Source organism: Pseudonocardia sp. D17, assembly GCF_036984265.1.
In the GTDB taxonomy this organism is placed as follows: Bacteria; Actinomycetota; Actinomycetes; order Mycobacteriales; family Pseudonocardiaceae; genus Pseudonocardia; species Pseudonocardia benzenivorans.
In genome coordinates, this window is record NZ_BPRG01000257.1 from 54,274 (window position 1) to 108,958 (window position 54,685).

General features: G+C 73.5%; 50 protein-coding genes, 2 pseudogenes and 2 riboswitches (1 of these 54 cut by a window edge). Of the genes and pseudogenes, 26 read left to right on the forward strand and 26 right to left on the reverse strand.

Annotated elements, in window-relative coordinates; all coding sequences use genetic code 11:
* Positions 1–151 carry the start of an alpha/beta hydrolase gene (locus PSD17_RS34995; RefSeq protein WP_103379911.1) on the reverse strand. 803 nt of this gene lie to the left of the window's left edge, so only the first 151 of its 954 coding nucleotides appear in the window; its start codon is at positions 149–151; the stop codon falls past the left edge of the window.
* Between the two features lie 115 nt (positions 152–266).
* Between PSD17_RS34995 and PSD17_RS35000 the strand changes: the two genes are divergently transcribed.
* The 5 genes from PSD17_RS35000 (at position 267) to PSD17_RS35020 (ending at position 5,350) form a co-directional block, all read left to right on the forward strand.
* Positions 267–731 carry a MarR family winged helix-turn-helix transcriptional regulator gene (locus PSD17_RS35000; protein ID WP_013676985.1) on the forward strand — a complete coding sequence of 155 codons (465 nt, stop codon included), beginning with the start codon at positions 267–269 and terminating at the stop codon, positions 729–731.
* A 127-nt stretch (positions 732–858) separates the two neighbouring features.
* Positions 859–951, forward strand: a riboswitch (SAM riboswitch).
* A 244-nt stretch (positions 952–1,195) separates the two neighbouring features.
* Entirely contained in the window at positions 1,196–2,872 is a 1,677-nt protein-coding gene (locus PSD17_RS35005; protein WP_339126350.1) for an ABC transporter ATP-binding protein, read from the forward strand.
* Positions 2,869–4,086 (forward strand): LLM class flavin-dependent oxidoreductase, encoded by a 1,218-nt coding sequence (locus PSD17_RS35010; protein WP_339126351.1) that lies wholly within the window; start codon positions 2,869–2,871, stop codon positions 4,084–4,086. Before PSD17_RS35005 ends, PSD17_RS35010 begins: the two co-directional genes overlap by 4 nt.
* Before the next feature lie 47 nt (positions 4,087–4,133).
* Positions 4,134–4,541, forward strand: a complete 408-nt coding sequence (locus tag PSD17_RS35015) for a hypothetical protein (protein WP_339126352.1) — start codon at positions 4,134–4,136, stop codon at positions 4,539–4,541.
* Positions 4,538–5,350, forward strand: coding sequence for a DUF1684 domain-containing protein (locus tag PSD17_RS35020; RefSeq protein WP_339126353.1), 813 nt, complete (start codon positions 4,538–4,540; stop codon positions 5,348–5,350). The genes PSD17_RS35015 and PSD17_RS35020 overlap by 4 nt, the downstream gene beginning before the upstream one ends.
* A 48-nt stretch (positions 5,351–5,398) precedes the next feature.
* On the opposite strand, the gene PSD17_RS35025 is transcribed toward PSD17_RS35020, so the two are convergent.
* The 7 genes from PSD17_RS35025 to PSD17_RS35055 form a co-directional block, all read right to left on the reverse strand.
* Positions 5,399–6,127 (reverse strand): GNAT family N-acetyltransferase, encoded by a 729-nt coding sequence (locus PSD17_RS35025; RefSeq protein WP_339126354.1) that lies wholly within the window; start codon positions 6,125–6,127, stop codon positions 5,399–5,401.
* A gap of 51 nt (positions 6,128–6,178) precedes the next feature.
* Positions 6,179–7,240 carry an ABC transporter substrate-binding protein gene (locus PSD17_RS35030; protein WP_339126355.1) on the reverse strand — a complete coding sequence of 354 codons (1,062 nt, stop codon included), beginning with the start codon at positions 7,238–7,240 and terminating at the stop codon, positions 6,179–6,181.
* A gap of 66 nt (positions 7,241–7,306) precedes the next feature.
* Entirely contained in the window at positions 7,307–8,143 is an 837-nt protein-coding gene (locus PSD17_RS35035) for an amino acid ABC transporter ATP-binding protein (protein ID WP_013676978.1), read from the reverse strand.
* Positions 8,140–9,150 carry an amino acid ABC transporter permease gene (locus tag PSD17_RS35040; protein WP_013676977.1) on the reverse strand — a complete coding sequence of 337 codons (1,011 nt, stop codon included), beginning with the start codon at positions 9,148–9,150 and terminating at the stop codon, positions 8,140–8,142. Before PSD17_RS35040 ends, PSD17_RS35035 begins: the two co-directional genes overlap by 4 nt.
* Before the next feature lie 165 nt (positions 9,151–9,315).
* Positions 9,316–10,689: an NtaA/DmoA family FMN-dependent monooxygenase gene (locus PSD17_RS35045; RefSeq protein WP_013676976.1), complete on the reverse strand. Its 1,374-nt coding sequence runs from the start codon at positions 10,687–10,689 to the stop codon at positions 9,316–9,318.
* Positions 10,686–11,780: an LLM class flavin-dependent oxidoreductase gene (locus PSD17_RS35050; protein ID WP_339126356.1), complete on the reverse strand. Its 1,095-nt coding sequence runs from the start codon at positions 11,778–11,780 to the stop codon at positions 10,686–10,688. The genes PSD17_RS35045 and PSD17_RS35050 overlap by 4 nt, the downstream gene beginning before the upstream one ends.
* A 91-nt stretch (positions 11,781–11,871) precedes the next feature.
* On the reverse strand, positions 11,872–13,047 hold the full coding sequence (locus PSD17_RS35055) for an FAD-dependent oxidoreductase (RefSeq protein ID WP_339126357.1): 1,176 nt from the start codon (positions 13,045–13,047) through the stop codon (positions 11,872–11,874).
* Between the two features lie 222 nt (positions 13,048–13,269).
* Positions 13,270–13,361: riboswitch (SAM riboswitch) on the reverse strand.
* 273 nt (positions 13,362–13,634) lie between these two features.
* On the opposite strand from PSD17_RS35055, the gene PSD17_RS35060 reads away from it, so the two are divergent.
* On the forward strand, positions 13,635–14,846 hold the full coding sequence (locus PSD17_RS35060) for a thiolase family protein (RefSeq protein WP_013676972.1): 1,212 nt from the start codon (positions 13,635–13,637) through the stop codon (positions 14,844–14,846).
* A gap of 14 nt (positions 14,847–14,860) precedes the next feature.
* Here PSD17_RS35060 and folD read toward each other — a convergent pair whose 3' ends face one another.
* From folD to PSD17_RS35110, 10 genes are all read right to left on the reverse strand, one after another.
* The gene (gene folD / locus PSD17_RS35065; protein WP_103379902.1) at positions 14,861–15,718 is read right to left on the reverse strand and encodes a bifunctional methylenetetrahydrofolate dehydrogenase/methenyltetrahydrofolate cyclohydrolase FolD; all 858 of its coding nucleotides are present in this window, start codon (positions 15,716–15,718) and stop codon (positions 14,861–14,863) included.
* Positions 15,719–15,728: 10 nt separating this feature from the next.
* Entirely contained in the window at positions 15,729–16,658 is a 930-nt protein-coding gene (gene purU, locus PSD17_RS35070) for a formyltetrahydrofolate deformylase (RefSeq protein WP_013676970.1), read from the reverse strand.
* Positions 16,659–16,728: 70 nt separating this feature from the next.
* Positions 16,729–17,427, reverse strand: coding sequence for a sarcosine oxidase subunit gamma (locus PSD17_RS35075; RefSeq protein WP_339126358.1), 699 nt, complete (start codon positions 17,425–17,427; stop codon positions 16,729–16,731).
* Positions 17,420–20,290, reverse strand: coding sequence for a 2Fe-2S iron-sulfur cluster-binding protein (locus PSD17_RS35080; protein WP_339126359.1), 2,871 nt, complete (start codon positions 20,288–20,290; stop codon positions 17,420–17,422). Before PSD17_RS35080 ends, PSD17_RS35075 begins: the two co-directional genes overlap by 8 nt.
* Positions 20,287–20,538, reverse strand: coding sequence for a sarcosine oxidase subunit delta (locus PSD17_RS35085; protein WP_103379900.1), 252 nt, complete (start codon positions 20,536–20,538; stop codon positions 20,287–20,289). Before PSD17_RS35085 ends, PSD17_RS35080 begins: the two co-directional genes overlap by 4 nt.
* Before the next feature lie 46 nt (positions 20,539–20,584).
* On the reverse strand, positions 20,585–21,883 hold the full coding sequence (locus tag PSD17_RS35090) for an FAD-dependent oxidoreductase (protein ID WP_339126360.1): 1,299 nt from the start codon (positions 21,881–21,883) through the stop codon (positions 20,585–20,587).
* 41 nt (positions 21,884–21,924) lie between these two features.
* Positions 21,925–23,280 (reverse strand): type III glutamate--ammonia ligase, encoded by a 1,356-nt coding sequence (gene glnT / locus PSD17_RS35095; RefSeq protein WP_013676965.1) that lies wholly within the window; start codon positions 23,278–23,280, stop codon positions 21,925–21,927.
* Positions 23,281–23,388: 108 nt separating this feature from the next.
* Positions 23,389–24,711, reverse strand: coding sequence for an FMN-binding glutamate synthase family protein (locus PSD17_RS35100; protein WP_013676964.1), 1,323 nt, complete (start codon positions 24,709–24,711; stop codon positions 23,389–23,391).
* A gap of 15 nt (positions 24,712–24,726) precedes the next feature.
* Positions 24,727–25,431, reverse strand: a complete 705-nt coding sequence (locus PSD17_RS35105; protein WP_013676963.1) for a glutamate synthase — start codon at positions 25,429–25,431, stop codon at positions 24,727–24,729.
* Positions 25,419–26,099 (reverse strand): glutamine amidotransferase, encoded by a 681-nt coding sequence (locus PSD17_RS35110; protein WP_339126362.1) that lies wholly within the window; start codon positions 26,097–26,099, stop codon positions 25,419–25,421. Before PSD17_RS35110 ends, PSD17_RS35105 begins: the two co-directional genes overlap by 13 nt.
* 203 nt (positions 26,100–26,302) lie before the next feature.
* Between PSD17_RS35110 and PSD17_RS35115 the strand changes: the two genes are divergently transcribed.
* Complete coding sequence (locus PSD17_RS35115) at positions 26,303–27,061, forward strand: FadR/GntR family transcriptional regulator (protein ID WP_049803499.1); 759 nt, start codon at positions 26,303–26,305, stop codon at positions 27,059–27,061.
* A gap of 20 nt (positions 27,062–27,081) precedes the next feature.
* Here the strand turns inward: PSD17_RS35115 and PSD17_RS35120 are convergent, their stop codons facing one another.
* The gene (locus PSD17_RS35120) at positions 27,082–29,832 is read right to left on the reverse strand and encodes an AAA family ATPase (protein ID WP_339126363.1); all 2,751 of its coding nucleotides are present in this window, start codon (positions 29,830–29,832) and stop codon (positions 27,082–27,084) included.
* A gap of 101 nt (positions 29,833–29,933) precedes the next feature.
* Here PSD17_RS35120 and PSD17_RS35125 point away from each other — a divergent pair, with 101 nt between their 5' ends.
* Both PSD17_RS35125 and PSD17_RS35130 read left to right on the forward strand, forming a co-directional pair.
* Positions 29,934–31,013, forward strand: a complete 1,080-nt coding sequence (locus PSD17_RS35125) for a class I SAM-dependent methyltransferase (RefSeq protein WP_339126364.1) — start codon at positions 29,934–29,936, stop codon at positions 31,011–31,013.
* Positions 31,014–33,134, forward strand: coding sequence for an alpha/beta fold hydrolase (locus tag PSD17_RS35130; RefSeq protein ID WP_339126365.1), 2,121 nt, complete (start codon positions 31,014–31,016; stop codon positions 33,132–33,134). It abuts the gene before it with no gap.
* A gap of 66 nt (positions 33,135–33,200) precedes the next feature.
* On the opposite strand, the gene PSD17_RS35135 is transcribed toward PSD17_RS35130, so the two are convergent.
* On the reverse strand, positions 33,201–33,515 hold the full coding sequence (locus PSD17_RS35135) for a hypothetical protein (protein ID WP_013676957.1): 315 nt from the start codon (positions 33,513–33,515) through the stop codon (positions 33,201–33,203).
* A gap of 98 nt (positions 33,516–33,613) precedes the next feature.
* Between PSD17_RS35135 and PSD17_RS35140 the strand changes: the two genes are divergently transcribed.
* On the forward strand, positions 33,614–35,104 hold the full coding sequence (locus tag PSD17_RS35140; RefSeq protein ID WP_013676956.1) for a class I adenylate-forming enzyme family protein: 1,491 nt from the start codon (positions 33,614–33,616) through the stop codon (positions 35,102–35,104).
* Positions 35,105–35,118: 14 nt separating this feature from the next.
* Here the strand turns inward: PSD17_RS35140 and PSD17_RS35145 are convergent, their stop codons facing one another.
* Together PSD17_RS35145 and PSD17_RS35150 are read right to left on the reverse strand one after the other, a co-directional pair.
* Positions 35,119–36,450 carry an amidohydrolase family protein gene (locus PSD17_RS35145; protein WP_339126366.1) on the reverse strand — a complete coding sequence of 444 codons (1,332 nt, stop codon included), beginning with the start codon at positions 36,448–36,450 and terminating at the stop codon, positions 35,119–35,121.
* A complete protein-coding gene (locus PSD17_RS35150; RefSeq protein ID WP_339126367.1) occupies positions 36,438–37,601 on the reverse strand; it encodes a CoA transferase in 1,164 nt (387 codons plus the stop codon). The genes PSD17_RS35145 and PSD17_RS35150 overlap by 13 nt, the downstream gene beginning before the upstream one ends.
* Before the next feature lie 26 nt (positions 37,602–37,627).
* Here PSD17_RS35150 and PSD17_RS35155 point away from each other — a divergent pair, with 26 nt between their 5' ends.
* Positions 37,628–38,662: an enoyl-CoA hydratase/isomerase family protein gene (locus PSD17_RS35155; protein WP_339126368.1), complete on the forward strand. Its 1,035-nt coding sequence runs from the start codon at positions 37,628–37,630 to the stop codon at positions 38,660–38,662.
* Here PSD17_RS35155 and PSD17_RS35160 read toward each other — a convergent pair.
* The 3 genes from PSD17_RS35160 to PSD17_RS35170 all read right to left on the reverse strand — a co-directional run bounded on the left by PSD17_RS35160 (position 38,655) and on the right by PSD17_RS35170 (position 41,530).
* The gene (locus tag PSD17_RS35160; protein ID WP_339126369.1) at positions 38,655–39,464 is read right to left on the reverse strand and encodes an MBL fold metallo-hydrolase; all 810 of its coding nucleotides are present in this window, start codon (positions 39,462–39,464) and stop codon (positions 38,655–38,657) included. The genes PSD17_RS35155 and PSD17_RS35160 overlap by 8 nt on opposite strands.
* Positions 39,465–39,576: 112 nt before the next feature.
* A complete protein-coding gene (locus PSD17_RS35165) occupies positions 39,577–40,554 on the reverse strand; it encodes a helix-turn-helix domain-containing protein (RefSeq protein ID WP_339126370.1) in 978 nt (325 codons plus the stop codon).
* A 16-nt stretch (positions 40,555–40,570) separates the two neighbouring features.
* Positions 40,571–41,530, reverse strand: coding sequence for an alpha/beta hydrolase (locus tag PSD17_RS35170; protein WP_013676950.1), 960 nt, complete (start codon positions 41,528–41,530; stop codon positions 40,571–40,573).
* Positions 41,531–41,719: 189 nt separating this feature from the next.
* On the opposite strand from PSD17_RS35170, the pseudogene PSD17_RS35590 reads away from it, so the two are divergent.
* The 15 genes and pseudogenes from PSD17_RS35590 to PSD17_RS35240 all read left to right on the forward strand — a co-directional run.
* A pseudogene (locus PSD17_RS35590) lies at positions 41,720–42,028 on the forward strand (sulfurtransferase); the annotation flags it as partial.
* 68 nt (positions 42,029–42,096) lie between these two features.
* Positions 42,097–42,588 (forward strand): sulfurtransferase, encoded by a 492-nt coding sequence (locus tag PSD17_RS35175; RefSeq protein WP_339126371.1) that lies wholly within the window; start codon positions 42,097–42,099, stop codon positions 42,586–42,588.
* A gap of 117 nt (positions 42,589–42,705) precedes the next feature.
* Positions 42,706–43,911: an FAD-dependent monooxygenase gene (locus tag PSD17_RS35180; RefSeq protein ID WP_339126372.1), complete on the forward strand. Its 1,206-nt coding sequence runs from the start codon at positions 42,706–42,708 to the stop codon at positions 43,909–43,911.
* Positions 43,912–44,045: 134 nt separating this feature from the next.
* The gene (locus PSD17_RS35185) at positions 44,046–44,324 is read left to right on the forward strand and encodes a DUF6343 family protein (protein WP_013676947.1); all 279 of its coding nucleotides are present in this window, start codon (positions 44,046–44,048) and stop codon (positions 44,322–44,324) included.
* Between the two features lie 101 nt (positions 44,325–44,425).
* Positions 44,426–44,672, forward strand: a pseudogene (locus PSD17_RS35190) (hypothetical protein).
* Positions 44,673–45,021: 349 nt separating this feature from the next.
* Entirely contained in the window at positions 45,022–45,486 is a 465-nt protein-coding gene (locus tag PSD17_RS35195) for a phage tail protein (RefSeq protein ID WP_103383748.1), read from the forward strand.
* Positions 45,487–45,604: 118 nt separating this feature from the next.
* Positions 45,605–47,188, forward strand: a complete 1,584-nt coding sequence (locus tag PSD17_RS35200; protein ID WP_173400062.1) for a Na+/H+ antiporter — start codon at positions 45,605–45,607, stop codon at positions 47,186–47,188.
* Between the two features lie 690 nt (positions 47,189–47,878).
* The gene (locus PSD17_RS35205; protein WP_339126373.1) at positions 47,879–49,342 is read left to right on the forward strand and encodes a hypothetical protein; all 1,464 of its coding nucleotides are present in this window, start codon (positions 47,879–47,881) and stop codon (positions 49,340–49,342) included.
* Entirely contained in the window at positions 49,339–49,656 is a 318-nt protein-coding gene (locus tag PSD17_RS35210) for a hypothetical protein (RefSeq protein WP_233899144.1), read from the forward strand. The genes PSD17_RS35205 and PSD17_RS35210 overlap by 4 nt, the downstream gene beginning before the upstream one ends.
* Before the next feature lie 95 nt (positions 49,657–49,751).
* A complete protein-coding gene (locus PSD17_RS35215; RefSeq protein WP_013676941.1) occupies positions 49,752–51,407 on the forward strand; it encodes a tubulin-like doman-containing protein in 1,656 nt (551 codons plus the stop codon).
* A gap of 273 nt (positions 51,408–51,680) precedes the next feature.
* Positions 51,681–52,190 carry a hypothetical protein gene (locus tag PSD17_RS35220; protein ID WP_339126374.1) on the forward strand — a complete coding sequence of 170 codons (510 nt, stop codon included), beginning with the start codon at positions 51,681–51,683 and terminating at the stop codon, positions 52,188–52,190.
* Between the two features lie 5 nt (positions 52,191–52,195).
* Positions 52,196–52,495 carry a hypothetical protein gene (locus PSD17_RS35225; protein WP_339126375.1) on the forward strand — a complete coding sequence of 100 codons (300 nt, stop codon included), beginning with the start codon at positions 52,196–52,198 and terminating at the stop codon, positions 52,493–52,495.
* A gap of 6 nt (positions 52,496–52,501) precedes the next feature.
* Positions 52,502–52,633: a hypothetical protein gene (locus PSD17_RS35230; RefSeq protein ID WP_013676938.1), complete on the forward strand. Its 132-nt coding sequence runs from the start codon at positions 52,502–52,504 to the stop codon at positions 52,631–52,633.
* A gap of 62 nt (positions 52,634–52,695) precedes the next feature.
* Positions 52,696–53,472, forward strand: a complete 777-nt coding sequence (locus PSD17_RS35235) for an IucA/IucC family C-terminal-domain containing protein (protein WP_339126376.1) — start codon at positions 52,696–52,698, stop codon at positions 53,470–53,472.
* Between the two features lie 74 nt (positions 53,473–53,546).
* Positions 53,547–53,885 carry a hypothetical protein gene (locus PSD17_RS35240; protein WP_013676936.1) on the forward strand — a complete coding sequence of 113 codons (339 nt, stop codon included), beginning with the start codon at positions 53,547–53,549 and terminating at the stop codon, positions 53,883–53,885.
* A gap of 58 nt (positions 53,886–53,943) precedes the next feature.
* Here PSD17_RS35240 and PSD17_RS35245 read toward each other — a convergent pair whose 3' ends face one another.
* Positions 53,944–54,474 (reverse strand): helix-turn-helix transcriptional regulator, encoded by a 531-nt coding sequence (locus PSD17_RS35245; protein WP_339126377.1) that lies wholly within the window; start codon positions 54,472–54,474, stop codon positions 53,944–53,946.
* Positions 54,475–54,685 lie beyond the last annotated feature (211 nt).

Genomic DNA, 54,685 nt, shown 5'->3' on the forward strand with positions numbered 1-54,685 from the left:
CGTCGACCGGGGGCTTGGGGGTGTCGCCGGACTGGACGTCGTCGACCGCCTTGCGGCCGTCGGCCGGGTCGAGCTGGTAGAGGAACGGCGGCGTCGCCGTGGCGTCCACGAACGCCTGTGCGGCGGGCTCCAGTACCGGGTTCTCGCTCATCGTCTGCTCCGATCGCTCGATGTGTCCGCGACGTCGGCCGCGGCCTCACAGCGAGAAAGCTATTGCCCAACTAACTTGTGCACAAGTTAATGTGGCGCGTGCTACTGTGGGACACGTGAGTGACGAGTCCCTGCTCCTCGACGACCAGTTGTGCTTCGCGATCTACGCGGCCTCGCGTGCGGTGACGGCCACCTACCGGCCGCTGCTCGAGGAGCTGGGGCTGACCTATCCGCAGTACCTCGTGATGCTGCTGTTGTGGGACAGGGGCCGCTGCTCGGTCAAGGAGGTCGGCGCTGCTCTCGAGCTCGACTACGGCACCGTCACGCCGCTGCTCAAGCGGCTCGCGGCGCTGGGGCTGGTCGAGCGCCACCGCCGCACCGACGACGAGCGCGGTGTCGACGTCGTACTCACCGCCGAGGGGGAGGCGCTGCGGTCCCGGGCCGCCGCGGTCCCGACGCAGATGGGTACGGCCTTCGGCCTGTCCGCGGCCGAGCGCGAGGACCTGCGGAAGCGGCTGCGGACGTTGACCCGGTCGGTGCACGCGTTCACCGCCGAGCGTGTGAGCCCCGCCACCGGATGACCCGGGCCGGGTGCATCCGCGCTGGCTCGGGGCGTACCGGTGTCGTCCCGCATGGTGGGAGCAGATGTCCGGATTGACACCGGTGGGGATCGGGTTCGTACTGTCGGACGACGACGGGCGACCGTCGGAACCATCCAGAGCGGCCGAGAGACCTGGCTCGACGACGCCGCAGCAACCCCCCGTGACCGGGCGAGGGTGCTCATGCCGGGAACGATGGAGGCGGTCGTGAGCACCTACCGGGGGGCCTACCGGCTCCACGTCGACCTGCTGCGGGTGACGAGCGCGAGCTGTCGGGGCTGACCGGCTCGTCCGCCCTGCCCACGTCCCGGGCTCGTCCGCTCCCCGCCGGTCCCGCCGCGCCGGGCACGCTCCACCCGGGCTCGCCCGAAGGACCCGACATCGATGCACCCGACCGCCCTGATCCGGCCACCGCGCGCCCCTCGGACCGCGACGGAGGTGCGCGCGTGAACGGGTCCACCGACCCGCTGCTGCGGGTCCGGGATCTCGAGGTCTCCTACCGGGCGGCCGGCGCCTCGCTGCCCGCACTCCGCGGGGTGTCGCTCGACGTGGCGCCGGGCGAGGTGCTCGCGCTGGTCGGGGAGTCGGGGTCGGGCAAGTCGACGCTGGCCCACGCCGTCGTCGGCCTGCTGCACGCCAACGCCACGGTCGGTGCCGGCAGCGTGCGGCTCGCGGGCGAGGAGGTGCTGGGCCGCTCGGAGAAGGCGATGCGCACGGTCCGGGGCCGGGTCGCCGGGCTCGTCCCGCAGGACCCGACGGTGTCGCTCAACCCGGTGCGCCGCATCGGGCCGCAGGTCGCCGAGGCGCTGCGGGTGCACGGCCTGGCCACGCGGCGCAGCGCCCCGGTGGCGGCCGAGGAGCTGCTCGCCAGGGCCGGCCTGCCGGACCCCGGCGTGCGGGCCCGGCAGTACCCGCACGAGCTGTCGGGCGGCATGCGCCAGCGGGTGCTGATCGCCATCGCGATCGCCGCGGGCCCCGCGCTGCTCATCGCCGACGAGCCCACGAGCGCGCTCGACGCCACCGTCCAGCGGCGCATCCTCGACCACCTCGAGGAGCTGACGCGCGAGTCCGGCACCGCGGTCCTGCTCGTCACCCACGACCTGGGTGTCGCGGCCGACCGGGCCGACCGGATCGCGGTCATGTCCGGTGGGCGGCTCGTCGAGCAGGGGCCGACCGAGCAGATCCTCGCCGGGCCGACCGACCCCTACACGCGCAGGCTGCTCGCCGCGGCACCCGGCCTCGCGAGCGCGACCGCCGCGGCCCGCGCGCCGGCCCGGCCCGTGGTCGCGACCCCTGCGGTGTCGGGGGCGCCCGACGAGACACCGCTGCTCGTGGTCCGCGACCTGGTCAAGGACTTCCCGCTGCCGCGCTCGGCCGGCCGCCGGGCGGTGCACCGCGCTGTCGACGGGGTGAGCTTCGAGATCCGTCGCGGCGAGACCCTCGGGCTGGTCGGGGAGTCCGGATCGGGGAAGTCGACCACCGCGCGGCTCGTGCTCCGGCTGGCCGATCCGACCTCGGGCACCGTCGAGTTCGACGGCACCGATGTCACCACGGTCCGCGGTGCCGCGTGGCGGGAGCTGCGGCGCCGGGCGCAGCTGGTGTACCAGAACCCGTACGCGTCGCTGGACCCGCGCTTCACGATCGCCGACGTGGTCGAGGAGCCGCTGCGCGCCTTCAGGGTCGGCACGCCGGCCGAGCGCCGCGAGCGCGTCGCGGAGCTGGTGGACCGGGTCGCGCTCCCGGCGTCGGTGCTGGCGCGCCGGCCCGTCGAGCTCTCCGGCGGGCAGCGGCAGCGGGTCGCGATCGCGCGGGCGCTCGCGCTGCGTCCCGACCTCGTCGTCTGCGACGAGCCGGTCTCCGCGCTCGACGTCTCCGTCCAGGCGCAGGTGCTCGACCTGCTGGCCGAGCTGCAGGCCGGGCAGGGCCTCGCGTACCTGTTCATCTCCCACGACCTCGCCGTCGTGCGCCGGATCGCCCACCGCGTCGGCGTGATGCGCGACGGGGCGCTGCTCGAGCTCGCCTCCACCGAGGAGCTCTTCGCCTCGCCGCGCGAGGACTACACCCGTGAGCTGCTGGCGGCCGTCGCCGGCAGCCGTTCGCGAAAGGTTCACGCAGCCTCATGAGCGCGCCGTCGTCCTCCGGGCCGTCGTCCTCCGGGCCGTCCTCCTGCGGGCCGGTCCCACTGTCGGTGCTCGACCTCTCCCCGGTCCCGGCCGGAGGCACCGCCACCGACGCGCTGCGGCACACCGTCGAGCTGGCGCAGGCCGCCGAGCGCGCCGGGTACCTGCGCTACTGGGTCGCCGAGCACCACCTCGCCACGGGCGTCGCGTCGTCGTCGACCCCCGTACTGGTCGCCCTGCTCGCCGCCGCGACGCGCACGATCCGCGTCGGTTCGGGGGCGGTGCAGCTGCCGCACACGGCCCCGTTGCAGGTCGCGGAACAGTTCGGGACCGTCGCGGCCCTGCACCCGGGGCGCGTCGACATCGGGCTCGGCCGGTTCGACCTGCAGAAGATCCTCGCGATGCACGCCGCCGGTCGCACCGGGGCCGCGCCGACGCGGGAGCCGGCACCCGAGCGCGTCGTCGACGGCCTGCTCGTCCCGCAGCCGGGCAGGTACCTCGCCGACCTGACGGCGTTCGTGACGCTCGCCGAGCTGCTCGGCATCAGCACGGACTCGCCGCCGCAGGACTACCGGCGCGAGGTGGCCGCGATCCTGTCCTACCTGGACGGCACCGCGCGCGACGCGACCGGGACGCCGCTGCACGTGCTGCCGGCGGAGGGGGTCGACGTCGACGTCTGGGTCCTCGGGTCGAGCCCGGGCGCCAGCGCGGAGGCGGCCGGAGCCCTCGGCCTGCCGTTCGCGGCGAGCTACCACATCGTGCCGCACACCGCGATCGAGACGGTCGAGGCCTACCGCGCCGCGTTCCGGCCGTCGGACCGGCTCGACCGCCCGCACGTCATGGTGTCGGCCGACGTCGTCGTCGCCGAGACCGACGACCGGGCCCGCGAGCTCGCCGCCCCCTACGGCGAGTGGGTGCTCGGCATCCGCACCGGGCGCGGCGCCCGGCCCTACCGGACGCCCGCCGAGGCGTTGGCCCGGGAGTGGACGGCCGAGGAGCGCGCGGCCGTCGCCGACCGTGTGCGCACCCAGTTCGTGGGCTCGGCCGCGCGGGTCGCCGACGGCCTGCAGACCCTGGTCCGCGCCACCGGGGCCGACGAGCTGCTCGTCACGACGATCACCACCGACCACGCCGACCGGGTCGCGAGCCACGAGCTGCTCGCGGCCGAGTGGGCGCGTCGCTCCGCCGCCTCGGCAGCGGCCGGGGCGCTGCGGTGACCCGCCGGCCGGGAAGCTTCGCGGCCCGCCGCGAGTTCTCTGAGAACGTGAAGGGACGCGTCGCGCGCCACCGCCGCCGGCCCGACGACCTGGTCGTGCTGCCGGTCGCGGCGACCGTACTCGGCGACGCCCACGCCGAGGCGGCGGACGAGGCCGTCGGGGTACGCCGGCCGAGGTACGGCCGGCGCGCCGTCGCGCAGGACCGGCGCGACCCCGCCGCGACCGAGATCGACCGCGCCGTCCAGGAGGGTGCCTGCGACGGGTCCGTCCTCGTCCCGGACCAGATCCCGGGCGGCCGCGACGCGTTCGTCGACACCGCGGTCGCGGAACTCCCGGACCGCGGCAGCCGGCGCACCGAGTACTCGGGCACGACCCTGCGCGAGCACCTCGGCCTGCGCCCCCTCACCCGACCCGCCGCGCCCGCGGCCGAGCACCACCGGAGGACACCCGCATGACCACCACGGAGAACAGGCTCGCGGCCGACTGGCAGGCCTGGCACGACGCCCGCGAGGAGCTGCTGGCGACGCCGCACGGCTGGCTCAGCCTCACCGGCCTGTACTGGCTCGACGCGACGCCCGCGGCGTTCCCCGACCTGCCCGGGACGTGGCGGGCGACCGGCGACGGCGGCGTCGAGATCACCGTGCCCGAGGGCGCCGACGTGACGGTCGACGACGCGCACGTGACGGGCACCGTGCGCGTCGAACCGGTCGACGGGCTGCCCGGCGTCCTGGTCGGGCTGGGCGAGCGCAAGGTGGAGGTCATCCGCCGCACCGACTCCTACGCGCTGCGGGTACGCGACCCGCAGGCCGTGACGCGCACGGCGTTCACGGGCGTGCCGACGTTCCCGGTCGAGGAACGGTGGGTGCGGCCGGGACGCTTCGAGCCCTACGACGCGCCGCGGCCGATCACGGTCGGCGCCGTCGTCGAGGGGCTCACGCACCGCTTCGAGACCGTGGGCGAGGTCGTGTTCGACGTCGACGGCGTGCCGCAGCGGCTCGCCGCTCTCCGAGGCTTCGACGGCGGCCTGAACCTGCACTTCCGCGACGCCACGTCCGGGACGAGCACCTACGGCGGCGGCCGCCACGTGCTCGTGGCGGACCCGGCTCGCGACGGCACGGTGACGATCGACCTCAACCGGGTGACCAACCTGCCGTGCGCCTTCACCGCGCACGCGACCTGCCCGCTGCCGCCCGCAGGCAACGTGATCACGGTGCCCGTCGAGGCGGGGGAGAAGAACCCGCCCCGCCCCGACCTCGCGGCCTGACCGTGAGTGCCGATGGTCGCCCTGGCGACCGTCGGCACTCACGAGAGGTCATGCGGGGGTGCGGACGGCCATGAACGTCGTCTCCCGGCGCAGCCGGAACCCGATCGAGAGGTACAGCCGGATCGCGTTGGTGTTCGAGGCCGCCGCGTGCATCATCGGTGTCTCGCCGCGCTCCCGGATGCCGTGGCCGACGGCCCGGACGAGCCGGGTGGCGAGGCCCTGCCCGCGGAAGTCGGGATGGGTGCACACGGCGCTGATCTCGGTCCAGCCCGGCGGGTGCAGCCGCTCGCCCGCCATCGCGACGAGCGCGCCCTCGCGCCGGATGCCCAGGTAGGTACCGAGCTCGACGGTCCGCACCGCGAACGGCCCCGGCTCGGTGAGCGCGACCAGCGCCATCATCTCCGGGACGTCGGCGGCGCCGAGCCGGACCGCCTCCTCGTCGGGAGCGGTCCGCAGGCCGTCGTCGACGAGCTGCACGCCGCGCCCGGAGTCCAGCACCTCCCAGCCGGCGGGGACCGCGGCCGGGTCCTGCGCCGACAGCGCGAACGTCGCGCCCGGCCCGGCGAGCACCGCGAGGTCCGCCCAGGCCGACGGCTCCGCCGCGCTCGGCAGCGCGGTGAACACCGAGACGTCGGGGTGGTAGCGCAGCGCCTGGCCGTGCACCTGGGCGAACCGCCGGTGCGGCCCGGACAGGGAGGCGTGGGCGGGGTTGTCGAGCACCCGCTCCGCGTCGGCGTCGGACGCGGACTCGGGCCGGACCTCGGACGGGATGGTCATCCCGCTCCTTCCGTGCGTCGTGCGGGGCGGCGCGGCGTCGCGCGCGTGCCGTCAGGAGTTGCTGAGCGGCAGGCCCGGAGGGTTGATCTGGGCGGTCGGGACTGCCTCGTTCGCCAGGTTCCAGGTGTCGAGCCAGGCCGCGTACTGGCCATTCTGGATGAGGTGGTTGATCGCGTCGGCGACGGGCTTGGCCAGGCCGTTACCCTTCTTCGTCGTCGCGCAGATCAGGCCCTGGAGGGAGGCGCCCGCTCCGGAGTACTTGCCCGCGCTGCGTGTCGGCGTCGGGGTGCCCGCGGTCTGGGTGACGTGGTAGGCGACGCTCGGGTTGGGCAGGAAGTAGGCGTCGATCTTGCCCGAGGAAAGCGCCAGGTAGGTGCTGTTGATGTCCGGGAAGTACTTGACGTCGAGGGTCTTGCCCTGCGCCTGCAGCTCGCTCTGCCACTGCAGCAGGATCTTCTCCTGGTTGGTGCCCTTGCCGACGGAGACCGTCCTGCCGGCGAGGCTCGCCGCGGTGCCGTCGAAGTTCCACGGGCTGCTCGCGAGGGTCTCGAACCCGAGGTTGTCCTGGCGGTAGCAGGCGAAGTCGTACTTCTCCTTGCGCTGCTCGGTGTCGGTGATGTTGGAGAAGCCGACGTCGGTGCGCCCGCTGTCGATACCGACGAACAGGTTCGCCCAGGTCGCGTTGTCGATCCGGGGTTCGAGGCCGAGCACGGCGGCGACGAGCCTGCCGAGGTCGGGCTCGGAGCCGGTCAACGTCTTCTGGTCGGTCCCTACGAACCCGAGGGGCGGCGACCCGGTCGGCAGGCTGCCAGAGCCGATGACGAGCGTGCCACTGTCGAGGACCGACCTGGGCACCTCGTTGCGGATCGACTCGACGACGGGGACCTGCAGCGCGGTCTCCTTGGCGGCGCCGTTGGACAGCGCGCCGATGGTGACGCTCGTGGTGCCTTCCGTCCTGCCCGTCGCCGCGGGCGCGCTGCCGCCGCACGCGGCCGCGGTGGCCCCGAGCACGACGGTGGCGACGCCCGCCGCGGCGATGCGTGCCCACCGGGGACCGGAGCCCCCAGGACCTCGTGAGCGGCGATAGTCGCTATCGCGACCGTCGCCGCTCACGGGGGAACGGCGGACGGCGGTTGTCTGTCTGGGGCTGGACACGGTGCTGGTCTCCTGGTGGTTCGCTCAGAGCACCTTGGCGAGGAACTCGCGGGTGCGGGGGTGTCGGGGGTGGTCGATGACCTCGGCGGGGGTGCCCTGCTCGACGACGACGCCGTCGTCGAGGAAGACGACCAGGTCGGCGACCTTGCGGGCGAACCCGATCTCGTGGGTGACCACGATCAGGGTCGTGCCCGTGCTGGCGAGGTCCTCGATGACGCCGAGAACCTCCCCGACCAGCTCGGGATCGAGCGCGGAGGTCGGTTCGTCGAAGAGGATCACGCCGGGGCGCAGGGCCAGCGCCCGGGCGATCGCGACCCGCTGCTGCTGGCCGCCGGACAGCTGGCGCGGGTAGGCGTCGGCCTTGTCGCCGAGGCCCACGCGGGCGAGCAGCTCGGCGGCCCGCGCGCGCGACTCGGACCGCGTGGCCCGGCGGGTCGCGACGGGGGCCGCGGCGACGTTCTCCGCGGCAGTGAGGTGCGGGAACAGGTTGAAGTTCTGGAAGACGAAGCCGATCCCGCCGCGCTGGCGCAGGATCGCGCGCTCGCTGAGCTCCTTGAGCCGTTCGCCGTGCCGCCGCACACCGACGAGCTCGCCGTTGACGCTGACGTAGCCGTGGTCGAGCTTCTCGAGGTGGTTGATCGACCGCAGCAGCGTCGACTTCCCGGACCCGGACGGGCCGAGGACGACCGCGACCTGGCCCGGTCGCACGGTCAGGTCGACGCCGGCGAGGACGTGGTGGGGGCCGAACCACTTGTGTGCGCCGTGGATCTCGACGGCGGCGGGCCGGACGTCGGTGGCCGGGTCGGTTCCTCCCGGGGCCGAACCGGTGATTCCGGCCGGGGTGGCTGCGTCGGTGGTCATCGGAGGGCTCCTGCCGCGATCCGGCCGCGAAGCTCGGCGACGCCGGTCCGCAGCTTCTGCAAGGGCGTCAGCGGCATCGTCCGGACCGAGCCCCTGGCGAACCGGCGCTCGACGTAGTACTGCACGACGGACACGATGCTGGTGAGGATCACGTACCAGACCGTCGCGACCATGAGCAGCGGGACGATGTCGCCGGGATAGGTGCTGCCGAGGCTCTGCACCTGGCCGAACAGGTCGAGCAGCGACACGTAGAACACCAGCGACGTCGACTTGATCAAGCCGATGAGCTGGTTGACGTAGTTGGGCACGATCGAGCGCAGCGCCTGCGGGGCGACGATGCGGCGGAACTGGTAGCGCCGTGGCAGGCCCAGTGCCGCGGCGGCCTCGTGCTGGCCCTGGTCGACCGAGAGGATGCCGCCGCGCACGACCTCGGCCGCGTAGGCGGCCTCGTTGAGGCTCAGGCCGACGACCGCGATGACGATCTCCGTCGCCAGGGCCGTCTCGTCGAACTGCACGAACGTCGGCCCGAACGGGACGCCCAGGCCGAGCGACGGGTACAGCGCGCTGAAGTTGTAGAGGAACAGCAGCAGCACGATCAGCGGCACGGAACGGAAGAGCCACACGTAGCCCCAGCTCACCAGCTGCAGCACCGGGCTGCGGGAGAGCCGGCACAGCGCGAGCACGACGCCACCCAGCAGCCCGAACACCGCGCTGAGCGCGGTCACCTTCAGCGTGATGAGCAGGCCCTCGAGCACGACCGGCCGGAGGAACCAGTAGCCGAACCGGTCCCACTGGAAGTACGGGTTGGTGACCAGCCCGTGCCCGATCTGGGCGAGTACGACCAGGACGACGACGGTCGCGACCCACCGCCCCGGATGGCGCAGCGGTACGACGCGCTGTGCCGATGCGGGCCCGGGTGCCGGCCCGGTGTCCGCGGGCCGCGGATCACGGAGAGAGGTGCCGGTGCGCGCGGCGGGTTCCGGCCGCGAATCGCCGATTTCGCCCATTGTGCTGGCTCCAGGAAAAGGGCAGGAAAGCGCCGGCGAAAGGTCGCGCGCAGCGCAGGGGGACCCGATGTCGAATTCGGGCCGATCGGGGCGGGGGCGTGCGCGGCCCCGGGCATGTTTTCTCCCGAAACCGCTCCGAATTGTTCGGACCATTCATCGGCACGGTCAGCCGCGGCGGGTCAGCGGGTCGCGCAGCCCGAGGTGCTCCCGCAGCGTCGTGCCCCGGTACTCGGTCGGGTACACCCCGCGCTCCTGCAGTTCCGGCACGAGCCGGTCGACGATGTCGTCGAGGCCGTCGGGGGTGAAGATCGGCGAGACGTTGAACCCGTCGACGGCGCCGTGCCGGACGAACCTGGCGAACCTGTCGGCCAGCGACGCCGGCGTGCCGGTGTGCCCGCGCTGGGGCTCGAGAGCCGCGGCGGTCTCCCGCAACGAGAGCTTCTGCTCGGCGGCGACGTCCCGCCAGCGCTGCACGAGCGCGACCTGGTCGTCCCAGCGGCGCGAGCCCATCGCCCCGGTCCGCTCGGCGACGACCGGAGCCTCCTCCGGGAGGGGCCCGTCCGGGTCGCGGTCGGTCAGGTCGATGCCCCAGATCTGGCTCGCGATGTTCAGCGCGGTCGCGCCGGTGACCTGCTCGGAGGTGATCCAGCGGCGCTTCTCCTCGGCCTCCGACTCGGTGTCGCCGAGCACGATCGAGGTGCCGGGCAGGATCCGGATGTCGTCGGCCGGCCGGCCCACCGCGCGCAGCCGGGACCGGATGTCGGTGGCGAACGCGAGCGCGTCGTCGAAGTCGCCGCCGTGCGCCGAGAAGATCACCTCGGCGTTGCGGGCGGCGAAGTCGCGGCCGGCGGCGGAGTCGCCCGCCTGGAAGATCACCGGGTGGCCCTGCTCGCTGCGTGGCAGCACCGGCGTGACGTCGACCGCGAACTGCGACGTGCGGGCCCGCACCGGTACGACGCCACCCGGCCGCGACCAGCTCGCGGCCTCGGCCGACGTCGCGACGGCGTCGTCGTCCCACGCGTCCCACATCGCGCGGGCGACGTGCAGGAACTGCTCGGCCCGCACGTAGCGGTCGGCGTGGTCGAGGAAGCCCCCGCGGCGGAAGTTCTCGCCGGTCCACGCGTTGTCGGTGGTCACGACGTTCCAGCCGGCGCGCCCGCCGGACAGGACGTCGAGGCTGCTCAGCCGTCGTGCGAGGTCGGCGGGCTCGTTGTACGTGGTGTTCTGCGTCGCGACGAGCCCGATCCGCGAGGTGAGCCCCGTCAGGGCGGCGAGCTGGGTGATCGCGTCGGGCCTCCCGGCGATGTCCAGGTCGTGGATCCGTCCACCCGCCTCACGCAGCCGCAGCCCCTCCCCGAGGAAGAACGCGTCGAACAGGCCGCGCTCGGCGGTGGTGATCATCCGCCGGAACGAGGTGAAGTCGATCTGCGAGCCGCTCTCGGGCTGCGTCCAGATCGTCCAGTGGTTGACGCCCTGGAAGAAGACGCCGAGATGGAGCGTCGCGTCGGGGTAGGGCACGTCGTCGGACACGGTGCTCACGCGGATGCCTCCTGCGGGACGAACCGGTTGGCCGGGCGCGGGAGCCCGAGGGTGGTGCGCAGCGACGAGCCGGCGACCGGCCGGCTCACGACCCCGGCGCGCAGCAGCGGGGGCACGACCCGCGCCGACAGCTCGGGCAGGTCCTCGTCGAGGACGGCGACGTGCAGCCGCACGCCGTCGACCACGCGGGCGAGGTCGGTGAGCAGGGCGACCAGCCCCGCGGCGGAACCGATGTGGCGCAGCCGTTGCGCCGCCGGCCACGGGGTGTGGGCGTCGAGCGTGGAGAGCCGGTCGACCGCATCCCCGTCGGCGGTGTCGAGCACGACCTCGACCTCGGCGAACACCCGCGGGGTGGCCGCGCGCCGCGCCGCAGCGCCGACGTCGTCGACGGTCGGCTCGTCGACGAGCGTGACGTCGACGAGGTCCGGCGGCAGCAGTCCGTCGGCGGCGAGCACCACCAGCTGGCCCTGCGGCGGCCGCGGCACGATCGCCGGGCCCTTCACCGAGTACGTCTCGCCGACGAAGTCGACGTAGTGCAGCTTGTCGACGTCGAGGTAGCGGCCGGTGGCGACGTCGCGGATCGCCGCGTCGTCCTCCCAGGAGTCCCACAGCGCCCGGTTGACGGTGACGGCGTCGCGGGCCTCGCGGCGCAGACCGTCGGGGTCGGTGACGGCGGGCCGGCCGAGCGCGGCGGCGACCGAGGCGTCGTCGCTGGTGGCCACGACCCAGCCCGCGCGTCCTGCCGCGGCGAAGTCCAGCGACGCCAGCTGGGAGGCGACGTGGAACGGCTCGGTGTAGGTCGTCGAGACGACGGGTGCCACCGCGATGACGCTGGTCAGCGGGGCGACGAACGCGGCCCGCTCGACGGCGCCGATGCGACCGGCGAGATCGGCGCCGCGCGACGGCGGGGCGAGGGAGTCCTCGAACGTCGCGAGGGTGAAGCCGGCGTGTTCGGCGTTGCGCACGACGCGCTCGACCCGGGCCGCGGTCAGCAGCCGGTCGGGGGCGTGCCGGGCCCGCCTCCAGGCGGCGGGGTGCGCGCCGTCGCCGTCGAGCTCGACGGCGAGGTGCAGGGGGCGGTCGGTGGGCATGGTGGTCCTTCGGTGGGCGTCGGTGTCGAAGAGGGTGTCCAGGACTCGGTTGCGAGGACTCGGTGCGAGGCGGGTCGATCGACCGGTTCGGTCAACCAACCGCGGCGAGTGGGGACTCCGTGGCCGCGCCCGCGGCGAGGTCGGCGAGGACCCGGCCGAGCGCGGGCGCGAACTTGAAGCCGTGTCCGGAGAAGCCGGCGGCGACGACGAGCGGGCCGTGCGCGCGCAGGAAGAACCCGGAGTCGGGGGTCGAGGTGTAGGTGCAGCTCACCGGCTCAGGGTGGTCGGCGTCGAGCCCCGGCAGGTGCCGCGCGACGTAGTCCTGCAGCCGGTGCAGCAGGCCGGGCTCGGCGGTGAACGTCCGGCGGTCGGGGTCGCACACCGGGCCCACCCCGTGGAAGCCGACCTTCACACCGTGGGCCGGTGCGGCGAGGCCGTACACCCCGGACGGCCAGCCGTCGGCCGGGCCGGTGTGGTGGACGAACGTCGGCCACGCGGGTCCGGTCCGCCCGACGGGACCGCACGGGTCGTCGCCGCGCACGGGGAAGTGGGCGGGCTGCTCCTGCGTCACGCGCAGCGGCGGCAGGTCGACGAGACCGTCGAGCAACCCGGTCGACCAGGCACCGGCCGCGACGACGGCCCGGCGGGCACGGATGCGCCCCTGCGAGGTCTCGACGTCGACGCGGTCGGTCCCGCGTACCGACAGCCGCTCGACCGTCGTGTGGTGACGCAGACGGGCCCCGCTGCCGACCGCGGCGGCGGCCAGCGCGGCGACGGCCTGGTCGGCGTGCAACCGGCCGGACCGGTCGGGCTGCACGAGGACCGGCCCGGAGAAACGCATGCCCGGCCACCGCTCGCGGGCCTGCTGCGGGTCGAGCCAGTGGTGGGCGATGCCGTGCGCGGCGAGGGAGCCGGCGAGGGCGGTCGTCGCCGAGCGGTCCCCGTGGTCGACACCGCCGGTGACCTGGAGCAACGCCGCGCCGGTGACGTCCTCGAGACATCGCCACAGCTCGAAGGCCTCGACCGCGAGCCGCAGGTAGGGCGCCGCGACGTAGGTCTGGCGGTAGATGCGGCTGGTCCCGTGCGACGCGCCACGGTTGTGCCCCGGGCCGAAGCGGTCGACGAGCAGCACCTCGACGCCACGGCTCGCGAGCTGCCAGGCCGTTGCCGCGCCGACGACGCCGGCACCCACGACGACGACGTCCACATCGGATGGTGGACCGGGCACGGCCGAGCGGGCTGCAGGGACGAGTGCGGGTCGGGACATGCTGCCTCCAGGCGGATCCGGACGGACGGCACCGGGGCCGGGACGGCGGACGGCGGCCCCGGAACGCGGGGGCGCCGAGCGCGGTCCGGCCCGTCGGCCGGGGGACTGACGACCGTCAGCGACCGGCGGCGGCGCGGAGGCGGCAGAGGTCGAGGTGGCGGCGCCGGGTCAGCACGCCGGGACCGGGCGCAGGGGCGGGCGGGCACGCTCGGCGCACGGGAACTCCCATCGTTCCGGGCGTTAGCACCCCGCGCGGTGGCGCGTGGTTGCTGCGACGTCGACGAGCCCGGTCTCTCGGCCGCTCTGGATGGACGGTTCAACTGAACGCGGCGGGCCGCATCGCTGTCAAGACGCCGGACGGGGATGTGGTGTGCACCGCATTCGTTCGGTACCGCTCGAATGTCCGGTCATTGCGAGCCACTTGGCACGCCGGCCGCGTCGCCGTGGCGCGCCGGGCGTCGGCCGAATGCACGAATGTGAGCAACGAGACGGACCGATCGGTCCCCCATGTCTTGAACGCGTCGTCCCCGGAGCGCACCCTCGACGTCACGGACCGATCGGTCCGCTGCGACGAGGCGGAGGTGGCCATGCGGGACGCGGTGATCGTGGAGGCGGTGCGGACGCCGTTGGGCAAGGGCAAGCCGGGCGGGGCATACCACGACGTCCATCCGGTGGACCTGCACGCGCACGCCATCCGCAGCCTGCTGGCGCGGGTGGACGGCCTCGATCCGGCCGAGATCGACGACGTCATCGGCGGCGCGGTCGGCCAGGTCGGGGAGCAGAGCGGCAACACCACGCGCTACGCCGCGCTGGCCGCCGGGCTGCCCGAGTCGGTGCCGGGCGTGACGGTCGACCGCCAGTGCGGCAGCAGCCAGCAGGCGATCAGCTTCGCCGCGCAGGGGGTCGTGGCGGGGGCGTACGACATCGTCGTCGCCTCCGGGGTGGAGTCGATGAGTCGCATCCCGATCGGCAGCCAGTTCACCGTCGGCGGGAAGCAGGTCGACGTGCACGGACCGACGATCGCCGACCGCTACCCGGGTGGGCTGGTCCCGCAGGGCGTGAGCGCCGAGCTGATCGCGCGACGGTGGGAGCTCTCCCGCGCCGAGCTCGACGAGTTCGCCCACCTGAGCCACGTCCGCGCCGCGACCGCGTGGCGGGAGGGCCGGTTCGCCGCCGAGGTGGCCGCGCTGAAGGTCACCCATCCCGACGGTTCGGTGTCGACCCTGGACGTCGACGAGACCGTCCGGCCCGGGACGACCCTCGAGGCCCTCGCCGGACTGCGGACCCCGTTCGCGGCCGAGCGCTGGACCGAGCGTTTCGGTGACATCGACTGGAAGGTCACCGCCGGCAGCTCCAGCCCGTACAACGACGGGTCGGCCGCGCTGCTGATCACCACCAGCGAGGTCGCGGCCGCCCACGGCTGGACGCCACGGGCGCGGATCCACACCGCGGTCGCGGTGGGCGACGACCCGGTCTACATGCTGACCGGTGTCATCCCCGCCACCGCGAAGGTGCTCGCCAGGTCCGGGCTCTCGATCGCCGACATCGACGCCTTCGAGGTCAACGAGGCCTTCGCGCCCGTCGTGCTGTCGTGGCTGAAGGAGACGGGCGCGGACCCGGCGAGGGTGAACGTCAACGGGGGCGCGATCTCGATCGGCCACCCCCTCGGCGCCAGCGGCGCCCGCCTCGCGACGACGCTGCTGGGCGTCCTCGAGCAGACGGGCGGTCGCTTCGGGCTGCAGACGATGTGCGAGGCGGGTGGCACCGCCAACGCCACCATCTACGAGCGCCTGGGCTGAGTCGGCGCGCGGCCTCACACCGTGGCGGTTCCGCCCACCCGTTGCAGGCGGGCGGCCGCCACCGTGTTCCACAGCAGCATGGCGATCGTCATGGGTCCGACGCCGCCCGGCACCGGGGTGACCGCGGCGGCGACCTCGGCCACCGCGGCGGTGTCGACGTCACCGCACAACCCTGCCTCGGTGCGGTGGATGCCGACGTCGACCACCGTCGCGCCGGGCTTCACGGCGTCCGCGCCGACGAGGTGCGGCACGCCCGCCGCGACGACCAGCACGTCGGCGGTGCGCGTGATCGCGGCCAGGTCCGCGGTGTGGCGGTGGCAGACCGACACGGTCGCGTCGCGTTCGAGCAGCAGCTGCGCCTGCGGTTTCCCGACGAGGTTCGACCGGCCCACCACGACCGCGTGCCTGCCCTTGAGCTCGACCCCCGCGCGGTCGAGGATGTGGACCACACCCGACGGGGTGCACGGCCGCAATCCCGGTTTGCCCAGTGCGAGCCGGCCCGCGCTGGCCTCGGTCAGCCCGTCGACGTCCTTGTCCGGGTCGATCAGCTCCAGCAGGTCCGCCGGGCGCAGGTGCGACGGCAGCGGCAGCTGCAGCAGGATGCCGGTCACGGCGGCGTCGGCGTTGAGCCCGGCGATCGTCGACGCGAGCTCGGCCTGGGTGACGTCGGCGGGCAGATGGCGGTGCAGGTCGCGCATCCCGACCTCGGTGCACAGCCGTCGCTTGTTGCGGACGTAGATCTCCGACGCCGGGTCGTCCCCGACGAGCAGCGTCGCCAGGCCGGGCGGTTCGGCCATCGAGGCGACCTGCGTCGCGACCTCGTCGCGCACCCGGGCGGCCAGCGATCTGCCGTCGATGAGCCGTGCGGTCACATGTTCCTCCTCAGAAGACGATCGTGGTGCGCCCGTTGACCATGACGCGGTCCTCGCAGTGCCAGCGCACGGCCCGGGCGAGGACCGTGCGCTCGATGTCCGCGCCGAGCCGGACGAGATCGGCGGCGTTGTGGCGGTGCGACACCCGGATGACGTCCTGCTCGATGATCGGGCCCTCGTCGAGGTCCTCGGTCGCGTAGTGGGCGGTCGCGCCGATCAGTTTCACGCCGCGTTCCCTGGCCCGGTCGTACGGGCTCGCTCCGGCGAACGCGGGCAAGAACGAATGGTGGATGTTGATGACGGGGACGCCGATCCGGTCGAGGAGGTCCCCGGACAGGATCTGCATGTACCGCGCGAGGACGACGAGGTCGACCCGGTCGCGCAGCAGGTCGAGCTGGGCCTGCTCCGCCTCGGGTTTGGTCGCCCGGGTCACCGGGATGTGCGCGTAGGGGACACCGAACCCGGCGACCGCCTCGGCGAGGTCCGGATGGTTCGACACCACCTGGACGATGTCGATCGGGAACTCCCCGCGACGCCATCGCCACAGCAGGTCCAGCAGACAGTGGTCGTACCGCGACACGAACAGGGCGACCCGCGGGAGGGCGTCGACGTCGCGCATCCGCCAGGTCATGCCGAACCGCGGCGCGACCGTCTCGCCGAACTCACGCTCCAGCTGCGGGAGGCGTTCGCGCAGCCCGGGGAGGTGGAAGACGAGCCGCTGGAAGAACCGGCCGCCGACCGGGTCGGTGGTCTCCTGGTCGTACTGGGTGATGTTGGCCCCGCGGTCGTGCAGGAACGCCGTGATCGCGGAGACGATGCCCGGCCGGTCGACGCACGAGGCGAGCAGCCGCCCGAGGTCGGACGCGGCCGGACCGGCGGTACCGGGAGCAGCGGCGGCGCCCGGTCGCGGAGGTCGGGGTGAGGTGACGGTCTGTGTCATCGCGGGCGGATCCCTGTGGCTCCTGGTGGCGCGACCGCCCGGCCGGGCGGTCGCGGTGGCGGTCGGGTCGTCAGCGGGCCGAGGGCGGCGCGCCGACCTCGATGCCGTACTCGGTGCCGGCGTCGACGAGCGCGTCCGCGAGGTACTGCCCGGAGGACCGCTCGCAGTGCAGCAGGTAGGACCGGGTGCGGGCGGTGCCGTCGCCGGCGGGATCGTCGAGCTCGTCCCTGATGTCGTCGCGCACCACGTCGGTGACGACGCGCGCGACCGACGAGCGGAACGCGGACCCGTCGGGCACCACCCGGTCGGCCAGGTCGATCGCGCAGACCTTGGCCAGCAGCGCCGGGGCGGCGGCGCCGGTGAGCCGGACCAGGGCGCGGCCGTGGGTCACGTCGACGACCGAGGCGAACTCGCCGCTGTCGGCGACGACCGCGCGGGTCGCCGCGAGCAGCTCACCGCCCGTCCCGGCCGGGCCGAGCACCAGCCATTCGCCCGGGCCCGCGCCGACGACGAGCGCGCCGGCGAGCGCGCCCTCGTCGTGCCGGGCCGTCCTGCCGAACCCGGTCCCGAGCGCGGCCCGCACGGCCCCCTCGGCCGGCCCGCGGACGGTGAGCTTCGCCAGCGGCCCGAGGTCGGCCAGGACGAGGTCGCCCGTCGCGTGCCGGACGGTCAGCTCCCAGCCGTCGACGATCCGGCGCGGGCCGGGGAACGCGAGCGCGGTCCTCGCGACGGGCGGGGCGGTGGACACGGCCGCAGCGGGCTCAGACACGTTGACGTTCCCCCTCGGGGTCGAAGTGCGCGTGCTCGGCCATGACCTCGACGAGGGTGTCGCGGCCGTCGCGCAGGCGGACGGTCAGCCGGGTCCCGGCGTCGGCGAGGTGGGCGTCGACCTGGCCGAGGCAGATCGAGCGGCCGAGCGTCGGGGACATCCGGCTCGAGGTGATGCGACCGACGATGTGCCCGCCGTCGCTGATGATCTGGCTCGCCTCCTCCGGCACCACCGTCGGGTCGAGCGGCTGCAGCCCGACGAGCCGCGGGTGGTCGTCGTGCTCGGACTGCCACTGCAGCTCGGGCTTGCCGACGAAGTCGGGCTTGTCGAGCTTGACCGCCCAGGCCAGACCGGCGGAGTAGGCCTTGGTCAGGCCGTCGGTGTCCTGGCCGACGATCAGGTGGCCCTTCTCCAGGCGCAGGATCCGCTGGGCCTCGACGCCGAACGGGGCGACGCCCAGGTCGGCGCCCGCCGCCATGAGCGACTCCCAGACGTGCAGCCCGTAGCTCGCGGGGACGTGCAGCTCGTAGGACAGCTCACCGGTGAACCCGATGCGCCACAGGACGCAGTCGGCGACGCCCGCGATCGTGCCGGTGCGGACGTTCATGTAGCCGAACGCCTCGTTGGCGAGGTCGACGTCGGTGAGCCGGGCGAGCAGCTCGCGCGACCGCGGACCGGCGACGTTGATGCTGGCGAAGGCCGTCGTGACCGGGGTGATGTGGACCCGCCAGTCGGGGTGCTCGGTCTGCAGCCAGTTCTCCGCCCACTCCCAGACGGTGCCCGCGCCCGACGACGTCGTCGACATCAGGTAGTGGTGCTCGCCGAGCCGGCCGGTGACGCCGTCGTCGAGGACGACGCCGTCGTCGGCACACATGACCCCGTAGCGCACCCGCCCGACGCCCAGCTGCGACCACTTGTTGACGTAGAGCAGGTTGAGCAGCTTCGGGACGTCGGGACCCTGCAGGTCGAGCTTGCCGATCGGGGTGACGTCGATGATCCCGACGCCTGCGCGGACGTTGCGGACCTCGGCCGCGGGGTCGCCGTAGTGCTCGGGACGGATCCACTGGCCGGCCACGAGGGGGGCGGCCCGGTGCGCCTCGTGCCACGGCTGCATCGGGGAGTGGCGGACCGGTTCGAACCTGCGACCGGCCAGCGCCCCCAACGTGACGGGCGTGTACATCGGCCGCCACGTCGTCGCCCCGGTCTCGGCGATCGTCGACCCGGTCGCGTGGGCGACGAGCGCGACCGTGTTGACCGTCTCGAGCTTGCCCTGCGCCGGGCCCATCGTCGCGGTCGTGTAGCGCTTGACCAGCTCCGAGGAGTCGTAGCCCTCCTGCACCGCCGTGAGGATGTCCTTCGCCGACACGTCCTCCGACATGTCCACGAAGCCGCCGATCGGCGTCGCGAAGAACAGCTCGGGGTGGCGGCGTAGGCCCAGCGGCGCAACGGGTTCCGGCGCGCGTTCGGCCGCGTCGGCGCCCCCGGGCGAGGTGGGGCGGATGCGCGCGTGCGCCGCCGCGAGCGACAGCGCGCGGGCGGCCGCCTCCCGGCCCGCCGCCTCGGCGTGGGCGACCAGCTCCTCGAGCGTGCCGTCGCCTGCGATGCCACCGACCGCGATGACGGTGTCGGGCGTCGCGGCCGGGTCGGGCACGAACCGCGCCGCGTCGGGCCGGTAGACCGGGTTCGAGCCGGACATGTTCAGCAGCGACGTCGGTGCGGTCCACCCGGTCGCGGTGACGAGCAGGTCGGCGTCGAGACGGCTGCCGTCGGACAGCTCGACGGCCTCGACACCTCCGCGCCCGGCCGTCCGCACTACGGTGCGGCCGTGGCGGGCGTCGACCTCGACGACGTCGACCCCGGCGGCGCGGAGGTCGGTGGCGGCCGCGTCGCCCTCGGGGTTGGCCGTGACCACCACGGCCCGCTGCCCCGGTCGCACCGAGTACAGGTTGAGCAGCCGCCGGACGGCCGTCGAGAGCATGACGCCGGGCAGGTCGTTGCCCGCGAACACGTACGGGCGCTCGATGAGCCCGGCCGCGACGACGAGCGTGCCCGCCCGCGCCTTGACCAGCCGCTCGGCCACGTGGGGGAGGCCGCGCTGGACGACGGCGAGCCAGTTGTCGTCGTAGCGGGCCGCGACGACGGAGTCGGTGAGCACCTCGATGCCCGGCTCGGCCTCGACCGCGGCGACGAGCTCCGCGCGCACCCGCAGCTCGTCGGCGTCGCCCCAGCGCAGGTGCCCGCCGAGCTGGTGCTCCTGCTCGACGAGCATGACCGTCGCGCCCGCGCGGGCGGCGGCGACGGCGGCCGCCATCCCGGCGGGCCCGCCACCGGCGACGAGCACGTCGGGGTGGGCGTAGCGCTTGTCGTAGTAGAGCTGTTCGCCGTCGGGCGGCACCTCGCCCGCGTGCACGAACCGCCGCAGCACCCGCTCGTAGGCCGGCCACAGCCGCTCCGGCTTGATGAACGTCTTGTAGTAGAAGCCGGTCGCGAGGAACCGGCCCGCGACCTGGTTGACGGCCTTCACGTCGTAGCGCAGCGACGGCCACGTGTTCTGCGACCGCACGTCCATCCCGGCCTCGGCGAGGCGGTGCGCGCCGCGGACGTTGGGCTCGTCGCCGACCTGCAGCAGACAGCCCGGGTCGAGGATGTCGGCGGTGAGCAGCCCGCGCGGGCGGTGGTACTTGTAGCTGCGCGAGAACACCCGGACCCCGGCCGCGGCGAGCGCCGAGGCGATGGTGTCGCCGGGGTGGGCCCGGTGGACGGCGCCGTTCCAGCGGAACTCGAGCGTCCGGCTGCGGTCGATCACCTCGCCGGGACGGGAACCGAGCCGGCAGTCACCCGTGCCGGCGGTCCGCCGCGTCACGACGTCGCTCCGGCCGTGCGCACCGCGTTGTCGACGGTGTTGCGCTCGATCGCGAAGTACCGCCGGCAACCCGATCCGTGGTACCAGGTCTCGCGGGTCCAGCCCGCCGGGTTGCGGTGCAGGTACAGGTGGCGGCGCCACTCCTGCGGGGTGACGGTGGTCGGGTCGGGCCGGGTCTTCGCCTCGCCGACGTAGCGGAACTCGCTCACGTTGCGAGCCCCGCAGTTCGGGCACGGGAGCAACATCATGGAAGGTCTCCGGGGTCGGTGCGGTGGGGACGGGAGGGGGCGCGGCTCAGTGCCCGACGGCGGCCGCGCCCTTCTCCCCGACGAGGCGACCCTCGTCGAACCGGTCGAGGCCGAACGCGGCGATGATCTCGGGCGGCTTGCCGTTGGCGATGCACGCGGCCATCGCCTCGCCCGACACCGGCCCGGCCTTGAAGCCGTACGTTCCCCACCCGACGTCGACGTAGAAGCCCTCGACCGGGGTGAGGCCCATGATCGGCGAGTAGTCCGGGGTCATGTCGCACAGGCCGGCCCACTGCCGTAGCAGCCGCATCTTCGACAGCGCCGGCATCAGTTCCAGCACGTGCCCCGCCAGCCCCTCGACGAAGTCGAGCGACCCGCGGGTCGAGTAGGACGCGAACGGGTCGACGCTGGCGCCGAACACCAGTTCGCCGCGGTCGGTCTGGCTGACGTAGGTGTGCAGCGTCCCCGACACGACCACGGTGTCCAGGAACGGCCTCACCGGTTCGGTGACCGCCGCCTGCAACGGGAACGTCTGCACCGGCATGGCGACGCCCGCCATGTCCGAGATCAACGTCGACCAGCCCGCGGTGCAGTTGACCACCACCGGCGCGCTGATCCGCCGTCCGTCGGCGGTGCGCACGCCCGTCACCCGGTTCGCGACGACGTCGATCCCGACGACCTCGGTCTTCTGGTGGATGTGCACGCCGTGGGCGTCGGCCGAGCGGGCGTAGCCCCACACCACCGCGTCGTGGCGGATGATGCCGCCCGGTGGGTGGTAGAGCGCGCCGAGGATCGGGTAGCGCGTCGACGGGGAGATGTCGAGGTAGGGGACCAGCTTCTTGATCTCCGGCGGGTCGATCACCGACGAGTCGACGCCCTGCAGCTTGTTGACCTCGGCCCGCCAGTGCATCGTCCGCAGCGAGCTGTCGTTGTGCGCCAACGTCATGTGTCCGCGCTGGGAGAACATGACGTTGAAGTTGAGGTCGGCGGCGAGGTGCTCGTAGAGCTTCACCGAGCGGTCGTAGAACCGCACGCCCTCGGGGGTGAGGTAGTTCGACCGCAGGATCGCGGTGTTGCGTCCCGAGCCGCCGGACCCGATGTAGGACTTCTCCAGCACCGCCACGTTCGTGATCCCGTGGTTCACGGCGAGGTAGTGCGCCGTGGCGAGCCCGTGCACGCCGCCACCGACGATGACGACGTCGTAGCTCTCCCTGGGCGTGTGGTGGCGGAACGCGCGCTCCCAGTCCCGCCCCACGCCGAGCCCGTGCCTGACGAGGCTCCACGCGGAGTATCTCGGCCTGCGCCGGCTCCGTCCCGCGCCGTCGTCGTGTTCCTTGCGGCTCATTCCGGCTGTTCTCCGATTCCCCTGCCGACCGTTCGAGGACGTCAGACCTGAGTGAGGTAGCGGTCGATCTCCCACTGCGAGACCGTCGAGTGGTAGGCGTCGAACTCGGCGCGCTTCACGCCCGCGAAGTAGTCGACGAAGTCGCTGCCGTCGGGCAGCACGCCCAGAGCGCGGCGGAGCACGGCGTCGTCGACCAGCTCGTCGACGGCCCGGTCCAGCGACCCGGGCAGGTGCGCGATGCCCCGCGCGGCGATCTCGTCGGGGCTGAGCGCGAACAGGTTGTCGGTGGTCTGCTCACCGGGGTCGAGCGCGCGGTCGACGCCGTCCAGACCGGCCGCCAGCAGGACCGCCGCGGCGAGGTAGGGGTTGGCCGAGCCGTCGACCGCCCGGTGCTCGACGCGTCCGCCGTCGGGGACGCGGAGCATGAGGCTCCGGTTGTTGCCGCCGTAGGCGACGTAGGCGGGCGCCCACGTCGAGCCCGAGTTCGGGGCGCCGACGCCGATCCGCTTGTAGGAGTTGACGGTCGGACAGATCACCCCCGCGCTCGCCCGGCCGTGGTCGAGCAGGCCGGCGACGAACTGGTACGCGAGCTTCGACAGGCCGAGCGCGTCACCGTCGCCGTCGAACAGCGGCTCGTCGCCGGTCGTCCACAGGCTCAGGTGCGTGTGCAGCCCGTTGCCCGTGACGTCGCTGAACGGCTTGGGCATGAAGGTCGCGCACATGCCCGCGTCGTGGGCGAGCATGTGGACCATGTAGCGGAAGAAGATCGTCCGGTCCGCGGTGGTGACCGCGTCGGAGTAGGTGAAGTTGCTCTCGAACTGCCCGTTGCCGTCCTCGTGGTCGTTGGCGTAGTTGCCCCAGCCGAGCTCGTTCATGTTCCGGGACAGCGTCGAGAGGAAGTCCCACATCCGGGTCAGGCCCTTGACCTCGTAGCAGGGCTTGGCCGAGCGGTCGAGCGCGTCGGCGACCTCGAGCCCGCCCTCGGGGGTGCGGCGCAGCAGCGAGTACTCGGCCTCCACGCCGGTCTTGAGCACCCAGCCGCGTTCGGTCCCGAGCTGCTCCAGCAGCCGCTTGAGGATCACCCGAGGCGCGTACGGCCAGGGGTCGCCGCCGACCTGCGGGTCGCAGTGCAGCACGGCGACCCCGGGCTTCCAGGGGACCCGCGTGTAGGACGCGGCGTCGGGCAGCACCGTCAGGTCGGGGTCGGCGGGACCCTGACCCATGTCACCGGCGGCGAACCCGGCGAACCCGGCGCCGCCGTCCATCAACATGTTCAGGCTCGACCGTGGCACCGCCTTCGCGCACGGTTTCCCGTGCAGGTCGACGAACATCGCCAGGAAGAACTCGATCCCGTCCTCGTCCGCCCGCGCCGCGAGGTCGTCCCGACCGTCACCCATGCCAACTCCTCCGCCGTAGGGGGGCACTGCCTGCACACTCGAACTGCTGTCACCCGCACCGCTGTGTTTCGTACCGCTGTGTTCGTTCTGCTGGGTCCTGCACGTGCGTCAGAAGCCCTGTCCGGGAATCCAGGACGTGCCCGCGAGGGGCACCCTGGCCATCGCGGCGGCCTCGATCGTCAGCGCCACCAGGTCCTCGGGTTCGAGATTGCGCAGGTGCGCCTTCCCGCAGGCCCGCGCGAGCGTCTGCGCTTCCAGCGTCAGCACCCGCAGGTAGTTGGCCACCCGCCGGCCGCCCTCCACCGGGTCGAGCCGGGCGGCGAGCTCCGGGTCCTGGGTGGTGATCCCCGCGGGGTCGCGGCCGTCCTGGAAGTCGTCGTAGAAGCCGGGTGCCGACCCGATCGCCGCGTACTCGTCGGCGTAGCGGGGGTGGTTGTCGCCCAGCGCGATCAGCGCCGCCGTTCCGATCGCGACGGCGTCGGCGCCCAGCGCCATCGCCTTGGCGACGTCGGCGCCCGTGCGGATGCCGCCGGAGACGATCAGCTGCACCTTGCGGTGCAGTCCCAGCTCGTCGAGCGCCTGCACGGCCTGCGGGATCGCGGCGAGCGTCGGGATGCCGACGTGCTCGATGAACACCTCCTGTGTCGCGGCGGTGCCGCCCTGCATCCCGTCGACGACGACGACGTCGGCTCCCGCGGCGACGGCCAGCTTCACGTCGTAGTAGGTCCGGGTGGCGCCGACCTTGACGTAGATCGGCTTCTGCCAGTCGGTGATCTCGCGCAGCTCGAGGATCTTGATCGTCAGGTCGTCCGGGCCGGTCCAGTCCGGGTGCCGGCACGCGCTGCGCTGGTCGATGCCCGCGGGCAGGGTGCGCATCCCGGCGACACGCTCGCTGATCTTCTGACCCAGCAGCATGCCGCCGCCGCCGGGCTTGGCGCCCTGGCCGAGGACGACCTCGATCGCGTCGGCGGCACGCAGGTCGTCGGGGTTCATCCCGTAGCGCGACGGGAGGTACTGGTAGACGAGGTGCTTGGACTGGCCGCGCTCCTCGGGGGTCATGCCGCCGTCGCCGGTCGTCGTCGAGGTGCCGACCTCCGTCGCCCCGCGCCCCAGCGCCTCCTTGGCCTGCGCCGATAGGGCGCCGAAGCTCATCCCCGCGATGGTGATCGGGATGTCGAGGTGCAGCGGGTTGCCCGCGTGCCGGTCGCCGAGGACGACGTCGGTGTCGCAGCGCTCGCGGTAGCCCTCCAGCGGGTAGCGCGACATGCTCGCGCCGAGGAGCAGCAGGTCGTCGAAGTGCGGCACCGCGCGCTTGGCGCCCCAGCCGCGGATGTCGTAGACGCCGGTCTCGGCGGCCCGCTGGATGGCCGCGATCGTGGCGCGGTCGAACGTGGCGGACTCGCGCAGCCCGGCCTGGGCGGGATCGATCATCTCTTCCCCCGGGGGTCAGTAGGCGGCGGAGTTGTGCGCGGCGAAGTGGTAGAGCCGGCGGGCCGACCCGAAGCGCCGGAACTCGCCGGGGTCGTGCGGGAGTCCGGCGTCGGCGAGCAGCTGTCCCAGCTCGGCGACGTGCTCGTCGCGCATCTCCTTCTCGACGCAGTCCGCGCCCGGCGAGCCGACGCGGCCGCGGACGTAGAGCCGCGCCTCGTAGATCGAGTCGCCCAGCCCGTCACCGGCGTCGCCGCAGACGACGAGCCGCCCGGCCTGGGCCATGAACGCGCTCATCGGGCCGACGTCCCCGCCGACGACGATGTCGATGCCCTTCATCGAGATGCCGCAGCGCATCGACGCGCTGCCCTCGACCACCAGCAGGCCACCGTGCCCGGTCGCGCCGGCCGACTGGGACGCGTCGCCGCGGACCCGGACCGAGCCGGACATCATGTTCTCGGCGACGCCGGTGCCGACACTGCCGTGCACGACGACGTCGGCCAGCATGTTCATCCCGGCGCAGTAGTACCCCGCCGGTCCGTGGATCTCCACCTCGATCGCATGCCGCAGTCCGACCGCGATCGCCTCGGCACCGCGCGGGTTGTGCACCTCGTAGCGACGGGCGGTCGGCGCGTGCAGCTCGGCGTTGAGCTCGCGGACCGAGGTGCTCGCGAGGTCGACCTTCATCAGCTCCTGCACCGACGACCCGTTCAGCGCGACCATGCGTAGACCCTCTCCGGCTCGGGCTCGACGATGCGGGCGTCGCCGATCCCCGGGAGCTCGGCCAGCGCGTGGTACTCCGAGGCCATCGCCACGTAGTCGGCGGTCTCGGCGATCACCGCGGGCTTGCACGCGAACGAGTCCCGCAGCACCGCGAACTGGGTACCCGAGGTGACGAGCAGGGTGAAGAACCCGTCGAACTCCTTGAGCACCGACCGCATCGCGTCCTCGAGGTCGGCGCCCTCGGTCAGCTCACAGGCGATGAACCGCGCGGCGACCTCGGAGTCGTTGTCGGTGGTGCAGGCGATGCCCTGACGGGCCAGCGTGCGGCGGATCGACGCGTGGTTGGAGAACGACCCGTTGTGCACCAGGGCCAGGTCGGCCAGCGGCGTGAACGGGTGCGCGTGGTCGCTGGTCACCGCCGACTCGGTCGCCATCCGGGTGTGGCCGACCGCCTGGTGGCCGCTGCGGGCCGCGATGTCGTGCGCGGCGCAGATGTCGCGCGGCAGGCCGACGTCCTTGACGACGTGCATGCCCTCCGCGTCGTAGGTCGCGAGGCCGGCGCTGTCCGGACCGCGCGAGGTCATGGCCTCGAGCATCGGCACGAACAGGCGCCCGAGCTCCGGTTCCAGCGCGGGGTTCTTCAGATGCAGGCCGACGATGCCGCACACGTGTCACCGCCTCCTTCCGACTGGTCGCCGCGTCCCCACCGGCAGGTTCCCACCGGGAAGGACGACGGAAAGCTTTTGGTGCAAGGTACAGACCTTGTACCTTTGTAGGGCACCATCGTTCGTGGTCCGTGTCAAGGGGCGGCGGCCGGTCGGTCGCATCGGTCGGGCGAGATGGTGTGGGAGGGGCGGATACCGTGCATTCCATGGCGAACGGAGTCACTGCGCAGACGCTGACGGAGGCCGTCGCCGATCATCTGCGTCGCCTCATCCACCTCGGTGAGGTGGGCCCGGGCGACCGCCTGCCCGCCGAGCGCGACCTCGCCGAGCAGCTCGGCATCGCCCGGCTGAGCCTGCGCGAGGCGCTCAAGACGCTGCAGAACGACGGGTACGTCGAGGTGCGCCGGGGTGCCCGTGGCGGCACGTACGTCACCGAGCTGAAGGAGCCGGTCGCCCGCTGGCGGGCCAGGATGCGGACGGTGTCGGGGGAGTTCGACGACATCGTCGACTTCCGGATCGCGCTGGAGACCGAGACCGCGCGGCTGGCCGCCGTCCGGCGCGGGCCCGCCGACCTCGCCGCGCTGCGCGAGACGATCGACGACCTGTCCCGGGCCCACGACCGGACCGCGTTCCGCCAGTCCGACTCGCGCTTCCACGCGGCACTCGCGACCGCCGCGCGCAGCACCCGGCTGCTCGCGGCCGTCGAGTCCATCCGGGCCGAGCTGTTCAACACCTACGACCTGCTGCCGTTCGTCGACCCCGTCCAGGAGTCGGTGGACGACCACCAGGCGGTGTACCGCGCCGTCGAGGCGGGCGACGTCGACGGCGCGACGGCGGCCATCCGCGACCACATCGAGAACGCCCGCGCCCAGCTGCGCGCGATCGTGTTCGACGGCGACCCGTTCGGCGCGCCCGACCGCAGGACCGATGCCGAGGCCGGGGCCCGGGAGGAGCGGGGGCGCTGACGCGGTCGGGTAGGAGGCCGTCACGCGTCCGGCTGGCGGTCGGCGCCGCGCTCGGCGCCGAGCGCGACGCCGAGCTCGGTCCGGGAGTGGATGCCCAGCTTGTTGTAGACGTTGCGCAGGTGGTACTCGACGGTCTTGGGGCTGACGAACATCGCCGCCGCGGTCTGGCGGGTCGTCCGGCCCGCGGCCAGCAGCGACGCGATACGACGTTCCTGCGGGGTGAGCGCCACGGTGCCGCCCGGGCCACGGCGGCGGGCCGTCTCACCGGTCGCCCTCAGCTCGGCCGCGGCCCGGTCGGCCCACGACGACGCGCCCAGCTCGTCGAAGGTCGCGACGGCGAGCCGCAGCTGGGCCCGGGCGTCGACGCGCCGGGCCGCCCGCCGCAGCCGGACGCCGTAGGTCAGCCGGGTGCGCGCCCCTTCGAACGCGTCGACGGTGCGGTCGTGCCAGGACAGCGCGCTGCGGAAGTGGGCGTCGAGCGCGTCGTCGGGAGCGACGACGCCGCACGCCCTGGCAGCCCGCGCCAGCGACCACGGCTGGCCCTTCGCTGCCGCCACCTCGGCGAACTCCGCGGCGAGGCGTTCGGCGTCGGCGCGGTGACCCAGCCGGGCGTGCACCTCGACGAGCTCGGGCGCCGGGGAGAGGTCGGCGTCGACGACGCGGCCCGCGTCCAGCTCGGCGACGAGCCGCTCGTAGTGGGCCAGCGCGGCGGCGGGGTCGTCGTGGCCGAGCTCGAGATCGCCGAGCGCGAACCACGACCACGCCGTGCCCAGCAGGATCCCGTGCTCGCCCGCGATCGTGACCGCCTCGGCGGCGCGCGACCGGCACTCGTCGGCGCGGCCCTGGTGGGCGTGCAGCCAGGCCGACCCGGCCAGGGCCAGCGCCAGGTTCGTGGTCTGGCCCGTCTCGCGGGCGAGCCGGGCGGCCTCGTCGTAGGTGGCCTCGGCGTCGGCCCAGCGGTCGCTCGTGGCCTGGTCGCGGGCGAGATGGAACAGCAGCGTCGGCAGCACCGCCAGCGCCGTCCGGTCGCGGCTGCGCTGCATCGTGCGCTCGACCAACGCCCGCCCGGCGTCGGACTCGCGCAGGAACAGCGGCCCGAGGACCGACAGCACTGTCCGGCGCGGGTCGTCGGCACCCTCGTCGTCGGCCGTGGCCAGCGCGGCCACGGCATCGCGGATCAGGTCGGCGCCCCCGCGGCCCGCCAGCACGTGCGACATCCCGACGGCCATCGTGCCCAGGCGGCGCATGTGTGGCGCGGTGCGGGGCAGCAGTAGCGCGATCTGCTCGCCCGCCCGCACCGCCGAGGCGGCGTCGGCGAGCCACAGGCATGCCAGCACCGCGTCGACGAGCAGGCCCACCGCCCCGTCCGGGTCGGCGGCGGCCTCGTCGGCCGCGGCGACGACCATGTCGCGCGCGGCGGCCGGCGACCCGCACTTGACGGCGATGTCGCCGCGCAGCTCATGGACCCTGGTCCGCACGGGCAGCGGGGGCGGCGGGTCGAGCGCCTCGGCGAGCAGCCGGTCGGCCCGGTCGGGCAGGCCCGCGGCCCACGCGGCCGACCCCGCGGCGGTCAGCCGGCGCGCCCTTTCCACACCCGGGGCGCCGAACCGCGCGGACCGCTCGAAGGCGGTGGCCGCGACGGCGTGCGCCCCGCGCCCGGCGGCCCGGCGCGCGGCCGCCTCGAGCGCGGCCGCGACACCGTCGTCGAGACCGAGCACGGCCTCGCTGAGGTGCCAGGCGCGACGGTCGTCCTCGTCCGGTGGCAACGCGGCGGCGACCGCCCGGTGGGCGTCGCGGCGGCGGGCCGCGTCCGCGCTCGTGTAGACGGCGGACCGGATCAGCGGATGGCGGAACTCGACCCGGCCGCCGTCGACGGTGACCAGCCCACCCGTCTCGGCCTCGGCGAGCGCGCCGACGTCGACGTCGAGCGCGGTGCAGGCGGCGGCGACCACGGCGAGGTCACCGCCCTCGGTCGCCGCGACCAGCAGTGCGGACCGCGCGGCCGCCCCGAGCCGCTCGGCCCGGGCGGCGAACGCGGCGGCCAGCACCGCCGACACCCGGACCGGCGCGCCCGGGGGACCGTCCTCGGCCCGGTGCGGGTCGTCGGCGAGTTCCAGCAGCGCCAGCGGGTTCCCGGCGACGACGCGGTGCAACCGGGCCACGAGGTCGACGGCGACGGGCCGCCCGCCCGCGCGGCGCACGATCTCCTGCGCGGCGGCCAGGTCGACCCCGGTCAGCACCAGCTCGGGGAGGTCGGCCCCGGCGAGCGCGTGCGGCTCACCCGTCCGGGCCGCCAGCAGCAGCACGACGGGATCGGCGAGCAGCCTGCGGGCGGTGAACAGCAGCGCCTCGGCGGACGGCCGGTCGAGCAGGTGTGCGTCGTCGACCACGAGGGCCAGCGGGGCGTGCTCGGCGTACCGGCAGAGCAGGCTCAGCGTCGCCGCCCCGACGGTGAACCGGTCGGCGGGTCCCTGCCGCAGCGCCAGCGCGGACGCCAGCGCGTCGCGCTGCGGGCCGGGGATCCGGTCGAGCTCGCCGAGCGCGGGCCGCAGCAGCTGCGCCAACCCGCCGAACGGGACCTCGCGTTCGGCCTCCGCGCCCCGGGCCCGCAGCACCCGCATGTCCGTGGCCAGCGCGACGGCCTCGTCGAGCAGCGCCGTCTTGCCGATCCCCGGCTCGCCGCTGACCAGCAGCACACCGCTCGACCCCACCCGGGCGGCGGCGACGAGCCGCGCGATCGTGCGCCGCTCGGACGCCCGGCCGACCAGCATCGGCGCAGTCTAGGAGCGTCCGGACCCCAGGTGGGGCACCCGAGGCGAACGAGGACCTTTCGGACCTAACGTCCCTGGCCACCACGAGAAGGGGGACCACCATGAGCACGACCGAGGAGACCGTCCACATCGACGGCGACAAGCTGATGGAGTTCGTGTTCCGGGCCGTCGACGGGGTCGGCGCCACGCTGGACACCGCGCTGGTCGTCATGGGCGACCGGCTGGGCTATTACCGCTGCCTGGCTGCGACGGGCCCGCTCACGGCGGCGACGCTGGCCGAGCGGACCGCCACCAGCGAGCACTACGCGCGGGAGTGGCTGCACGCCCAGGCCGCCGGAGGCACCCTCGAGTACGACCCGGTGACCGGCCTGTTCACGTTGCCGCCGGAGTACGCGATCGCGCTGACCGACGAGAACAGCCCCGCGTACCTGCCCGGCTTCTTCCAGCTCACGCTGGGCACCGTGGCGGGCACGGCCCGGGCGGTGGAGGCCGCCCGCAGTGGCGCCGGGATCGGCTGGCACGAGCAGAGCACCGACGTCCACGAGGGGTGCGAGCGGTTCTTCCGTCCCGGCTACCACGCGAACCTCGTCGAGTCGTGGCTGCCGGCGCTCGACGGGGTCGTCGCCGGGCTGGAACGCGGCGCGCGGGTCGCCGACATCGGCTGCGGGCACGGGTCGTCGACGGTCCTCATGGCCCGGGCGTTCCCGCGTTCGGAGTTCGTCGGCTCGGACTACCACCCGGAGTCGATCGCGACGGCGCGGTCGCGGGCCGAGGAGGCCGGCGTCGCCGACCGGGTGTCGTTCGAGGTTGCTCCCGCGACGGCGTTCGGTGGGGCAGGCTACGACCTCGTGACCACGTTCGACGCGCTGCACGACATGGGCGACCCGGTGGGCGCGGCCCGGCGTGTGCGGGAGGCGCTCACCGACGACGGCACATGGATGATCGTCGAGCCGATGGCGGGCGACCGCCCCGAGGACAACTTCAACCCGGTCGGGCGCGCCTACTACGGGTTCTCGACGTTGCTGTGCACGCCCGGCTCGCTGTCCCAGGACGTCGGGCTCGCGCTGGGCACGCAGGCCGGGCCCGCCCGGATCCGCGACGTCACGACGGCGGCCGGTTTCAGCCGCTTCCGGGTGGCCGCGCAGACCCCGTTCAACCTGGTGTACGAGGTGCGGCCGTAGATGACCGAGCGGGTGGCCCGGCAACCGGACGCCGAGGGGCAGGTCGTGCGCGACGGCGTGCGGATCGTCCACCGGACCTACGGTGCGAGCCGCCCGACGGTCGTGCTGCTGCCGGCGTGGTCGATCGTCACCTCCCGGGCGTGGAAGGCCCAGGTGCCATACCTGGCCCGGCACTTCCGCGTGGTGACCTTCGACGGCCGCGGGTCCGGCGACTCCGACGCCCCGCTGGGCGAGGCGGCCTACACCGACGAGGAGTACGTCGCCGACACCCGCGCCGTGCTCGCGGCGACCGGTGCGGCGCCGTGCGTGCTGGTCACCCTCTCGCGCGGGGCACCGTGGGCGCTCACGGTCGCGCTGGAGGACCCGGACGCGGTGCTCGGCGTCGTCACGATCGCCCCGGCCGCCGGGCTGCGTCCCGGGGCCGCCGACCGGGTCCGCGCGAGCTGGGACGTCCCGCCCGGGCATGCCGAGGGTTGGGGCGCCTTCAACCGACACCACTGGCAGCGCGGCGGGTACGACGACTTCCTCGCGTTCTGGTTCGGCGAGATGTTCTCCGAGCCGCACTCGACGCGTCAGATCGAGGAGGGGATCGAGTGGGGCCGCGCGATCGGCCCGGACCGGCTCGCCGACACCGCGTTCGCCCCCCGGCTGGGGCGCGACCCGGCGTGGGTCGCCCGGCTGTCCGACCTCCGGTGCCCGGTGCTCGTCGCGCACGGCGACGGGGACCGCATCCGCCCGCACGCCGAGGGTGCCGAGCTGGCCGAGCTCACGGGCGGCAGGCTCGTCACGCTGCCCGGGGCCGGGCACGGTGCGCCCGCCCGTCGCCCGGTGGCGGTGAACCGGCTGGTCAAGGACTTCGTCGACGAGGTCGCGCCGCGCCCGTGCCGGCCGCCGCCGCGCCGGGGGGTGCGGCGGCGGGGGCCGCGGGCGCTGTACCTGTCGTCGCCGATCGGGCTCGGGCACGCCCGCCGCGACGTCGCGATCGCCGCCGAGCTGCGCCGCCGGCAGCCGGGCCTGCGCATCGACTGGCTGGCCCAGGACCCGGTGACGCGGGCGCTCGTCGCGGCCGGCGAGCGGGTCCATCCCGCGTCGGCGTGGCTGCTGAACGAGTCCGCGCACGTCGAGTCCGAGGCCGGCGAGCACGACCTGCACGCGTTCCAGGCGATCCGGCGGATGGACGAGGTCCTCGTCGCCAACTTCATGACGTTCGCCGACGTCGTCGCCGACGGCGGCTACGACCTGGTGATCGGGGACGAGGCCTGGGAGGTCGATCACTTCCTGCACGAGAACCCGCAGCTCAAGAGGTTCGCCTTCGCGTGGCTGACCGACTTCGTCGGCTGGCTGCCGATGCCCGACGGCGGCCCGCACGAGGCCGCGCTCGCCGCCGACGCCAACGCCGAGATGGTCGAGCACCGCGCGCGGCTGCGGCACGTCCGGGACCGGTCGATCTTCGTCGGGGACCCCGAGGACATCGTCGACGCCACGCTCGGCCCGGGTCTGCCCCGGATCCGCGAGTGGACCGAGGACAACTTCGACTTCGCGGGCTGGGTCAGCGGCTTCGACCCGGCCGAGCTCGCCGACCGCGACGCGCTGCGCTCCCGGCTCGGTCATCCCCGCGACCGACCGCTGTGCGTCGTGGCGGTGGGCGGCTCGGGCGTCGGCGGCCCGCTGCTCGCGCGGGTGCTCGACGCGGTCGGACCCGCCCGCCGGCTCGTCCCCGGGCTGCGGTTCGTCGTCGTCACCGGGCCGCGCATCGACCCCGGGTCCCTGCCCCCGACGCCCGACGTCGAGGTGCACGGCTACCTGCCGCAGCTGCACCGGCACCTCGCCGCGGCCGACGTCGCCGTCGTCCAGGGCGGGCTGACGACCTGCATGGAGCTGACCGCGGCCGGTACCCCGTTCCTCTACGTACCGCTGCGGCACCACTTCGAGCAGCACTTCCACGTCCGGGCCCGGCTGGAGCGGTACGGCGCGGGCCGGTGCCTGTCCTACGCGCAGGCCTGCGACCCCGACGGGCTCGCGGCCGCGATCGCCGCGGAGCTCCGCCGCGACGTCACGCACCGGCCCGTCGAGCCGGGCGGTGCCGCGCGGGCCGCCGCACTGCTGGCGGACCTCCTGTGAGGTCGGGCCCGGGCAGAACCCCGTGAGTGGCGATGGTCGCCACAGCGACCGTCGCCACTCAGAGGATCAGTCGGATGCGGGGAGCTGCTTGGCCGCCCGCACCGTCAGCGGGGTGCCGCCGAGGGTCAGCGGGCCCGCCCCGGCCTTCGTGCACAGCAGTTCGAGGGTGTGCGTCGGGTCGGTGTAGCGCTTGCCGAGCTGGACCCCGTCGGCGCCGGTCGCGGGCGGGGCGGCCGCAGGCTGGTCGTCGTCGGGCGAGGTCATCGGGACACCGCCGCACTCCAGCGCGCCGGTCCCGGTGCCGGGGCGGATGACGACGACCTCGGTGGTGCACGTCCGGCTTCGCAGCCGGAGTCCGGGTCGCAGGGGGAGAGTGGTCACGGCGCGTCTCCGGGGTGCATCGCTCGACAGATGGACAAACTGGATCCTATCCTCTGAAGAGTGGATACATCAACGGCTCTCGTGTGCGGACGGCCACGATGAACATCGCAACGTTGTCGGCGATGGCCGCCGACGGCATGGCCGACCGGGTCGCGACCGGTTCCGTCGACGGCGGGCTCACCTTCGCGGAGCTCGACCTGCGGGCGCGCCGGGTCGGCACGTTCCTGCGGCAGCGCGGCGCGCAGCGGCTGGGGATGGTCGACCTCAACTCCGACGCGGTGCCGCTCGCGCTGCTCGGCGCGGCGTACGCCGGCATCCCCTTCGCGCCGCTCAACTACCGCCTCGCCGACGACCGGCTGCGCGCGGTCGTCGAGCGCCTCGCACCGGCGACGGTCGTCGTGGGCGACGACGCCACGGCCGCGCGCGTCGCCGGTCTCCCGGGGGTGGCGCTGCTCGGCCGCGGCGACCTGCTCGACGCCGCCGCAGACCCCGGGACCGTCCCGGTCGCCGAACCACCTGCCGACCCCGACGGGGTGGCGGTCCTGCTGTTCACCAGCGGCACGTCCGGCGAGCCCAAGGCGGCGATCCTCCGGCACCGCAACCTGGTGTCCTACATCGTGGCCTCGGTCGAGTTCGCGGGAGCCGACCCGGACGAGGCGACGCTCGTCGGGGTGCCGCCGTACCACGTCGCAGGCATCTCGGCCGTCCTGTCGAACCTCTTCGCCGGCCGCCGGGTCGTGCGGATGGAGGCGTTCGACGCCCGCGGCTGGGTCGACCTCGCGCGTGCGGAGCGGATCACCCACGCGATGGTCGTGCCGACGATGCTCGGCCGCATCCTCGACGTGCTCGGACCCGACGGCCTCCCGAGCCTGCGGACGCTGTCCTACGGCGGCGGGCCGATGCCGTTGCCCGTCATCCGGCGCGCCCTCGACGCCCTCCCGGACGTCGACTTCGTGAACGCCTACGGGCTCACCGAGACCGCGAGCACGATCGCGGTCCTGGGTCCCGAGGATCACCGGCGCGCGGCCGCCGCGACGGAGCCGCACGTCAGGGCCCGGCTCGCGTCCGTGGGCAGGCCGCTGCCCGCGCTCGAGGTGAGCATCCGCGGAGCGGACGGGGAGGAGCTGCCCGCGGGGGAGCGCGGCGAGATCTGGGTCCGCGGGGACCAGGTCTCCGGCGAGTACGTGGGCCGGGCCGCGGCCCGTCGCGACGGCTGGTTCCCGACCCGGGACGCCGGCCTGCTCGACGAGGACGGCTACCTGTTCGTCTCCGGCCGGCTCGACGACGTCATCGTCCGCGGCGGCGAGAACCTCTCGCCGGGTGAGATCGAGGCCGTCCTGCTCGAACACCCCGCGGTCGCCGACGCGGCCGTGTGCGGCGTGCCCGACCCCGAGTGGGGTGAGGCCGTCGCGGCCGCGCTGGTCCGCGAGCCGGGGGCGACGGTGTCGGCCGACGACCTGCGCGCGCACGTGCGGCGCCGGCTGCGTTCGACGTGCGTCCCCGCGGTGATCGAGTTCCGTGAGGCCCTGCCCTACAACGACACCGGCAAGCTGTTGCGCCGCGTCGTCCGGGACGGGCTGGCCACCTGACCCGCGGCCGCGGGTCAGTCGCGCCGGTGGACCCAGCGGCCGTCGACGACCGTCGCGCGCACGAGCCCGGCCTCGGGGGCGCGCAGCGCGTCGGCCAGCGGCACGTGGAGCAGGACCAGGTCCGCCGGCGCACCCGGCCGCAGCGCGCGCGGCGGCGCGCCGGGGACCGGCGCGGTGAGCGCGTCGAGCGCCTGGCGCGGGGTGAGCGTCTCGTGTGGACCGAGCGGGTCGCCGTCGGGGGTGTGCCGGGTGCTCGCCGCGCGCAGCACGCTCCACGGGTCGACCGGCCCGTAGGGGGCGTCGGAGGACAGGGCGACGGGAATCCCGGCGGCGACCAGGCTGCGACAGCGGTAGAGGTCGCCGTGCTCGGCGGCCGGGACGTCGCGACGGAAGAGGTCGCCGCGGTCGGCGAGGAATCCGGGCTGGGTGACGACGGCGAGCCCGGCCAGCGACGCGACGAGCTCCTGCGGGACGAGGGCGGCGTGCTCGATCCGGTCGCCCGGCAGCCGGCCGGCGATCTCCAGCGCGACGAGCAGCACGACCAGCGACTCGCGGGTGACCGAGTGCACGGCGACCGGGCGACCGGCGGTGTGCGCGGCCCGGATCCGGGCCGCGAGGGTGTCGGGGTCGGGCAGGTCCGGGTCCGCGAGGACGATCTTGTACGGACCCGCGGACGCGCCCGGCGGCGGCGCCGCCCCGAGTGGCACGCCGAGCAGCGTGAGCCGCTGCGGGACGGCGGTGAGCGCGCGGGCGGCGGCGTCGTCGAGGTCGGGGGTGGCGTCGGTGACGGCGGTGATGCCGTAGCCCGCGAGCTCGCGCCCGACCGCGTCGAGATCCGGTGGTCCGGCGGCCGGCAGCCGGTCGCGCAGCCAGGCGTCGGCCCGGACGAGCCGGCCGCTCGGGGCACCGTCCGGTGTCCGGTCGACGCCGGGGTGGTCGAGCGTTCCGACGCAGGTCAGTGCGGCGGTGTTGAGGGTCCACATCGCGCCGCTGCGGTGCTGCACGCGGACCGGGACGTCGGAGCGGAGGTGGTCGAGGGTGGCGGCGTCGAGGTGCTCGTCGTCGCTGCCGACGACCCGGATCCAGCCGGTCGCGTCGGGCGCGGCGCGGCGGAGCGCGGCGGCGAGGTCGTCGCGGGTGCGGCCGGCGGGGACGGACCGGCGCGCGGCGGCGAGGGCGTGCAGGTGCAGGTGGTGGTCGACGAGCCCGGGCACGAGCGCGCCGCCGCGGGCGTCGAGCACCTCGGTGACCGCGCCCGCCGCGTCCGGATGGGCGATCCTGCCCCCGTCGACCAGGAGGTCGCGGCGTCGCCCGTCGATCTCGGCGTCACGGATCAGCAGTGCCACGGGATCCCCAGCTCGGCCATGACCGCTGCGGTGTCGGCGCCCGGCAGCGGCGCGGGACCGGGGACGGGCCGGGCCCGCGGCGGGGCGACCGGTCCGGTTGCGGGTCCGCCGGGGGAGCCGTCGAGGGTGGCGGCGACGACGCCGGTCATGCACACGTCGTGCAGCCGGCCGGGCGCGGTGAGCGCGAGCGCGGCCGCGGCGAGGCCGGTGAGCGGGTCGGCGATCGCGTCGCCGACGAAGACCGGGAGCCCGTCGGCGTCGCGGGCCACGAGCCCGGCGGACGCGGCGACGTCGTCGCCGAACCCGACGCGGTCCGAGTTCCGGCCGGCGGCGGTGATCGAGATCCAGGTCGCTCCGCGCGCGACCTCGGCGTCGGCGTCGAGGCCCCAGCCGCGCAGCGCGCGGGGCCGGGAGGCCTCGATCACGACGTCGGCGGCGCGGACGAGCGCGTGGAGCGCGTCGCGGTCGGCGACCGGGTCGAGCCGGACGGCGCGGTCGTGGGCGTGGAGCAACGCGTGGAAGCGCGGTTCGCCGCGGCGGGCACCGTCGGGGCGCTGCGGCGTCTCGACGGTCACCACCGTCGCGCCGCGCCCGGCGAGCAGCTGCGCACACAGCGGCGCCGCCCACAACGCCCCGAACGACACCACCAACACCCCGGCGAGCTCACGGGGTGTCCCGGCGACGAGGCGCTCCGCCAGGAGATGCTCGTGGCCCGCGCGGTGCTGCTGCTCGCGCACCGCGGCCGCCGGTATCCCCAGCAGGGCGGCGCGCTCGTCGAACGTGGCCGGGGGCATGCCCGCGACGGCGGCCGCGAGCCGGGGCCACGGATCGTCGTCGGGCAGGTGGTCCTCGACGAGTGCGCCGAGCAGCGCGACGTCGTCGTCGCGGGCGAGCGAGACCGCGGCCCAGCCGGAGGCGAGGGGCAGCAGCCGGCAGCTTCGCCCGACCGACACCCGGCCCCCGCGGGTGCCTCCGGTGAACGCGGCCCGTTCACCGAGCAGGGCCGCGCCGTCGACGTCGAACAGCCGGCCGAGCATGGCGGCCACCGACGCGGCGCGGCCCGGCGGCACGAGCGGGGGTGCGTCGGGATGGCCGGTCAGCGCCACGGCCCCCGAGGCCGCCCAGTCGGCCGCGGCGTCGGGTTCGCGCACGTCGCGAAGGATAGGTTACGGAGACCATGGCTGACGTTCCGATCGTGCGTCCCGCCGGCCTGTCTCCCCGCCGGGACGATCCGTTGCTCGCCGTCAGTCCCGTGCTGGGGGTGGACCTGCGGGGACCGGTGACCGACGTCGGGCCGCTCGACGGCGACCGGATCCTCGTCGGGGTCGGACCGGTGGCGCCCGGCTGGGAGACGCTGGCGGCGCAGCTCGACGTGATCTTCGTCCCGCGCGACGCCGGCCCGCCGACGGTGACCGTCGAGGACCCGGAGCGTGCGCTGGCCGAGCTCGGCGCCGCCGCGGCCGCGGCGCCGCGGGCAGCCACGACGCTGGCGGGGCTGCTGCGCTGGTCCGGGACCCTGCCCGTGCACGCCGCGCTCGACGCCGAGTCGTTCGCGTACTCCACCCTGCTCGGCGGGACCGAGTTCCGCGCCTGGCTCGACGGGCGCGGCGCCCGGCCGCTGCCGCCCGACGTCGCCGAGCCGGTCCGCGTCGAGCGGCACGGGACCGAGCTGCGGCTGACGCTCGACCGGCCGCAGCGGCGCAACGCCTACGGCCGCAGGCTCCGCGACGCGCTGGTCGACGCCCTCGACATCGCGCTGCTGGACGGGTCGATCGAGCGGGTGCTGCTCACGGGCGCGGGGCCCGCCTTCTGCTCGGGAGGAGACCTCGACGAGTTCGGCACCACTCCGGACCTGGTGACCGCGCACCTCGTCCGCACCCGGGGCGGGGCCGCCCGGCCGCTGCACGCGCTGCGCGACCGGGTCGAGGTCCGGCTGCACGGCGCGTGCGTGGGTGCCGGGATCGAGCTGCCGGCCTTCGCCGGGCGGGTGGTCGCGGCGCCGGACACGACGATCCGGTTGCCCGAGGTCGCGATGGGGCTCATCCCGGGCGCGGGCGGCACGGTGTCGATCCCGCGCCGGATCGGCCGCCACCGGACGCTCCATCTCGCGCTCACCGGGACGCCGCTGCCGGTGGCCACGGCCCGGGAGTGGGGCCTGGTCGACGAGGTCTCCGGGGTCGACGAGGTCTCCGGGGTCGACGAGGTCAGCTGACCCAGCGACGGCCCTTCCCGACGAGCACCCGGCCGAACTGCAGCTCGGGGAAGTGCGCGCCCGCGCCGAGGGTGGCCGGGTCCTCGAGCTCCCGGAAGAGCCGCTCCCGCACCCGGCGGGCCAGCGCGGGGTCGACGTCGCCGATGGACTGCCAGGTCGGCTCGTCGAGCTGGACCGGGCACACGATCGCGTCGCCCAGCAGGATCGCCCGCCGGCCGGCGGAGGCCACGACGACGCCGAGATGCCCCGGCGTGTGCCCCGGCGTCATCGTGAGCGAGACGCCCGGCGCGATCGTGGTGTCGTGCTCGACGGGGCGCAGCCGGGCGCCGCCCTCCGCCGCGGCACGGAAGCCCGCCCGGATGTGGTCGAACATCCACACGTCGGGGTCGAGGACGAAGTGCTGCCAGTCGTGCGCCCCGAACCAGATGGTCGCGCCGGCGAACACCGGCTCGGCGGCCAGGTCGAACAGCCAGCCGGTGTGGTCGGCGTGCAGGTGCGTGCACACGACGTCGGTGACGTCGGTCGTGGCCACACCGACCGCACGCAGCCCGAGCAGCAGCTGGCCGCCGACGAGCAGCCGCCGCCGTCCGTCGTCGCGCAGCGCGGGCCCCATCCCGCAGTCGACGAGGATCGTCCGGTCCCCGGTCCGCACCAGGAAGCACCCGATCGGGAGGAAGGCCAGCCCGTCGCGGCCGAAGAGATCCTCATGGCCCTCCGCGCGGACGTGGTCGCCGAAGTACTCCGGCGAGGCACGGAAGGTCCCGTCGGTGAGGGGGTGCACGTCGATGCCCCCGATCAGCACTGCGCTCTCCCGTCGTCCTCGCCGGCCCGGCACCGGGCGATGGCGTCCGCCGGGATTGTCCCGCCCGCCCGGTCGTCGCGCCGAGGATCGGGCTCGGTCGTGTGTCGTCCCGTCAGCGGCGCAGCAGACGTTCGGCGAGCACGAGCTGCAGCCGCGCCCGCCCTGTCGTCGTGCGCACGCTCCAGCCGAGCACCCGCTCGGCCTGGTCGAGGCGGTCCTGCAGGGTCGAGTGGTGCACGTACAGCTCCGCGGCCGCCGCGCGCACCGACGCGCTCGCCACCAGCGCGGTCGACGTCCGGAGGAGGTGAGGGACCTCCTGCACGGCCTCGAGCAGCGCGCTCAGGTCGGCGGTCGGGGGTGCCCCGGCGTCCACCGCCGCGACCAGCAGGACCAGCGCCCCGAGGTCGTCGGCGTGCACGACGCGGGGCCCGGGATCCGCAGCGGTGCCGTCGGCCGTGAAGCGGAGCGCCACCCGCGCCTCGTGCGCCGACCGGGGCAGCTCGGCGGCCGGCACCGTCGGCCCGACCCCGCGCCTGCCCTCGCCCGGAACGGTGCGCGTCCCGCGGTCGACCATGACGTCGCCGTCGGCGAGCGCGACGACGCGCGCCCCGTCGGTCGCGGCGAGACCCAGCTCGCGCAGGGCGCGCTCCCGCTCCTGCGGTTCCGCCGCGGGATCGACGGCGAGCTCGACGACGGCACAGTCCGGCCGGCGCGCGGGCACGCCGCCGCGGACGCGGGCGATGACCAGGTCGACGGTGATGGCGGCCCGCTCGAGCACCATGCCGTCGAGCTGGCCCGTCGGGCGGTCGGTCTCCAGCCGCAGCACGGCCCCGCAGACGGCGACCGAGGGCCAGCGCGGGTCCGGCGGGCCGTCGGGAGTCGTCCGGACCCCGGCGGCGTCCACCCTGATCGCGATCCGGCGGGCCGGGTCGTCGAGCCGGGCGGGCACGCCGGAGAGCACGGCAGCGCCGCGCACCACCTGCTCCAGGCCCGCGCGCGACTGCGCGAGCCGGTCGAAGTAGGCGATGACGTCGAGGGCCGCGCCCGCCGACGTGTCGAGCGCCGCCAGTCGGCGCGACAGGTTCTGCATCCACCACTCCCGCAGGTCAGTCGCCCAGCAGCCGGCGTAGCCAGTGCAACCGGGCCGCCCGGGCCCGCTGCGACAGGTCGGCTTGCGGGGCGAGGAAGTCGAAGGCGTGGAAGGCGCCCGGCCACACGTGCAGCTCGGCGTCGCCGCCCGCCGCCCACAGCCGCTGCGCGTAGTCGACGATCTCGTCCCGGAAGGTCTCGGCCGATCCCGCGTCGAGGAACGCCGGCGGGAGCCCGGTGAGGTCCGTCGCGCGAGCGGGCGCCGCGTAGGGCGACACCTCGGCGGCGCCGCCGAGCCAGGCGGCCCAGCCCGTCTCGTTGGACACCCGGTCCCAGACGCCGAGCCCGTGCATCTGCCGGGCCGAGACCGACTCGTTGCGGTCGTCGAGCATCGGGTACATCAGCAGCTGGCCGGTGACCGAGACCTCCCCGCGGTCCCGCGCCAGCAACGCCAGGGCCGCGGCGAGGCTGCCGCCCGCGCTGCCCCCGGTCAGCACGATCCGCCCGTCGCCGCCGACGGCCGCCGGATCCGACGCGAGCCACCGCAGACCCGCGTAGGCGTCCTCGGTCCCGGCGGGGAACGGGTGCTCGGGGGCGAGCCGGTAGCCCACGGACACGACCACCAGGTCGAGCTCGCGCACGAAGTCCAGCACCGGGTCCAGGCCGTAACGGTTGTTGCCCATGATCAGACCGCCGCCGTGGGTGTGGTAGACGACCGGCCGCGGGTCCGTCCGGCCGCGCGGGCGGACGACGAGCAGCTCCAGCTCGGGACCGTCCTCGGCGCCGGGGACGGTCCGCTCCTCCACCCGCAGGGTCGCGTCCGTGGCGAGCTCCGTCACCGTCGGGACGGTCTCGGCGAGGTTCGCCCGCTCGACGGCCAGCTGGTCGAGGGTGATGCCGGTGGCGATCGAGGACTGTCCCGTCGCCGCCAGCGCGGCGGCGAGCTCGGGATCGAACGGCGGGGGTGCAAGGGTCATCGTCTGCTCCGGGAAGGGGGACGGGCCGGGTGTGTCCACCGTGCTCGGTCGCGCTGTCCCGTGACACCCCGCCGACGGTCGGGTCCGGGCCGCCACCCGGCGGATCCCGGTTGTGGACCGTCGGCACCTCGACCGCTGGTTCGTACGCTCGGGGAGTCCCCTGCCTCCACCCGACCGGGAGAGTCCCGCATGACCCACCCACCCCTGCCGCCGCTGATCCGGGCGACCGATCTCGGCGACGTCCTCGGCCGCGACGGCCTCCGGGTCCTCGACGCCTCCACCGGTCTGGCACTCGGCCCGGAGGGTGCCGGATACGTCGCCACACCGTTGCTCGACGCCTACCGCCGCGCCCACATTCCCGCGGCGGTGTTCGCCGATGTCCGCAACGGGCTGTCCGATCCGGACGCGCCGCTCGACTTCACCCTGCCCGGGCCCGGTCGCTTCGCGGCGCAGATCGGTGCGCTCGGTGTCGGTGACGGTGACGACGTCGTGGTCTACGACAGCGGGGGCGCCTGGGCCACCCGGGTGTGGTGGCTGCTGCGCCTGCACGGGCACGACCGGTCTCGGTGCTCGACGGCGGCCTGCGCGCGTGGCAGGCGGCCGGGATGCCCACCGAGGCCGGCGAGGTCACCCCGCGGCCCGCGACGTTCACCGCCCGTCCCCGGCCCGAGCTGCTCGCTGACGTCGACGAGGTGGCGGCCCTGTCGGCGAGCGGGGGCTGCCTGGTCAACGCACTCGATCCCGCAACCTTCCGCGGCGAGCAGCCGATGAACCCCTACCCCCGGCGCGGGCGCATCCCCGGCAGCACGAACCTGCCGTTCGACGGTCTTCTCGACGCGGCGACCGGCCGGTTCCGCCCGGTCGCCGAGCTGACACGGCTGCTGCGGGCCGCCGGGCTCCTCGACGGCGGGCGCGCGGTCACCTACTGCGGCGGCGGGATCGCCGCGACCGTGCCGGCCTTCGCCGCGTTCCTCGTCGACGGCACGGAGGTGGCGGTGTTCGACGGCTCGCTGACCGAGTGGACGGGCGACCCCGACCGGCCCGTCGAGGTCGGCTGACCGCCGCCGACTCCTTCGTCCGGTCCACGCGGCCCACCACGGCGGATCCGAGACTCACGGATGAGTTCCGGGCCTCGGCGGCGTCTGCTCCTCGACGACTCGACGAAGGAGAGGGCAGTGGGCGGGATCAGGGTGTTGGTGGCGGGGGCGAGCATCGCGGGGCCCGCGCTGGCCCATTGGCTGCGCCGGCGTGGCGCCGAGGTCACCGTCGTGGAACGGGCGCCCGGGCTGCGTCCCGGTGGGCAGGCGGTGGACGCCCGCGGGGTGGCCAAGGAGGTCATCCGGCGGATGGGGCTGGACGCGGCGGTGCGCGCGGCCCGTACCGACACCGCCGGCGCGTACACGGTCGACGCCGACGGCACCGTCGTGGAGACCTTCCGCGCGGACGACCACGACGGTGACGGGTACATCGCGGAGATCGAGATCCTGCGCGGCGACCTGTCCCAGGTGCTCCACGACGACACCCGCGACGGTGTCGAGTACCTCTTCTGCGACCGGATCACCGAGCTCGCGCAGGACGCCGACGGGGTCGACGTCACCTTCGCCGGCGGCGGCACGCGACGCTTCGACCTGGTGATCGGCGCCGACGGGCTGCACTCGGGCCTGCGGGCGATGGTCTTCGGGCCGCGGGAGCGGTTCGTCCGCCACCTCGGGCTCGTGCTGGCCTTCTACACCGTGCCCAACGAGTTCGGGCTGGACCGCTGGCTGATCGACCACCAGGACCAGGAGTCCGGCCGCTCGGCCGGGCTGCGGCCGGTCCGGGACGCCACCCGGGCGATCGCCATGCTGTCGTTCCCCGCGGCGGACTTCGACGTCGACCACAGCGATGTCGAGGCCCAGAAGCGCCTGTTGCGTGAGCGGATGGCCGGCCTCGGGTGGCAGACCCGGCGGATCCTCGACCACCTCGACGACGCCCCGGACTTCTACCTCGACCAGGTCGCGCAGGTCGTGATGGACCGCTGGTCGAGCGGACGGGTGGGGCTGCTCGGGGACGCGGCGTTCTGCTCGTCGCCGATGTCGGGGCAGGGCACCGGGCTCGCCCTGGTCGGCGCATACCTGCTGGCCGGGGAGCTGGCCGCGGCGGGCTGGGACCCGGAGCCCGCGTTCGCGGCCTACGAGGAGCGGATGCGCCCGTTCGTCGAGGCCAACCAGGAGATCGGCCGGATGCACGTGAGCAGCCTCCAGGCCCACGGGCCCGACGCGGAACCGGACATGGACGCTCTCATGGAGCTGGTCGACCGCGCGATCAACGGCATCGAGCTGCCCGACTACGCCGGGGTGCCCGACGCCGGGGTCCGGGCCTGGGCGGCCGCCGGCTCGTAGGCCCCTGTGAGTGGCGCGGCGGCGGGCGCACGAGTCCTCGGAGGGATGAAGGGAGGCTTGTCGGGTAGTGATTCCGGGCCGGGCGCCACGTCGGCCGACACGGCGAGCCCGAGGGATCGACGAACGGAGACGACATGCCGGCGAAGCGCCGCTCCCGGGAGGACTACGCACAGGGGCTCCCGGGGTACCACGACCCGACGGCCGGTGTCGGCGGTTCCTCCCCGGCGCGCAGCGCGCTGACCCTGCGTGCGGTGCTCGCGGTCTTCGGACTCGTGGTGTGCGGCGCGGGGGCCTGGTTGTCCTGGCAGGTCGGTATGGCGTGGCTCGCGATCGTCCTGGTCGTGGTCGCCGTCGTGGCGCTGCTCGATCTGGCCTGGGTGCTGTACCGCAAGGGTCGCGGCGAGCCCGGGTGACCCGTCGGGATCCGGCAGAGCGTGCGGTCCGCGGGTTCCGCCGACGACGCGCCGGGCCGGTGGTCGCTGTCCGAGTGCAGGGTCGGCCGGAGGAGGACGACGTGGCGGTGTGCGAGGTGTGCGGCAGCGACTACGACACGGCGTTCGAGGTACGCGCCCAAGGCGCGACCCACGTCCTCGACAGCGTCGAGTGCGCGATCCACCGGATGGCCCCGCTCTGCGAGCACTGCGGTTGCCGGGTGATCGGGCACGGGGTGCAGGTGGCGGGACATCTACTGCTGCGCGCACAGTGCCGCGGCGCAGGAGCCCGAGGGCGCCGGGATCGTCGACAACGTCGGCGCCGGCTGATGAGGCGGCCTGCAACCGAGCGACGAGGTGAGCCCGCGCGGCGGCTGGCCGGGGAGTGTGCGGGTCGGCGCGGCCGGCAGGTCCCGGCGCACAGGTCGTACCGGTGCGGGTGGCCCGGCCGGGTCCGCGTCGCCGCGGATCACCGCGCCGCCGGCGTCGGGCCCCGGAAAGGGGACGTGAGCCCGTGGTCGCCGGTGACGGTCGTGCCTGAGCCGAGGCGGATGTCGGCGCCACGGTGCACGACGGTCGGCGTCCGGTTCACGCGGCGCCCGTGATCTCCGGCGGCGGCTACGATCCGCCTGTCTTTTCAAGGGGCCTTTCATCGGGCCGGGACGTGCCGGAGGCGCAGGTGCCAGAGATCGTCGACTTTCAGACCGTCTCGACCGTCGGGGTGGAGTCGTCGCCGGTCGCCGAGGCGTTGGCCGGGCTCAGGGCGAACGAGGCCCGCTACTTCAAGAACAAGTTCGACCACGTCTTCACCGTCGACCCCGCCGACGACGCGGCCGAGACGGTGGCCTGGGTGGCCGACATCCTCGCGCGCGAACGCGACCTCGTCATCGAGTCCCGGCCGCTGCAGGCGTCGGAGTTCGTCGTCGACGGGACCCGCTTCGCGTACGTGTTCTACGAGTCGGGGCTGGTCATCAACGTGATGTACGGGCTCGAGGACGGGTCGAAGCGAGCGGTCGGCTTCAAGCTGTCCGACGGGATGCCCGTTCCCGCCGAGCTCGAGACCCGCTTCAAGTTCGCCCGGCAGAAGTCGAAGCTGGCCGGGACGATCCGTGGCTCCTTCTTCGTGATCAAGGGCCGGTACTGAGGCACTAGCAGCACTGAGCCACGTCTTCCCCGGGTCTGCGTGACCCGGTTGAGTCGTGCCCCGTCGCCGACGTGGACGTCGCGTGCGCACCCGTCACCGCGGACGTCACGATGTGTGCGTGCTCGGACTGGAGATGGCGGTCGTCCTCGGCGTCGCCCTGGTCGTGTGCGGCGCGCTGGCGCGTCGCTACCCGATCGCGCCGGCGATCCTGCTGGTGCTGGTGGGGGTGCTGATCGGCTTCGCGCCGCACCTGCGCGAGGCCCAGCTGCCGCCGGAGGTCGTGCTGCTGGTGTTCCTACCGGTGCTGCTGTACTGGGAGAGCCTGACCACGTCGCTGCGCGAGATCCGCAACAACCTGCGGGTCGTGGTGCTCACGAGCACCGTGCTGGTGTTCGCCACGGCCGCGGCGGTGGCGGCCGTGGCGCACGCGATCGGCCTGGCATGGGGAGCGGCGTGGGTGCTCGGTGCGGCGCTCGCGCCGACGGACGCGACCGCGGTCGGGGTCCTGGCGCGGCGGTTACCGCGTCGGATAGTGACGGTGCTACGGGCGGAGAGCCTGGTCAACGACGGCACCGCGCTCGTGATCTACGGGCTCGCGGTGGGGGTCACGATCGGCGAGGAGCACCTGACGACGCTGCACGTGACCGGTCTGCTGATCCTGGCCTACGGCGGAGGGCTGCTCGCCGGGGTGCTGGTGGGGCTGGTGAGCTGGCAGCTGCGCCGCCGGATGGACGACCCGATGCTGGAGAACATCGCGATGCTGGTGACGCCGTTCGCGGCGTTCCTGGCGGCCGAGTCGGTCGACGCGTCCGGGGTCCTGGCGGTCGTCGCGTGCGGGCTGTTCATCAGCCAGGTGACGCCTCGCATCACCAATGCGGTCACCCGGCAGACCTCCGTGCCGTTCTGGACGGTCACGACGACGGTGCTCAGCAGCGCCCTGTTCGTGCTCGTCGGCCTGGAGGCCCACACCGCTGTCCGCGGCCTGTCCAGCGTCTCGCTCCTGCGCGCCCTCGTCGACATCCTGCTGATCACAGCGGTCGTCATCGGGGTGCGCTGGGCGTGGCTCTACACGACGCCGTACATCATCCGGGCGCTCGACCGGCGGCCCGCGCAACGACTGCGCCGGATCGGGGCGCGCCAGCGCACGGTCAGCGGCGTGGCCGGGTTCCGCGGCGCGGTCTCGCTCGCCGCGATCCTCGCGGTGCCGCAGACCCTGGACTCCGGCGCGCCCTTCCCCGACCGCGACCTCATCGTCGTGATCACGTCCGGGGTGATCGTGCTGACCCTGCTGCAGGCGCTGTTGCTGCCGCGCGTGGTGCGGTTCGCCCGGCTCCCACCCGACGACTCCGTCGCCGAGGAGCGGCAGTACGCCGAGATGTACATCACCGACGCGGCGCTCGACTCGATCCCGACGACCGCGTCCGAGTTGGGCATCGACGAGCGTGTCGTGGCACGGGTGCGCGGCGAGATCGAGAAGCGCCGGACGGTGCTCGCGGCCGACGGCACCGAGGACGACCTGGTCGTCCGGCACGACGACCAGTACGCGAGCCTGCATCTGGCGCTCATCGCCCGCAAGCGCGAGGCGCTGCTGGAGCTGCGGGACGAGCAGCGGATCGACGACATCGTGCTGCGGGCGATCCAGGCCCGGCTCGACATCGAGGAGGTCCGGTTCTCCCGGGCCAATCCCGCCGCTGACGAGTAGGGCGGCGAGACGTCGGGCCGACGGCGTGGCGTGGAACCAGCCGTGGAGCGCACCAGGGGTAGCGGACCGACCCGTGGACGGCAGTCGACGGGAACGACCGGCCATCGGCCGTCGGGCCGCCGTGGTGCTGCTCGGCAGAGTGCGCGGCCGGAGAGCGACAGACGGGGGTGTCTGCGTCGTTCGCAGATACTTTACAACGGAGGTATTGCCAAACGACACTATTCACGTAGGTTGTGCCCCTGAGCAACGTCACAGCCGCAGTGGGGAGGGACCGGATGGCACGCCAGGACGCCGTGCCCGGACGGCCCGCTGTCCACGCGTCCGTCGCGGGTCCCCGGAAGCTCGCGTACCGGGGCGATGCACGACCGGGCCACGTTGCACACCGGTGGCGAGCCCGCTCCGGCTCCGCACGGGGCGACGCCCTCGGCGTGGTGCGGGTGCTCTCGGCACCCGGATCCGGCGGGCTCCGGTGCGGGGTCGCGGGGCCGTCCCCGGTCGACCACGTCGACATTCTCCGCGGTGAGAAGGAGTGCGCCGTCCGGCTCACCGCCCCGGGTGTCGGGGGGAGTCGGTTCGTCGCACGGGTGCAGGTCGGCCGGGGTCGGGTCGTCGGCAGTCGTCGGCGTTGTTCATCTCCGCGCACGGCATCGATCAGCCGAGAACCCACCACCTGAAGAAGGAGCTTCCCAGATGTCTGACGATCACGGTCATGGCCACGGTCACGGTCACGAGAGCGAGGTGGACTCCGCGCTGGCGCGGGTCGAGGCGCTCAGCAACGAGAAGGTGCATCATGCCGGTGATCACGAGGGGCCGTTCTCGGTTCAGGTGTTGGGGCTGGGTCCGTGTGGCGCCGCGGTGATCTCGGAGTTGGCCGGGTCCGGCCTGCCTGGGTTCAGTGCCGTGGCCGTCGATGTCGGCCAGGGAAGCCTGTCCGGCCTCGCCGCCGGTGGGTCGGTGCGGGCGGTGGAGCTGCCGATCCCGTCCCGGGAGGACCTGTCCTCGGCGCTGAACCGTTATCGCGAGTTCCTGAAGATGGAGTATCCGCGCTACTACTGGAATCCCAACTACGAGCCCTGGCTGCCGGGTGACCTGGAGATTCCGGCGAGTGGGGCGGAGATGTCCCGGGCAGTGGCGAAGGCCGTCTACGGGGCCGAGTACTACCAGAACCGCGAGATCACCGAGGCCTTGGACGGTTTCGCCGAGAGTGTGCTGGCGAGCGAGCACACGCCGTTGGTGGTGGTGGCATTCTCGCTGGCCGAGGCCGTCGGCAGCGGCATCGTCGTCGAGATCGCCCGTCATCTGTCGTCGATCAAGCTCGGACGTCGGCCGTGGGTCGTGGGGATGGGGGTGCTGCCCCAGGAGGTGGACGCGACGTTCTTCCCGGTGATCAACGAGTTGGACTGCATGATCGACACCGAGAAGAACAACGGTGTGATGGCGGTGTGGGGCGATCTGTACAAGAACCCGTTCACGGGGGGCTTTTTCGTCGTGCCCGACGACGGTGTGCACAGTCCGGTCGAGGCGATCGCGTCGTTCTGCAGCGTTCGCGGCGGGCGGGACCTGTACGAGACGTTGAAGGCGTTGAACTGGCTGGCCGTTCCGGGTGACCAGTGGCATCCGGCGATTCGTGGTCAGCAGAGCGATCGTTGGGTCAACGTTCTGGTGACGCGCTCGCTCGAGGAGGTCGACTCGTTGGCGGGCGTCGGGCTGGTCGAGGGTTTCTCGACCGAGTACGCCGAGGCTCGGGTCTTCGGTGGCGGGAAGCGCGCGACTGCCGCGGCCAAGGCCGTGGGAGCGGCGATCGCGGGGGTGGCGACGACTCGGGTCGACCCGGTGGTGGAGACGGTCGCGGCCGACAACGAGTTCGTCGGAGTCGTCCTGCCGCGGGCGTCGAAGCTCGATCTGGAGATGTTCGTGCCGGCGCGTGCGGCCTACGACGCGATCGAGGACTGGGAAGAGCATCTGTTGATGCATTCGTGGCTGCTGGATCTGGGGGTCATGCTGTGTGAGCCTTCCATCCGTTTCGACGGCATGGGTGGGGAATGCATCTGGGGTTGCGCCTGCTGGGTCGTGGTGCCTCATGCGGCTATTCGGGGTGAGACCGTCGTGTCGGTTGTCGACGAGCTCGATCCTGCTGTTGCCGTGTCCGGTTGAGACGGGAGACTGTGATGGTGACGTCGTGGGCCGAGGTCGTGAGGCGTTACGAGAAGGGGGCGCAGCTGCCCTCGATGCCGGGCGCGCGCACCCTCGAGGTGACGGGTGCTGACGACGAGTACATCTATGTGGCACACCGGTTGTGGCAGGACAAGATCACTCGTGGGTACCTCGAGAAGGCGATGCAACTGCTCGAGGAGGGAAAGATGACCAACGACTACGGCGCTGTGGTCGACTACTACCGCACGTATATCGCTGATGAGCGGCCCACGACCGCCGCGACAATTCTCAAGGATCTCGGATACGTCCGCTGACCGATCGGGGCAGGTAACAGGTCGGGAAGTTCCGGCGCTCACCCCGCGAGGGTCGGGCGGCGCTGCTGCACGTCAATTCTCAGGAGGAATCGGTCATGGCACTGTCGATGTACCACAGCGCGACGGGGGCCCAGTCGCCCCACTGCATCCACGCGATCGGGATCGGGAAGACCGGTGCGTACATGGTCGAGGCACTGTTGCGTACCGGTGAGATCGAGGACATGTTGGAGGATCCCCGCGCGCGCTTCACCGGTCTGTCGATCGACATCGGCGACCAGGACCAGCACGAGCTCAAGGAGTACATCGGCGGTTTCGGGCAGCGGTTGACCGCCCGTGGGATCCCGACCGATCGGGCTCAGGTCCGCACCGTCTCACTCGAGGTTCCGGAGAAGAAGGACCTCATGACCAGCTTGAACCGCTGGCGTGAGTTCTTGAAGATGGAGTACCCCCGCTACTACTGGAACCCCAACTACGAGCCGTGGCTGCCTGCCGATCTGGAGCTGCCGAAGGCCGGCGAGTCGATTCCGCGGGCCGTGTCGAAGGCGATCTACGGACACTACTACTACGGCGGGGACAAGCCCCTGGAGCGTGAGCTCGACGATTTCGTGGCGTCGATCAACGCGACGCAGCTGCCCTCGATCGTCCTGGTGTTCTTCTCGATGAGTGGTGGCACCGGCAGCGGGATCGTCGTCGACCTGGCCCGCCACCTGTCGAATGTGAAGCTGGGTCGTCGTATTCCCGTCGTCGGTGTTGCGGCGCTCCCGTTCTCCGGGGACGAGGAGCACGCGGGCGGGGCCGCGGCGCTGTTCCCCACCATGAACGAGATCGACTGCATGCTCGACGACGCGAAGAACCAGGGCGTCATGGCCGTGTGGGGCGATCTGTACAAGAACCCGTTCACCGGTGGATTCTTCGCGCTCCCGCAGGAGCACTCCTGGCAACGCCTGGGGTCGTACACGAAGGCGGGCAAGCCCGCCGTCCGTGACCATCTCCGGAAGATGGTGACCCGCAAGTTCATCAACGACTCGTTCACGCGGTTCGTGGTGCAGGACTACGGGCGCCTGCTGTTCAAGATGCTGCGTCCGGCGGGCTTCACCGGTGCCCCGCACGAGCGCAACATCTCCGGCGACCGGACCTGGACGGTGTTCGACGTCGCGAAGTACACCCACCCTGGCGTGGAGGTGCTCCCGGGGGAACCGAAGAGCAAGTGGCGGGATGTGATGGGCAAGTGGATCGGCTACATCCCGAAGTTCTCGGGCCTGCGGGACGGGTTCAAGACCGACTACATCGAGGCGCACACGGTCGCGCCTCGTGAGCTGTGGAACGACACCCTGCAGAAGAAGCTGGAGGCCACACTCGGCGAGTACGTGCTCGACGGTGAGGACGGCACGATCAACACGAGTGTCGGCGAGTTCTTCGACGAGCTGACGGCCTACAGCAACATCGTCATCCCGGGTGTCGCGAAGAGCGACTTCACCGCGTTCTTCGCGGCGCGCGACGCCTACGACGCGATCGAGTCGTGGGAGGAGAAGCTGCTGATGCACTCGTGGATCCTGGATCTCGGGGTGATGCTGTCCGAGCAGTCCATCAGGTTCGACGGCATGGCCGGCGAATGCATCTGGGGCTGTGCGTGCTGGGTGGTGGTCCCGCACGAGGCGATCCGTGGGGATGCGCCGGCCTCGAAGGACCTGACCGAGGTCCAGGCCCAGCACATCGCGATGATGACAACCACGGTCGTACCCACCCCGTAGGGCGGGGTGGCAGAGCCCACGGCCGGCGTCCGTCCCGTACCACCGCGGTACGGGACGGACGGCGGCCGGCCTCTGCCACGTCCCCTCCGCCGGAGGAACGGTGTCGCCGTGCGTCCGTTGGCGGCGATGTCGTCCCCCTGCGGGACCGGTGCTCGACGCAGCGGTTCGGACCCGTGGGAAGGACAGCTGTCCGGGTGCGACGCGTTGCCCGGACAACGGCGGGAGGGCGCCGACGACGCGGCCGACCCGGTCAGGCGATGAGAACGGACGCCGATGACATCCACCACTGAGCTGTACCCCGGCGCCGACGACGACCGCGGCTCCGGGTATCGCGACTGGATCGCCCGCGTCACCTCGACGTACGAGGCGATCCACTACACCTGCGCCCACCGGCTCAACGAGCCGTCGCTCGCGGGGCAGGTCGCCGTCCAGGTCGTCGCCGGGCTCATCGCCCGGCCCATGGTGTTCCGCTACTTCGGCCTGCCGTACTCCGGGCGCATCGCCACCCTGGCCGAGGGGTACATCGCGGACGCCGAGGCCGGGAACCTGACGCTCGTGGGGGAGTGGCCGCGTCTGTACGCGCGACTGCGTGAGGTGCCCGCCGAGCACCAGGAGGTGTTCGTCGGCGTCTGTGTTGCCGGGGACGACCTCGCCGGGCTGGCCGAACGCCTCGGCTGCGACGAGCGGGAGGCCGCCCCGCGGAGGACGGCGACACTCGAGCTCATGCGCGACCTGGCTTCGGCTTTTCTGCCGGAGTCGTTCCGAGCACACGAGGAGGACTGAGCTCCATGCCTTTGGACTGGGCCACGGTCGAGCGGAGGTACGGCGACGGGGCAAGCATCCCGACCGTCGCCGGTGGCAAGACGCTGCAGATCACCGGGGTCGACGCCGAGGGGGTCCACATCCGCAACGCCCTCTGGCGCGACACCCTGCGTCGAGCGGATCTGGAGAAGGCGGTGGCCCTCGTCGAGACCGACCGGATGAGCCGTCACGCCGGGCTGTTCGTCGAGGAGTACCGCACGCTGGTCGCGGACGTCCGGGCGACCTCGGCGGCGCACGTGCTCAAGGACCTCGGCTTCCTGGAGTAACTCCCGATGCGATCGGATCACGGGCTGCGCTACGAGCTCGCCGCAGTGCTGGGCCGACGTCGGACGCTCGTACGCCTGGCGCGGGTCTATCCCTCCGGCGCGACGCTGACCGCTCGCCGCCGGTCGGCCGCCGCGTGAGCCGGGAGGCGAACGCCGAGCAGGCGCGACCACGCGTCTCGGCACCGCCGTGTGCGGAGGACGTGGCTCGGTGTCGACTCGACATCCGGCTTCCCCCCACCCTCGAGGCACGGTTCGAGGCGACGACCGAGGTAGCGGCCGATGCCGGCTGGCGGGCCGCACGGGCCGTCCTCGACGACGACCTCGAAAGGCTCGTCGAGGACGTGAGGGCGGTGCGGCGCTGCGCGTCGAGTGCGGTCGCCGGGTCGCTCTTCGTGCTCGACTACTCCCGCCGTCTCGGGTGGCCGGTGCTCGACGCCCACCTGAGGCGCGGGGCCTGGCTGGACCCCGGTCGGCACAACGTGCGGCTGTCCCCGAATGCCACAGGTCTGCCCCAGGTCGGGTTCGTGATCGGCCCCGAGCGCGGGTCCCGTCGCGACGTCGGCGAGGTCGTCGATGCCCTCGTCGCCGACCACCTCGCCCATCTCGTCGAGGCGGTGCACCGGGCGACGGGAGTCGGACGGCGCACCCTGTGGGGCAACGTCGCGGTCGCGCTGACCCAGGTCTTCATGGCCTTCTCCTGGGCATCGGACGACCGTGACCGGTTTCTGACGACGGCCCGGCAGGTCGTGGCCGACCGATCCCCGCTGCGCGGAACGGTGATGCTGGAGTCCGTCGAGCACCGTGACCAGGAATGGATGGTCGTCTGGCGGCGCAGCTGCTGCCTCGCGTTCCGCACGGAGCCCGCTGCGCCTCGGTCGTACTGCGGGACGTGCTGCGTCCTCGAGCACGGCGAGCGGGTCGCGAGCTTCCGTCGCGCGGCGGACCGTTACGTCGAGATCGAACGCAGTCGTCCGTAGTTCGTCGAGCTGCTCGGACCGCCCGGCCACCTCTCGAACCGGGCTCCGGTGCTCGACCGAGGAGAGGAGCAGACATGGTCGAATGGACGGATGTGATGGAGAGGTTCAGCGTGGGGGACTCTCTGCAGCCGTTGATCGGATCGTCGAGGCTGACGGTCGACAGCATCGACGAGAACGAGATCTGCATTCGGCAGCGGCTGTGGCGGGCCTGCGTCACGCGTGCGGAACTGGCGGTCGGCGACGGCATCCTGACCTCGGCACCGGCCGGCACCACCCCGGTCCAGCTCTCCGAACTCATACGTGACCGCTACGCCTCGGGCACCGACGTCGTCACCGACTGCACCCGCATCCCGAATCTCGTGGCTGTCGTGCTCTACAACATGGGCGTGGTGCCGAACGCAGCTCCGTCATGACGGAGTCCGCCGGGCACGGACACGAACTCCCGGCCGGCCGGGCGGCGTCGGCTCGCGGTCATACCTTCTCGGAATCCACGCGACGCTTCTGCTGATCCGGTGTCGATCGTCTGCCGAAGATGCCGTCCGCGGCGGCGAGATGCGCGAGCTCTCCGCGCCGTTTCGCGCCGAACTTACGAATGACGTTCCCGACGTGGAACTTGGCGGTGTTCTCCGAGATGAGGAGCGTCTCGCCGATCTCCTGGTTCGACAGGCCGGCCGCGACGAGGGCCAGCACGTCGATCTCCTTGTCCGTCAGGTTCTCGCCCCGGTCCGCGACGGCCCGCAATCGCTGTCTCGCGTGCCGAGGGCCGGCGGCGCAGAGTCGTCCTCCGCGCGAGACGGCGGTGATCGCCTGCCCCAGGCCGGCGGCGTCGGTGTCATTGTTCACGGCTCCCAGCACGCCGAGATCGAACAGGTCGTCCACGTGTGCCTGGGGGAGGATGGGGCTGAGCAGCGCGACGACCGTGATGTCCCGCATCGTCTCGCACATCCGGTCGAGGCCGTGCCTGACGACCGGTGGGGCCGCGATGTTCACCACGACGATCACGACGATGGACTCCAGGGCGGACGCTCGCGGTTTCTCGGGACCGGTCGCGCGGGGCCGTCACCCCGGCGGCGGTCGACGTGGGACGCCAGGGCCGGCGAGGTTCCGGGCCAGGTCCAGCGGCCCGGAACCCCACCCCGTGGCTGTTAGGACGAGACCGCGCAGGAGCCGCGGTCGGCCCGGACCGGTCCGGACGCGGACGGGCGGATGTCGT

Coding starts and splice junctions, on each gene's coding strand:
- PSD17_RS35010 (WP_339126351.1), top strand. CDS start 2,869: ATGAGCGCGCCGTCGTCCTCCGGGCCGTCGTCCTCCGGGCCGTCCTCC.
- PSD17_RS35020 (WP_339126353.1), top strand. CDS start 4,538: ATGACCACCACGGAGAACAGGCTCGCGGCCGACTGGCAGGCCTGGCAC.
- PSD17_RS35025 (WP_339126354.1), bottom strand. CDS start 6,127: ATGACCATCCCGTCCGAGGTCCGGCCCGAGTCCGCGTCCGACGCCGAC.
- PSD17_RS35035 (WP_013676978.1), bottom strand. CDS start 8,143: ATGACCACCGACGCAGCCACCCCGGCCGGAATCACCGGTTCGGCCCCG.
- PSD17_RS35040 (WP_013676977.1), bottom strand. CDS start 9,150: ATGGGCGAAATCGGCGATTCGCGGCCGGAACCCGCCGCGCGCACCGGC.
- PSD17_RS35050 (WP_339126356.1), bottom strand. CDS start 11,780: ATGCCCACCGACCGCCCCCTGCACCTCGCCGTCGAGCTCGACGGCGAC.
- PSD17_RS35055 (WP_339126357.1), bottom strand. CDS start 13,047: ATGTCCCGACCCGCACTCGTCCCTGCAGCCCGCTCGGCCGTGCCCGGT.
- PSD17_RS35060 (WP_013676972.1), top strand. CDS start 13,635: ATGCGGGACGCGGTGATCGTGGAGGCGGTGCGGACGCCGTTGGGCAAG.
- purU (WP_013676970.1), bottom strand. CDS start 16,658: ATGACACAGACCGTCACCTCACCCCGACCTCCGCGACCGGGCGCCGCC.
- PSD17_RS35085 (WP_103379900.1), bottom strand. CDS start 20,538: ATGATGTTGCTCCCGTGCCCGAACTGCGGGGCTCGCAACGTGAGCGAG.
- PSD17_RS35090 (WP_339126360.1), bottom strand. CDS start 21,883: ATGAGCCGCAAGGAACACGACGACGGCGCGGGACGGAGCCGGCGCAGG.
- glnT (WP_013676965.1), bottom strand. CDS start 23,280: ATGGGTGACGGTCGGGACGACCTCGCGGCGCGGGCGGACGAGGACGGG.
- PSD17_RS35100 (WP_013676964.1), bottom strand. CDS start 24,711: ATGATCGATCCCGCCCAGGCCGGGCTGCGCGAGTCCGCCACGTTCGAC.
- PSD17_RS35105 (WP_013676963.1), bottom strand. CDS start 25,431: ATGGTCGCGCTGAACGGGTCGTCGGTGCAGGAGCTGATGAAGGTCGAC.
- PSD17_RS35115 (WP_049803499.1), top strand. CDS start 26,303: ATGGCGAACGGAGTCACTGCGCAGACGCTGACGGAGGCCGTCGCCGAT.
- PSD17_RS35120 (WP_339126363.1), bottom strand. CDS start 29,832: ATGCTGGTCGGCCGGGCGTCCGAGCGGCGCACGATCGCGCGGCTCGTC.
- PSD17_RS35125 (WP_339126364.1), top strand. CDS start 29,934: ATGAGCACGACCGAGGAGACCGTCCACATCGACGGCGACAAGCTGATG.
- PSD17_RS35130 (WP_339126365.1), top strand. CDS start 31,014: ATGACCGAGCGGGTGGCCCGGCAACCGGACGCCGAGGGGCAGGTCGTG.
- PSD17_RS35140 (WP_013676956.1), top strand. CDS start 33,614: ATGAACATCGCAACGTTGTCGGCGATGGCCGCCGACGGCATGGCCGAC.
- PSD17_RS35155 (WP_339126368.1), top strand. CDS start 37,628: ATGGCTGACGTTCCGATCGTGCGTCCCGCCGGCCTGTCTCCCCGCCGG.
- PSD17_RS35165 (WP_339126370.1), bottom strand. CDS start 40,554: ATGCAGAACCTGTCGCGCCGACTGGCGGCGCTCGACACGTCGGCGGGC.
- PSD17_RS35170 (WP_013676950.1), bottom strand. CDS start 41,530: ATGACCCTTGCACCCCCGCCGTTCGATCCCGAGCTCGCCGCCGCGCTG.
- PSD17_RS35185 (WP_013676947.1), top strand. CDS start 44,046: ATGCCGGCGAAGCGCCGCTCCCGGGAGGACTACGCACAGGGGCTCCCG.
- PSD17_RS35205 (WP_339126373.1), top strand. CDS start 47,879: ATGTCTGACGATCACGGTCATGGCCACGGTCACGGTCACGAGAGCGAG.
- PSD17_RS35215 (WP_013676941.1), top strand. CDS start 49,752: ATGGCACTGTCGATGTACCACAGCGCGACGGGGGCCCAGTCGCCCCAC.
- PSD17_RS35220 (WP_339126374.1), top strand. CDS start 51,681: ATGACATCCACCACTGAGCTGTACCCCGGCGCCGACGACGACCGCGGC.
- PSD17_RS35225 (WP_339126375.1), top strand. CDS start 52,196: ATGCCTTTGGACTGGGCCACGGTCGAGCGGAGGTACGGCGACGGGGCA.
- PSD17_RS35230 (WP_013676938.1), top strand. CDS start 52,502: ATGCGATCGGATCACGGGCTGCGCTACGAGCTCGCCGCAGTGCTGGGC.
- PSD17_RS35240 (WP_013676936.1), top strand. CDS start 53,547: ATGGTCGAATGGACGGATGTGATGGAGAGGTTCAGCGTGGGGGACTCT.